Source organism: Actinomadura hibisca NBRC 15177, assembly GCF_001552635.1.
GTDB classification, from domain to species: Bacteria; Actinomycetota; Actinomycetes; order Streptosporangiales; family Streptosporangiaceae; genus Spirillospora; species Spirillospora hibisca.
The window spans coordinates 109,036-163,660 of record NZ_BCRO01000026.1; the positions used below are offsets into that span (position 1 = coordinate 109,036).

Annotated in this window: 56 protein-coding genes and 1 pseudogene (2 of these 57 running past the window's edge); 32 read left to right on the forward strand and 25 right to left on the reverse strand. The window is 72.5% G+C overall.

What is annotated here, in order from left to right:
* The 6 genes from AH6_RS12910 to AH6_RS43675 all read right to left on the reverse strand — a co-directional run.
* Positions 1-1,218, reverse strand: the 5' portion of a protein-coding gene (locus AH6_RS12910; RefSeq protein WP_067478926.1) for an ABC transporter ATP-binding protein/permease. It extends 486 nt beyond the left edge of the window; the window shows 1,218 of its 1,704 coding nt (coding positions 1-1,218); its start codon is at positions 1,216-1,218; its stop codon lies off the left edge, out of view.
* Entirely contained in the window at positions 1,215-2,477 is a 1,263-nt protein-coding gene (locus AH6_RS12915; protein ID WP_067478929.1) for a nitroreductase family protein, read from the reverse strand. The genes AH6_RS12910 and AH6_RS12915 overlap by 4 nt, the downstream gene beginning before the upstream one ends.
* A gap of 11 nt (positions 2,478-2,488) precedes the next feature.
* Complete coding sequence (locus AH6_RS12920; protein ID WP_067478932.1) at positions 2,489-3,799, reverse strand: YcaO-like family protein; 1,311 nt, start codon at positions 3,797-3,799, stop codon at positions 2,489-2,491.
* Complete coding sequence (locus AH6_RS12925; protein WP_067478935.1) at positions 3,796-5,175, reverse strand: CocE/NonD family hydrolase; 1,380 nt, start codon at positions 5,173-5,175, stop codon at positions 3,796-3,798. Before AH6_RS12925 ends, AH6_RS12920 begins: the two co-directional genes overlap by 4 nt.
* The gene (locus tag AH6_RS12930; RefSeq protein ID WP_067478939.1) at positions 5,172-5,945 is read right to left on the reverse strand and encodes a hypothetical protein; all 774 of its coding nucleotides are present in this window, start codon (positions 5,943-5,945) and stop codon (positions 5,172-5,174) included. Before AH6_RS12930 ends, AH6_RS12925 begins: the two co-directional genes overlap by 4 nt.
* Positions 5,946-6,020: 75 nt before the next feature.
* Positions 6,021-6,161, reverse strand: coding sequence for a hypothetical protein (locus tag AH6_RS43675; RefSeq protein WP_157431431.1), 141 nt, complete (start codon positions 6,159-6,161; stop codon positions 6,021-6,023).
* 142 nt (positions 6,162-6,303) lie between these two features.
* Here AH6_RS43675 and AH6_RS44640 point away from each other — a divergent pair, with 142 nt between their 5' ends.
* The 6 genes from AH6_RS44640 to AH6_RS12960 all read left to right on the forward strand — a co-directional run bounded on the left by AH6_RS44640 (position 6,304) and on the right by AH6_RS12960 (position 12,635).
* On the forward strand, positions 6,304-7,605 hold the full coding sequence (locus tag AH6_RS44640) for a hypothetical protein (protein ID WP_067478942.1): 1,302 nt from the start codon (positions 6,304-6,306) through the stop codon (positions 7,603-7,605).
* Positions 7,602-8,570 (forward strand): ABC transporter substrate-binding protein, encoded by a 969-nt coding sequence (locus tag AH6_RS44645; RefSeq protein ID WP_169807842.1) that lies wholly within the window; start codon positions 7,602-7,604, stop codon positions 8,568-8,570. The genes AH6_RS44640 and AH6_RS44645 overlap by 4 nt, the downstream gene beginning before the upstream one ends.
* A 7-nt stretch (positions 8,571-8,577) precedes the next feature.
* Positions 8,578-9,588 (forward strand): FecCD family ABC transporter permease, encoded by a 1,011-nt coding sequence (locus AH6_RS12945; protein WP_218005796.1) that lies wholly within the window; start codon positions 8,578-8,580, stop codon positions 9,586-9,588.
* A complete protein-coding gene (locus AH6_RS12950) occupies positions 9,585-10,574 on the forward strand; it encodes an iron ABC transporter permease (protein WP_067478945.1) in 990 nt (329 codons plus the stop codon). Before AH6_RS12945 ends, AH6_RS12950 begins: the two co-directional genes overlap by 4 nt.
* Positions 10,571-11,389 carry an ABC transporter ATP-binding protein gene (locus AH6_RS12955; RefSeq protein WP_067478948.1) on the forward strand — a complete coding sequence of 273 codons (819 nt, stop codon included), beginning with the start codon at positions 10,571-10,573 and terminating at the stop codon, positions 11,387-11,389. The genes AH6_RS12950 and AH6_RS12955 overlap by 4 nt, the downstream gene beginning before the upstream one ends.
* A 97-nt stretch (positions 11,390-11,486) precedes the next feature.
* Entirely contained in the window at positions 11,487-12,635 is a 1,149-nt protein-coding gene (locus AH6_RS12960) for a CobW family GTP-binding protein (RefSeq protein ID WP_067478951.1), read from the forward strand.
* A 21-nt stretch (positions 12,636-12,656) separates the two neighbouring features.
* On the opposite strand, the gene AH6_RS12965 is transcribed toward AH6_RS12960, so the two are convergent.
* Positions 12,657-13,370 carry an MBL fold metallo-hydrolase gene (locus AH6_RS12965; RefSeq protein WP_067478954.1) on the reverse strand — a complete coding sequence of 238 codons (714 nt, stop codon included), beginning with the start codon at positions 13,368-13,370 and terminating at the stop codon, positions 12,657-12,659.
* 85 nt (positions 13,371-13,455) lie between these two features.
* On the opposite strand from AH6_RS12965, the gene AH6_RS12970 reads away from it, so the two are divergent.
* The 5 genes from AH6_RS12970 (at position 13,456) to AH6_RS12990 (ending at position 17,789) form a co-directional block, all read left to right on the forward strand.
* Entirely contained in the window at positions 13,456-13,986 is a 531-nt protein-coding gene (locus tag AH6_RS12970; RefSeq protein WP_067478957.1) for a TetR/AcrR family transcriptional regulator, read from the forward strand.
* 85 nt (positions 13,987-14,071) lie between these two features.
* A complete protein-coding gene (locus AH6_RS12975) occupies positions 14,072-14,845 on the forward strand; it encodes a hypothetical protein (RefSeq protein WP_067478959.1) in 774 nt (257 codons plus the stop codon).
* 297 nt (positions 14,846-15,142) lie between these two features.
* Entirely contained in the window at positions 15,143-15,973 is an 831-nt protein-coding gene (locus AH6_RS12980; RefSeq protein WP_067478961.1) for a CPBP family intramembrane glutamic endopeptidase, read from the forward strand.
* Positions 15,970-17,136 (forward strand): sensor histidine kinase, encoded by a 1,167-nt coding sequence (locus AH6_RS12985; RefSeq protein WP_067478963.1) that lies wholly within the window; start codon positions 15,970-15,972, stop codon positions 17,134-17,136. The genes AH6_RS12980 and AH6_RS12985 overlap by 4 nt, the downstream gene beginning before the upstream one ends.
* Entirely contained in the window at positions 17,133-17,789 is a 657-nt protein-coding gene (locus tag AH6_RS12990) for a response regulator (RefSeq protein WP_067478965.1), read from the forward strand. Before AH6_RS12985 ends, AH6_RS12990 begins: the two co-directional genes overlap by 4 nt.
* Positions 17,790-17,907: 118 nt before the next feature.
* Here AH6_RS12990 and AH6_RS12995 read toward each other — a convergent pair whose 3' ends face one another.
* The gene (locus AH6_RS12995) at positions 17,908-18,621 is read right to left on the reverse strand and encodes a TetR/AcrR family transcriptional regulator (protein WP_067478967.1); all 714 of its coding nucleotides are present in this window, start codon (positions 18,619-18,621) and stop codon (positions 17,908-17,910) included.
* Positions 18,622-18,750: 129 nt separating this feature from the next.
* Here AH6_RS12995 and AH6_RS13000 point away from each other — a divergent pair, with 129 nt between their 5' ends.
* Together AH6_RS13000 and AH6_RS13005 are read left to right on the forward strand one after the other, a co-directional pair.
* Positions 18,751-19,794, forward strand: a complete 1,044-nt coding sequence (locus AH6_RS13000; protein WP_067478969.1) for an amidohydrolase family protein — start codon at positions 18,751-18,753, stop codon at positions 19,792-19,794.
* 103 nt (positions 19,795-19,897) lie between these two features.
* Positions 19,898-21,466, forward strand: coding sequence for a DUF6596 domain-containing protein (locus AH6_RS13005; RefSeq protein WP_245679295.1), 1,569 nt, complete (start codon positions 19,898-19,900; stop codon positions 21,464-21,466).
* A 3-nt stretch (positions 21,467-21,469) separates the two neighbouring features.
* Here AH6_RS13005 and AH6_RS13010 read toward each other — a convergent pair whose 3' ends face one another.
* Together AH6_RS13010 and AH6_RS13015 are read right to left on the reverse strand one after the other, a co-directional pair.
* Complete coding sequence (locus AH6_RS13010; RefSeq protein WP_067478971.1) at positions 21,470-21,799, reverse strand: hypothetical protein; 330 nt, start codon at positions 21,797-21,799, stop codon at positions 21,470-21,472.
* A 14-nt stretch (positions 21,800-21,813) separates the two neighbouring features.
* The gene (locus AH6_RS13015) at positions 21,814-22,434 is read right to left on the reverse strand and encodes a winged helix-turn-helix transcriptional regulator (RefSeq protein ID WP_067478973.1); all 621 of its coding nucleotides are present in this window, start codon (positions 22,432-22,434) and stop codon (positions 21,814-21,816) included.
* Positions 22,435-22,510: 76 nt separating this feature from the next.
* Here AH6_RS13015 and AH6_RS13020 point away from each other — a divergent pair, with 76 nt between their 5' ends.
* From AH6_RS13020 to AH6_RS13030, 3 genes are all read left to right on the forward strand, one after another.
* Complete coding sequence (locus tag AH6_RS13020; protein ID WP_067478975.1) at positions 22,511-22,891, forward strand: nuclear transport factor 2 family protein; 381 nt, start codon at positions 22,511-22,513, stop codon at positions 22,889-22,891.
* Between the two features lie 117 nt (positions 22,892-23,008).
* Positions 23,009-23,944 (forward strand): RNA polymerase sigma-70 factor, encoded by a 936-nt coding sequence (locus AH6_RS13025; protein ID WP_067478977.1) that lies wholly within the window; start codon positions 23,009-23,011, stop codon positions 23,942-23,944.
* Positions 23,945-24,060: 116 nt separating this feature from the next.
* Positions 24,061-24,549 carry a hypothetical protein gene (locus tag AH6_RS13030; RefSeq protein ID WP_157431432.1) on the forward strand — a complete coding sequence of 163 codons (489 nt, stop codon included), beginning with the start codon at positions 24,061-24,063 and terminating at the stop codon, positions 24,547-24,549.
* A gap of 90 nt (positions 24,550-24,639) precedes the next feature.
* Here the strand turns inward: AH6_RS13030 and AH6_RS43680 are convergent, their stop codons facing one another.
* Complete coding sequence (locus AH6_RS43680; RefSeq protein WP_157431433.1) at positions 24,640-25,110, reverse strand: hypothetical protein; 471 nt, start codon at positions 25,108-25,110, stop codon at positions 24,640-24,642.
* Between the two features lie 217 nt (positions 25,111-25,327).
* Positions 25,328-25,654 carry an SMI1/KNR4 family protein gene (locus AH6_RS13035; RefSeq protein WP_157431434.1) on the reverse strand — a complete coding sequence of 109 codons (327 nt, stop codon included), beginning with the start codon at positions 25,652-25,654 and terminating at the stop codon, positions 25,328-25,330.
* Positions 25,655-25,793: 139 nt separating this feature from the next.
* Here AH6_RS13035 and AH6_RS13040 point away from each other — a divergent pair, with 139 nt between their 5' ends.
* On the forward strand, positions 25,794-26,255 hold the full coding sequence (locus tag AH6_RS13040) for a DUF4259 domain-containing protein (protein WP_067478981.1): 462 nt from the start codon (positions 25,794-25,796) through the stop codon (positions 26,253-26,255).
* Between the two features lie 64 nt (positions 26,256-26,319).
* On the opposite strand, the gene AH6_RS13045 is transcribed toward AH6_RS13040, so the two are convergent.
* Together AH6_RS13045 and AH6_RS13050 are read right to left on the reverse strand one after the other, a co-directional pair.
* Entirely contained in the window at positions 26,320-26,520 is a 201-nt protein-coding gene (locus tag AH6_RS13045; RefSeq protein WP_067478983.1) for a hypothetical protein, read from the reverse strand.
* A 45-nt stretch (positions 26,521-26,565) separates the two neighbouring features.
* Complete coding sequence (locus AH6_RS13050) at positions 26,566-27,426, reverse strand: hypothetical protein (protein WP_157431435.1); 861 nt, start codon at positions 27,424-27,426, stop codon at positions 26,566-26,568.
* A 178-nt stretch (positions 27,427-27,604) separates the two neighbouring features.
* On the opposite strand from AH6_RS13050, the gene AH6_RS13055 reads away from it, so the two are divergent.
* On the forward strand, positions 27,605-28,381 hold the full coding sequence (locus AH6_RS13055) for a hypothetical protein (RefSeq protein WP_157431436.1): 777 nt from the start codon (positions 27,605-27,607) through the stop codon (positions 28,379-28,381).
* Positions 28,382-28,485: 104 nt separating this feature from the next.
* Here the strand turns inward: AH6_RS13055 and AH6_RS13060 are convergent, their stop codons facing one another.
* The 5 genes and pseudogenes from AH6_RS13060 to AH6_RS13080 form a co-directional block, all read right to left on the reverse strand.
* Positions 28,486-29,577, reverse strand: coding sequence for a type I phosphomannose isomerase catalytic subunit (locus AH6_RS13060; protein ID WP_067479165.1), 1,092 nt, complete (start codon positions 29,575-29,577; stop codon positions 28,486-28,488).
* 11 nt (positions 29,578-29,588) lie between these two features.
* Positions 29,589-30,428 carry an SDR family oxidoreductase gene (locus tag AH6_RS13065; protein WP_157431437.1) on the reverse strand — a complete coding sequence of 280 codons (840 nt, stop codon included), beginning with the start codon at positions 30,426-30,428 and terminating at the stop codon, positions 29,589-29,591.
* 208 nt (positions 30,429-30,636) lie between these two features.
* Positions 30,637-31,797: an epoxide hydrolase family protein gene (locus AH6_RS13070; protein WP_067478988.1), complete on the reverse strand. Its 1,161-nt coding sequence runs from the start codon at positions 31,795-31,797 to the stop codon at positions 30,637-30,639.
* A 274-nt stretch (positions 31,798-32,071) separates the two neighbouring features.
* Positions 32,072-32,938, reverse strand: a pseudogene (locus AH6_RS47065) (MFS transporter); the annotation flags it as partial.
* Entirely contained in the window at positions 32,935-33,603 is a 669-nt protein-coding gene (locus AH6_RS13080; protein WP_218005797.1) for an HAD-IA family hydrolase, read from the reverse strand. The gene AH6_RS13080 and the pseudogene AH6_RS47065, both read right to left, overlap by 4 nt.
* Before the next feature lie 55 nt (positions 33,604-33,658).
* Between AH6_RS13080 and AH6_RS13085 the strand changes: the two genes are divergently transcribed.
* From AH6_RS13085 to AH6_RS13095, 3 genes are read left to right on the forward strand one after another with little or no spacing between them, the layout of a single operon-like run.
* On the forward strand, positions 33,659-34,837 hold the full coding sequence (locus AH6_RS13085; protein ID WP_083982723.1) for an ROK family transcriptional regulator: 1,179 nt from the start codon (positions 33,659-33,661) through the stop codon (positions 34,835-34,837).
* A gap of 49 nt (positions 34,838-34,886) precedes the next feature.
* Positions 34,887-35,609, forward strand: coding sequence for an SDR family NAD(P)-dependent oxidoreductase (locus AH6_RS13090; RefSeq protein ID WP_067478992.1), 723 nt, complete (start codon positions 34,887-34,889; stop codon positions 35,607-35,609).
* Positions 35,599-36,126, forward strand: a complete 528-nt coding sequence (locus AH6_RS13095) for a MarR family winged helix-turn-helix transcriptional regulator (protein WP_067478994.1) — start codon at positions 35,599-35,601, stop codon at positions 36,124-36,126. The genes AH6_RS13090 and AH6_RS13095 overlap by 11 nt, the downstream gene beginning before the upstream one ends.
* A gap of 41 nt (positions 36,127-36,167) precedes the next feature.
* Here the strand turns inward: AH6_RS13095 and AH6_RS13100 are convergent, their stop codons facing one another.
* Complete coding sequence (locus AH6_RS13100; protein ID WP_067478996.1) at positions 36,168-36,857, reverse strand: hypothetical protein; 690 nt, start codon at positions 36,855-36,857, stop codon at positions 36,168-36,170.
* A gap of 749 nt (positions 36,858-37,606) precedes the next feature.
* Here AH6_RS13100 and AH6_RS13105 point away from each other — a divergent pair.
* Both AH6_RS13105 and AH6_RS13110 read left to right on the forward strand, forming a co-directional pair.
* Positions 37,607-38,041, forward strand: a complete 435-nt coding sequence (locus tag AH6_RS13105) for a hypothetical protein (RefSeq protein WP_067478998.1) — start codon at positions 37,607-37,609, stop codon at positions 38,039-38,041.
* Between the two features lie 101 nt (positions 38,042-38,142).
* The gene (locus AH6_RS13110; RefSeq protein WP_067479000.1) at positions 38,143-38,589 is read left to right on the forward strand and encodes a hypothetical protein; all 447 of its coding nucleotides are present in this window, start codon (positions 38,143-38,145) and stop codon (positions 38,587-38,589) included.
* A 31-nt stretch (positions 38,590-38,620) separates the two neighbouring features.
* On the opposite strand, the gene AH6_RS13115 is transcribed toward AH6_RS13110, so the two are convergent.
* Together AH6_RS13115 and AH6_RS13120 are read right to left on the reverse strand one after the other, a co-directional pair.
* A complete protein-coding gene (locus tag AH6_RS13115) occupies positions 38,621-38,866 on the reverse strand; it encodes a hypothetical protein (protein ID WP_067479002.1) in 246 nt (81 codons plus the stop codon).
* 90 nt (positions 38,867-38,956) lie between these two features.
* Positions 38,957-40,369: an MFS transporter gene (locus AH6_RS13120; RefSeq protein ID WP_067479004.1), complete on the reverse strand. Its 1,413-nt coding sequence runs from the start codon at positions 40,367-40,369 to the stop codon at positions 38,957-38,959.
* A gap of 96 nt (positions 40,370-40,465) precedes the next feature.
* Here AH6_RS13120 and AH6_RS13125 point away from each other — a divergent pair, with 96 nt between their 5' ends.
* Positions 40,466-41,041 (forward strand): helix-turn-helix domain-containing protein, encoded by a 576-nt coding sequence (locus tag AH6_RS13125; RefSeq protein WP_067479006.1) that lies wholly within the window; start codon positions 40,466-40,468, stop codon positions 41,039-41,041.
* Positions 41,042-41,053: 12 nt separating this feature from the next.
* Here AH6_RS13125 and AH6_RS13130 read toward each other — a convergent pair whose 3' ends face one another.
* On the reverse strand, positions 41,054-41,452 hold the full coding sequence (locus AH6_RS13130; RefSeq protein ID WP_067479008.1) for a hypothetical protein: 399 nt from the start codon (positions 41,450-41,452) through the stop codon (positions 41,054-41,056).
* A 172-nt stretch (positions 41,453-41,624) separates the two neighbouring features.
* Here AH6_RS13130 and AH6_RS13135 point away from each other — a divergent pair, with 172 nt between their 5' ends.
* Positions 41,625-43,103, forward strand: coding sequence for an MFS transporter (locus AH6_RS13135; RefSeq protein ID WP_067479010.1), 1,479 nt, complete (start codon positions 41,625-41,627; stop codon positions 43,101-43,103).
* Between the two features lie 18 nt (positions 43,104-43,121).
* On the opposite strand, the gene AH6_RS13140 is transcribed toward AH6_RS13135, so the two are convergent.
* Positions 43,122-44,318, reverse strand: coding sequence for an ROK family transcriptional regulator (locus AH6_RS13140; RefSeq protein WP_245679296.1), 1,197 nt, complete (start codon positions 44,316-44,318; stop codon positions 43,122-43,124).
* 160 nt (positions 44,319-44,478) lie between these two features.
* Between AH6_RS13140 and AH6_RS13145 the strand changes: the two genes are divergently transcribed.
* From AH6_RS13145 to AH6_RS13175, 7 genes are read left to right on the forward strand one after another with little or no spacing between them, the layout of a single operon-like run.
* Complete coding sequence (locus AH6_RS13145) at positions 44,479-45,792, forward strand: glycoside hydrolase family 36 protein (protein ID WP_067479012.1); 1,314 nt, start codon at positions 44,479-44,481, stop codon at positions 45,790-45,792.
* Positions 45,789-46,886 carry a carbohydrate ABC transporter permease gene (locus tag AH6_RS13150; RefSeq protein ID WP_218005798.1) on the forward strand — a complete coding sequence of 366 codons (1,098 nt, stop codon included), beginning with the start codon at positions 45,789-45,791 and terminating at the stop codon, positions 46,884-46,886. Before AH6_RS13145 ends, AH6_RS13150 begins: the two co-directional genes overlap by 4 nt.
* Before the next feature lie 9 nt (positions 46,887-46,895).
* The gene (locus AH6_RS13155) at positions 46,896-47,705 is read left to right on the forward strand and encodes a carbohydrate ABC transporter permease (protein ID WP_067479014.1); all 810 of its coding nucleotides are present in this window, start codon (positions 46,896-46,898) and stop codon (positions 47,703-47,705) included.
* A gap of 15 nt (positions 47,706-47,720) precedes the next feature.
* Positions 47,721-49,028 carry an ABC transporter substrate-binding protein gene (locus AH6_RS13160; RefSeq protein WP_067479016.1) on the forward strand — a complete coding sequence of 436 codons (1,308 nt, stop codon included), beginning with the start codon at positions 47,721-47,723 and terminating at the stop codon, positions 49,026-49,028.
* Positions 49,029-49,038: 10 nt separating this feature from the next.
* A complete protein-coding gene (locus AH6_RS13165) occupies positions 49,039-50,586 on the forward strand; it encodes an alkaline phosphatase D family protein (RefSeq protein WP_067479018.1) in 1,548 nt (515 codons plus the stop codon).
* Between the two features lie 10 nt (positions 50,587-50,596).
* Positions 50,597-52,594 (forward strand): NPCBM/NEW2 domain-containing protein, encoded by a 1,998-nt coding sequence (locus AH6_RS13170; RefSeq protein WP_067479020.1) that lies wholly within the window; start codon positions 50,597-50,599, stop codon positions 52,592-52,594.
* Positions 52,595-52,604: 10 nt separating this feature from the next.
* Positions 52,605-54,209 (forward strand): beta-N-acetylhexosaminidase, encoded by a 1,605-nt coding sequence (locus tag AH6_RS13175; protein WP_067479022.1) that lies wholly within the window; start codon positions 52,605-52,607, stop codon positions 54,207-54,209.
* A gap of 96 nt (positions 54,210-54,305) precedes the next feature.
* On the opposite strand, the gene AH6_RS13180 is transcribed toward AH6_RS13175, so the two are convergent.
* Positions 54,306-54,625, reverse strand: partial view of a respiratory nitrate reductase subunit gamma gene (locus tag AH6_RS13180; RefSeq protein ID WP_245679297.1) — the 3' portion only. 208 nt of this gene lie beyond the right edge of the window; only the last 320 of its 528 coding nucleotides appear in the window; the start codon falls outside the window, past its right edge; it ends in the stop codon at positions 54,306-54,308.

The following is a 54,625-nucleotide window of genomic DNA, read 5'->3' on the forward strand; positions in this document are numbered from 1 at the left end:
GCGCAGCGCCTCCAGGGAGAGGTCGCCCAGCTCGACGCCGCCGAGGGTGATCCGTCCGGTGCCGGGATCGTGGTGGCGTTGCAGGAGGGCGGCCAGGGTGCTCTTGCCCGCGCCGGAGGGGCCGATGAGCGCGACCGTCTCCCCGGCACCGACGCGCAGCGACACATCCCGGACGGCGGGGGCGTCCGCACCGGGGTAGGTGAAGGTGACGCGCTCGAACTCGATGGCGGGCGGGCCGGACGGGATCGTGCGGGTGCCCGCGTCGGCCACGGCGGGCCGGGCCGACAGCAGCTCCTCCAGCCCGTCCACGGCGGTGATCCCGAGGTATCCGGCATGCCAGTACTCCGAGAGTTGCCGGACGGGCCGGAAACACTCGACGGCCACCAGCAGCACCACGAACACGCTCCACGCGCCGGGCGTCCCGCCCGAGGCGAAGACGGCGGCGAGCACCGCGCCCGCAGTCCCGGCCTGGATGAGGAAGGCGCTCACGCCGGTCTCCACCAGCGACACCCGGAGCTGCCGCATCGTGGTGAGGTACAGGTGGTGGGCGCGGTCGGCCAGCCGTCCGCCGAGCCGCGTCACGGCACCGAACGCGCGCAACGTCGCCATGCCCTGCATCGCCTCCAGGTAGTCGGAGGCCAGGTCGGCGAACGCCGCCCACCGCGTCCGGCCCCGGCGCAGCAGAGTCGCGTCCCAGAACCGTGGGATCACCAGCACTCCGGCGACCGCGACGGCCAGCACGGCGGCGGCGGGAGCGTTGACGGTGAACAGCCAGCCGACCAACGCCACCGGCACGCAGACCGTGATCACAACCTGCGGCAGGTAGCGGCTGTAGTACGCGTCGAGCCCTTCCACACCGTCCACGAGCGTGGTCTGCACCGAGCCGGTGCGGGCGCCGGTGAGGTAGGCGGGGCCGAGCCTGCCGAGCCGGTCCACGAGCCGGTCGCGGAGCCGGGCGCGGATCAGCGCGCCCGCCCAGACCGTGACGGTCTCGCGCGCCCACAACAACACCGCGCGGACGGCGATGACGGCGAACGCCCACGCCAGCAGGGTGACGGTCCGCCCATGGTCGCCACGGGCGAGCGCGGCGAGCGCACCGGCCAGCAGCAGCGCCTGACCGACGTAGGCCGCCGAGACGGCCAGGCCGAGCCCGACGCACGCGCCGACCGGGGCCCGCACCGCGCCGGACAACGTGAGAAGCCGCCGATGGACGATCATCGTGCGCTCCGATCGTCGGGGGCGGGCGGGACCGGCACGACGCGAGATGGCTCATCCATCGGCGCTCTCTCCCGTGGTGGACGGGTACGGCCGCCGACCGGTACGGCACGCGATGGTTCGTTCATCGGCAGTTCCTTCTGTGCTGGACGGGCCCGGCCGCCCACCGCCAAGGCGTGGACGACCATGGACCGCCGGGACGGACGGCCGAGCGCCGCGCCGAGGTCGGCGTTGGCGGACCAGCTCCCGACCGGACGTGCCGCGAGACCGCGTGCGGTGGCCTCCAGCACCGCTCGGTGGACGGTGCGGCCCGCGTCGGTGTGCTCGCGCCGGTAGTCGTCAAGCGGCGCGGTGAACAGCAGGACGGCGGCGGCCTCGGCGATCGCCGGTCCACCGCCCGACCAGGCCGCCAGGACAGGGCGGGCGTCGCCCCGGGCGATCGGGCCGGACGCGTCGCGCAGGCCGTCGGCGGTGGCGGCGACGAGCGGGGTGCGGTGCAGGAGCGCGTCGAGGTCGGCCGAGCTGAGGTGTCCGGTGAGGGAGTCGGCGCTGCGCCGGGCCAGCAGCACGTCCGCCGGATGGCGGGGCTGGCCCGGGTCGGTCCAGCCCGGTGCGGGAGAGCCGGGGGACAGGTCGGTCAGCGCGTCGGTGACCAGGTCGCCGGTCGGGAGCGGGCGGGGCGCGGGCGGCGGTGAGGGCAGGTCGGGCGGTGTCCCGATGCGCACGGCGGCCAGGCTGTAGGGCGCTCCGGTGAGGGCGGCCAGGCAGCGGGCGTCCGGATCGGTCCAGACCTGGCAGGGGACGTCGAGCGCCGCAGCGGACGCGGCGAGGGCGGCGACGGCGTGGCCGAGGTCCAGCAGCAGGCTCGGCAGGGCGCGCGCCCCGTACTTCCACCGGGTGCGTTCGGGCACCAGCGACAGCACGACGACGAACGCGCCGGTGTCGGTGCCGGACGGCCAGCCGGTGAGCGCGTGCCGTACCGGGTCGTAGCGGTGGACGGTGCCTTCGTGCAGGACGTGGGCGTCCACGGGGTAGAGCGCCCCGGCGGAGGGGACGCGGCGCGGGCGAACCCGGCCGGATTCGGCGGCCAGTGCCAGGTCCAGCAGTGGGCCGAGGACCTGCGACGCGGGGTACCGGGGCAGCGCGGTGCCAGGATCGGCGACGGCGTAACGGGGCTGGCCGCGAGGGTCGGGCCGGTGCCCGTCGTAGGGACCGCGCGCGGCGGCGTCGGCCAGCCGGACGGCGGGGGACAGGGGCGGCATCTGCGTCGTCCTCACAGGTGGGGGATGGGGGCGGAGGTGATCGTGCCGTCCGCGCCGTGGCGTGCGGCGACGTCCTTCCAGCGGACGGAGCCGAGCAGCGGGTAGGCGGCGGGGGAGTTGGGCAGCAGGCCGTCCACGGCGACGCGGGCGACGGCCAGCCCGGTCTCGGCGATGTCGGTGGTGGTGAGATCGACGGTGACGACGCGCCGCCCGGTGGCGGTGACGGCTTGCGCGAGGTCGCCGCCGGACGGGATCTGGGCGACGTCCACTTCGCTGCCGGGGCGGGTGAAGCGGTCGAGCAGCGGGTGCAGGCGCTCGTCCAGCCAGACCTGCGCCTGGGCGGCCAGGTCGCGGACGGCGGAGAAGTCCTCGCCCGCCGCGTCCAGGTAGCGGCGGTCGGCGCGGAAGGGGAGGTAGGAGTGCCGGGCCAGCACGCCGCGCGCCATGGCGTCGAAGGCCGCGCCGTCCTCCGCCAGCAGGCTGAGCGCGGCGATCCACACCTGCACGGCCTCCTGCGCCGCCTTGTGGCACGCCGCCACCGGGTCGCGGCGGCAGGCGAACCCCGCCGCCGCGATCCGGCGTCCGGCGTCGAAGGCGAGCGCCGCGATGACGGGCGTGCCGAAGTCGTTGGGCACCTCGACCAGATGGAGCGCCAGGTCACTGCCGCGCCAGGCGTCGGGCAGACCGGGCACCGAGGCGACGCGGACGCCCCGCGCGGGCAGGGCGAGGCCCCACCACAACGTCACGGCGTCGCGCTCGACGACCTCCGTCAGCGCGCGCGCCGAGGCGTCGGTGAGGCCCTGACCGCAGGCGATCCCGGCGTAGTTGAGGTGGTGGTGGCGGGGTTCGTCGCGACGCGGTCCCTGGTGCCAGTTCAGGTAGGTCCAGGAGCCGGGGACGAGCACCGGCGCGCCGTCGGTGCCGGTGCCCCGCGCCCACAGGATCGGTTCGTCCGCGCTCCACGGCCGGTAGGGGAAGCCGTCGCGGGCGTGCTGCCCGGCGGAGTGGCCCGGCAGGTCGCCGGGCCCGAGGTGGGCGACGCCGCGTGCCGCCAGGTCGGCGGCGGAGGCGCGGGGCAGGTCGTCGGGGATGTTGTTGCCGCAGTACCGCTCGACGGCCTCGCCGATCGCGCCGCGCCGGGCGGCCTCCGCGTCGCCGAAGGAGGTGCCCGCCGCGATGCGGTCGGCGAGCCAGACGCCGACGCGGCGGGTGTCGGCCACCTCGGCGATCATGCAGCGGTACGCGTCCGGCATACCGGGCAGCCGGGGGTAGGGGGTGACCTTGCGGATCACACCGCAGACGGGGTCGACGAGCCGGTTCATGCGGTCTCCAGGGTCAGCCGGACCTCGTCCACCTCGCGGCGCGACGGCCGCAGGGCGGTGGCCGTCAGCGGGTCGGCGGGCGTGTGCGGGTGCCGGACGTGCAGCGGGAAGTGGTGGGCGGCGATCTCCACGCGCAGCCGCGTGCCCGGGGCGAAGCGGTGCGCGAGCGGGGGCAGCGTCAGGTCGGTGCCGTGGCCGAGGGCGTGGCCGAGCTGGAGCGCGGTGCCGCCGGGGCGTTCCTCCGACAGCCGCGCGACCCACTGCCCCGGGGTGTCGCGGGAACCGGCGAACCGGACGCGGGGGCGGCCCACGGCGGTGAACGGGTCGGTGAACGGCTCGCCGACGGCGGTGACGGCGTCGCGGCGGTCCGCGTCACCGGCGACGTCCACCGGCCCCATCCGGGAGGGGAACGGGTCGGCGGGATCGGCGGTGAACGTCCCCGCGCCCTTGAGGTCCAGGTCCACGGTGGTACCGCCGAACACGTTGGCCCAGGTGCGGGTGGACTCCACGGCCAGCCGCGCGCCAGGGGCCTCGGGCTGCCCGGCCAGGAGCGCGGATAGCCACGCGGTGACGAACTCGGCCGCTCGTTCGCGGTGCAGCAGGGGACGGTCGCCGTTCCGGTCCCGGTGTGCCAGGCCGAGATCGTGCTGCCACGGCCCGGCAACCAGCGACGCCGGGCCGTCCCAGCTGCGCCACAGTTCGACGGCGTGGTGTAGGAACGGGTCGTACAGCCCCGCCACGCACAGCAGCGGCGTCCGCGCGCTCAGCGCGGGACGTTCGGGAGCGCGCCAGGCCGGAGCGAACCCCGGCAGCCGCAACCCGAGCCGATCGGGCAGGCCGGTGACGGGCAGGTGCGCCAGCGCGGCGGGATCGGCGGCGAGCCGCTGGTCGAGCAGCCCGGCGCGGTCGGTGCGGCAGTCGGCGTAGGTGCTCCACCACCAGGCGTGGGAGTACAACTTCGCCGCGCCGCCGGGTTCGCGGGTGGTCTCGTGCAGGCCGAGCGCGGGAACGGCGGCGATCACGCCGGTGACTGCGTCGGCCATCCGCACCGCGCAGAAGGCGGCGTAGGAGGAGCCGTAGGCGACGATCCGGCCGTCGCACCAGGGCTGGTCGCGGACCCACGCGACGAGCGCGAGACCGTCCGCCCGCTCGTCCGCGTAGGGCCGCCACCGGCCGGGGGACTCGTGCCGCCCGCGCACGTCCTGCACGACCACGGCGACGCCGCGCCGTGCCCAGCCGTGCGCCTCCGCGAGATGGCCGCGCTTGCCGTAGGGGGTGCGGATCACCAGCACCGGGTGGCGTCCGCGCGGGGACGGCAGGACGACATCGCCGACCAGCCCGCCGGGGACGGTCACGTCGCCGAGCAGTGCCGTCATCGACGCTCCGCGCGGGGGTGGAACGCCGGAAGCGGGAGGATCGGGTGGTCGGTGACGCGCTGGGTCCGCAGGTCGGCCAGCCGCAGCGTCCTGGTGCGGGCCTCGCCGCGCGTCAGCGCGAGCAGGTCGGCGGCCAGCAGCGCCGCGACGAACAGGGCCTCCACCGGGCCCACGGCGGAGGCGCTGTGGGTGATCGGCCCCGTCCAGTAGGCGGCCAGGTGCTCCGGGCTGCCGGACGCGGCCAGCCGCCGGGCCCGCACGTCGGCCGGACCGGGATCACCCTTGGTTTGTGTGACCGGCTCCAGGACGGCGGTCGTGCCCTCGACCGAGCAGCGCTGCCAGGCTGCGGTGCCGGGATCGAACGTCCGCCAGCCGGGAGGCGGCAGCGCGTCGCAGCACCAGCTCACTACGGCGGGACCGTCCGGAAGGTCGTTGGTGGCGGTGACGACGCGGCCGAACCCGGCCGGGACGAGCAGGCTGCGCAGCGCCGTCGCGATGCGGCCCTCACCCAGCACGGCGACGGTCCAGTCCGCTGCGGTACTGGGAGCGGCGAACAGGCCGCGCTCCTCGAACGCGCGGACCACGCGGTCGGGCAGCGCGTCCAGATCGGGGCCGACCTGGGCGTGCAGGTCGAGGAACTCGCCCGCGGCCGTGCGCAGCACCGGAGCGCCGTCGCGTTCGAAGATCGCGGTACCGGCGGCGAGCCGCCGCACGCCCGCCGTGCTCGTGCCTTTGTCCGCGCCCGTGCCTCTGCTCGTGCTGACGCTCATCCCTGCCTGCGCTTCCTCATTCGGTGTCCGGGGACGGGGGTGCCGCGCGGCGCGAGGCCGCGCGGCACCCGTCGGTCAGCTCTCGTCGCCCTCGTCGAACAGGTCGGCGACCAGCGCGTGGTTGCAGGTCGGGTGCGCGGCCTGGAGCGGCTGCGCGATCTCGGCGGGGGAGAAGACCGGCAGCTCTTCGCCGGTCATGGAGACGTGGTCGCCCATGGGGGCTCCTTTCGGTAGGGGATGCGCCGGATGCGGGGATCAGGGGTGTTTCTCCCGGTTGACCCCTTGGCGCATCCGCAGCGTAGATGATAATGATTATCAAGTCCATATGGCGACAATGATTTTCGTTTCAGGAGATGCGATGCGAAACCGAGCCCTCGGCACCGCCGCCGTCAGCGGTCTGACCTTGGCCCTGCTGGTCCCCGCCCCCGCGTCGGCGGCCTCTCAGGCGACCGGCTCCCGGCTCGTCGTGGCCGACGCGGCGGCCGGCAAGGTGTACGTCTACTCCGTCCCCGGCCACCGGCGGATCGCGACGATCAGCGGGCGCACGTTCGCCGACCACGCGGGCCTGCTGCCGCTCAAGGACGGCCGCGTCGTGTTCGTGGACGAGGCCGCGCGGCAGCTCGTCGCGCTCCAGACGCAGGGCGCCCCGCGCGTCGTCGGGACCGCGCCGCTGCCCGAAGGCGAGGTCACCCACCTGGCCGCCGACCCGGCCGGACGGCACGTCGTCGTCGCGGCGGCCGAGGAGCACGATCACGAGGAAGGCGAGCACGGCGAGGAGGAGCCCAAGCACGGCCACGGCACGCTGACGGCCGTCGACCTGGCCACCTACCGGGCCTCCACGGGCGTCATCCACACCGGGCACCCCGGCGTCGTCGTCGGCGCGGGAACCGTCGTGCACCGCAACGACGACGAGAACACCTTCGAGTCGTACCGGCTCAGCGACGTCCTCGCCGCGAACGGCGCCCACATCACCCCCACCGGCAGCGTCCCGATCGGCGCGGCCGGGCACGGCGAGGCGTACGCGGGCGGCACCGTCATCGGCGCGACCGACGACGGCCTCGACACCGCCAAGCTGTCCGGCGGCACCCTCGCCAAGTCCCGCACCATCGCCTGGCCGAGCACCGGCCGCGGCTACTACCTGCGGCTGACCGGCGACGGCCGGCTCGTGACGACCTTCGGATCGGCCGACAAGGCGGCGGACTGGACGACCTGGCGGCACAAGGCGTTCGTCGCCGACCCCGCCACCGGCCGGACCAGGGCCCCCGCCCTCGGCACCGGCTTCCTGTTCCGGCACAGCGTCTCCGACCGCACCGCCGGGTACGTCCTCCAGCGCCCGGACGCCGACCAGGTGTCGTTCGTCAACGTGCGTCCCGGCACCGCCGGGTTCGGTGCCGTGACCTCCCGCGTCACCCTGCCGCGCCTGCCCGGCGGCCCCGTCGCGGGGACGTCCCCGTGGGAGGGCCAGTTCCGCCGCATCGCCCAGGACCCGTCCGGCGCGCTCGCCTACGTCACCGGCGGCGGCACCGGCAAGATCTCGGTCATCTCCCCCGACCTCGGCCGCGTCGTGTCCACCATCACCACCCCCAGCACCCTGGACGGCGGCGGCGCCCTCACCGTCGTCACCCCCGGCCGCGACGACGCCGACAAGGTGGGCCGGTGATCCGCACGCTGCTCGCGGCCGGGGCGCTGCTCGTCCTGGCCGGTTGCGGGAGCGGCGAGGCCGCCGCCCCCGCCCGTTCCGCGCCCGCCGCACCCACCGCCTCGGCGACGCCGGTGGCGGCCTCCCTGAAGACCACCGACCCGGCGGGCAAATCCCTCACCCTCGACAAAGCACCGCAGCGGATCGTCTGCCTCACCGGCATCTGCGACGACGCCTTGATCGAACTGGGCCTGCGGCCCGCCGCGACCACGACGCCCAAGCTGATCTCCCGGCCCGACTACCTCGGTGCCGAAGGGGCGCGCATCCCGGTGATCCCCGGGGCGTTCGGCGGCGAGGACGTCAAGAAGATCGCGGAGGCCAGGCCGGACCTCGTCATCGGGCTCGCCGGAGTCCACGACAACCTGCGCGCCGCCGTGCAGAAGTTCGCGCCGCTGTGGGTGGTGGAGGTCAAGAAGCCCGAGGACTCCGTCGGCTACCTGCGCTCCCTCGCCGCCCTGACGGGACGGGGCGCGCAGCAGGCGCAGGCCGAGAACCGCTTCAACGCCAAGCTCGCCGACGGCACCCGCCGCGCCAAGGCGGCAGGACTGGACAAGAAGCGGGCGCTGGCCATGTACGGCGGCGGCAACGTCGGCGTCAACACCACCGACGACATCCTCGGCAGCTTCCTGTCCCGCTACTTCGCCTACCCCTGGCCGAGCAAGGGCGGCGGGTTCGAGACCGCGCAGGCTTACAGCCTCGAAGAGATCCTGGCCAAGGCCCCGGAGGTCGTCTTCGTGCAGTCGTTCGCGTTCGGCAAGGCCAAGCCGGTCACCGAGACCTACCGCGACAACCCGGTGTGGAAGCGCATCCCGGCCGTCGCGGCGGGCAAGGTGTTCGAGGTCCAGCCCGAACTGTGGGCCTCCGGGCGCGGCACCCGCGCGTTCGGCATCATCCTGGACGAAGCCCTCGCCAAGGCCGCCGGGTGACGCGGAAGTGACATCCACGCACGTCAGGGGGCGCGGCCTGGCCGCGCCCCCGCTTCCGCACGCCGCCCTTGCCGCGAGCGCGGCGCTGGCGGCACTGATCCTCGCGGGCCTCTGCCTTGGCACGCCGTCCATTGCTCCCCAGCGGATCCCCGCCGCGCTCGGCGACCCCACCTCACTCGAACACGTCGTGCTGTGGGAGCTGCGGGCACCCCGGCTGCTGGTCGCGCTGCTCGGCGGCGCGGCGATCGGCACGGCCGGGTTGCTGCTCCAGGAGGCGCTGCGCAATCCCCTCGCCGTCCCCGAACTGCTCGGCGTGTCCTCTGGTGCCGCGCTGGCCGTCGCGGTCTGCGTCGTGTGGGCACTGCCGGTCTCGGCCGCGCTGTACCCGCTGGTCGGTCTCGGCGGTGCCGCCGCAGGTGGCGTGCTGGCACTGGCCGCAGCACGGGCGGCCGGGACCGCCACCGGTGTCCTGCTGGTGGGCGCCGCCGTCAGCACCGCGATCCAGGCGCTGCTGCTGGCCGTCATGGCCACCGCCGACCGGCTCCAGTACGACCTGCTGTTCCGCTACCTGGTCGGCAGCCTCAGCGGGGTCATGTGGGACCAGGTGGCCCGGACCCTGCCGTGGTTCGCGCTCGCCGTCCCGCTCGTGCTGCTGTGCGTGCCCGCGCTCGGCCTGCTGCGGCTCGGCGACGAGGCCGCCGCGAGCCTGGGAGCCCGCGTGGACCTGGCGCGCCTCGGCGTGCTCGCCGTCGCCGCCCTGCTGGTCGGCGCGGTCACCGGTCCCTGCGGGCCGATCGCCTGGGTGGGGTTCGTCGCGCCGCTGCTGGCCCGGTGGCTCCGGCCACGCGGCGAGGCGCGGACGTGGTTGCCGTGGACGGCCGTCCTCGGCGCGGCGATCACGCTCGCCGCCGACCTGGCCGCCCGGCTCGCCCTGGCCCCGGTGGAGACGCCGCTCGGCGCGTGGACCGCGCTGGCGGGCGTGCTGACCGGCGCGGCCTTGATGCGGAGGAGCCGATGAACCGCGCCCTGGGCGCATTTGTGCTGGTAGTGGCGGTCGTCGCCGCGCATCTGGCCACCGGCGGAGCCACAGCCGCAGACGTTCTGGCCGTCGTGCAGGGACACCCGACCGGACTCGACGCGCGCCTGCTGTGGGAGTACGGGCTGCCCCGCCTGCTCACCGCCGCGCTCACCGGCTCGGCGCTCGGCGTGGCGGGCTACCTGCTGCAATCGGTGCTGCGCAACCCGCTGGCCGCGCCGGAGCTGACGGCCGTCAACCCCGGCGCGGTCCTCGGCGTCCTCGGCGGGACCGTGCTCGGTGCCGTCGCGGCGGACGCCGCCGCCGGGTCGCTGTTGGCCGCCCTCGTCGGAGGCGCTCTCGGCGGTGGCCTGAGTTGGGCGCTGGCCGCAGGCGGCGGGCCCGGACGCGTCGTCGTGGCCGGACTGCTCGGGTCAGCCGTGCTCGGCGGGCTCACCACGATGTTGCTGGCCTACCAGCCCAGCCGGTTCGGCAACGTGCTGCGCTGGCTCGCCGGGTCGGTCGAGGGACGGGTCTGGGACCACCTCACCGTGGCCTCCTGGTGGATCCCGCTGTGGCTCGCCGTGGCCTGGGCCGCCTCGGCGGCGGTGGGCGTCCTGCAAGGCGGGGACGAGCACGCGGCGTCCCTCGGCCTGCCGCCCCGGACCGGCCGCGCCGCCGTCCTCGCGGTCGCGCTCGCGCTGACCGCCGGGGCCGCCGCCCTGGCCGGGGCGATCTCCTTCGTCGGGCTGGTCGTCCCGCACGCCGCCCGCTGGCTGGCGCGCGGGGAACCCCGCGCCTGCGTGCCGGTCGCCGCCCTCGTCGGCGCAGCCGCGCTGACCGGCGCCGACGCCCTCGCGCAGGCCGCCACGCACCTGCTCGCCGCCGGGCACCTCGGGCACCGCCTGGGCGTGCCGACCGGCGTCGTCACCGCCCTCCTCGGCGCGGCCGTGCTGGTCGCCGTCGTCCGCAGAGAAAGGCCCGCATGATCCTCCAGACCCGTGGCCTGGCCTTCAGGCACGGCGAACGCCGCGTCCTCACCGGCATCGACCTGGCGGTCGGCGCGGGCGAACTCGTCGCGCTGGTCGGGGTGAACGGCAGCGGGAAGAGCACGCTCCTGCGCCTGCTCGCCGGGCTGCTCGCGCCCGAGGCCGGTGCCGTCGAGCTGGACGGCGTCCCGCTCGCCCGGCTGTCGCGGCGGCGGATCGCGCGCCGCGTCGCCGTCATGCACCAGACGATGCCGCCCGTCCCCGGTCTCACCGTCCGCCGCCTCGTCCGCCAGGGCCGCTACCCCACCGAGGGGCCGCTCGGCATGCTCCGGCAGCACGGCCACGACGCGCGGACCGACGAGGCGATGGAACTCACCGGCGTCGCGCACCTGGCCGATCGCGTTTTGGACACCCTGTCGGGCGGGGAACGCCAGCGGGTCCGGCTGGCGCTGGCCCTGGCGCAGAACGCCGACGTCCTGCTGCTGGACGAGCCGACGGCGCACCTGGACGTGCGGCACCAGTTGGAGATGCTCGCCCTGGTCCGGGACCTGCGCGCGGCCCGGTCGCTGACGGTCGTGACGGTGCTGCACGAGCTCGACCACGCCGCCCGCTTCACCGAACGCGTCGTCGCCCTGCACCGGGGAGCGGTGCACGCCGACGGCCCGCCCGCCGAGGTCATCACCCCCGGCCTGCTGGCCGAGGTGTTCGGCGTGGCGGGCCGCGTGGCCATGGACGACGTGCACGGCACGCCCCACTGCGTCCTGGACCATCCACTGGACCCGGACGACGCCGCAGCGCACGCCACCAGCTCATGACGCGGCGGTCCGTCCCGAGCCCGGATCGGCTCGACGCCGCTCACCCGGGCATGGTAGTCATATTGATAATGATTTTCATTACGATCTGGAGGTGGGCATGTCCGTCCCCGTGGTGCTGGTCGCCGGGTTCCATGGACCGGCGCGCGGCGCCGTCGTCGACCGCTTGTTGCGCGAGCGCCCCGGCGCGCTGGCGGTGCATCACGACCTGCGCGCGGTGGCCGGGGGCGCGGTCGTGCGGACCGTCCGCGACGCCACCGGCGTCCGCGACCGCGCGGTGGTCCGGCTGGAGCACGGCTGCGTGACGTGCGCGGTCCGCCTCGACCTGCTGCCGCAACTGCTGCGGCACGCGCCGAACGCCGAGCTGCTGATCGTCGAACTGTGGGACACCGTCGAGCCCCGCCCGGTGGCCGAGGTCCTGGCGCACGGATCCGACGGCGAACTGCGGCTGGCGGGCGTCTTCACCGCGCTGGACGCCGAGCTCGCCCCGCTCGACCTGTGCCGTGGCGAACCGCTCGCCGAGATCGGCAAGCCGGGCGCGGCCGGCGACCGGCGCTACCTGGCCGAGGTCCTGTTCCGGCAGATCGAGTACGCCACCGCGCTGGTCCTGCCCGACGTGCTTCCCGCACCGATCCCGGCGGCCGACTCCGACGACGTGGAACTGTGCCGCGAGCTGATGGGCCACCTGGCCCCCATGACGCCGGTGCACCTGCCCGGTGACCTGCTCCCCGTCCCGGCCGGGACGGCGCTGTGCCCGCACGACCTGGCGGCGCGGATCGACCCGGCCACCGCCCAGCTGCCGCCCGAGGCCAGCACCCCGGCGGCCGACACGGTGGTGTGGCGGCGCACCGGACCGTTGCACCCGGCACGGTTCTTCGACGCCGTGGACGAGTTGGCCGCCGAGTCGGTGCGCAGCCGGGGCCGCTTCTGGCTCGGCAACCGTCCCGACCGGATGCTGGCGTGGGACGCGGCGGCGGGCGTGGTGGCCGTCCAGGACGCTGGTCCGTGGTTGGCCTGCTTGCCCGAGGCGGCCTGGGAGATGGTCCCCCCGCTGCGCCGGGCCGCCGCAGCCCTGGACTGGCACGCCGAACACGGCGACCGCGTCCAGCACCTGGTCTTCACCGGCGCGGGACTCGACCGCGCCCGCATCCACCGGCTGCTGGACTCCTGCCTGCTCGCCGACGGCGAGGAACCCGCCGACCTGGAGGACTCGTTCGCCCCGATCCTCGACACCAAGGGGGCCGCGTGATCCCGTTGCCCAAGCCCGCTGTCACGCCTTCCCCTTCCTGACCTCCTCGCCCACCTGGGCCGGTGAGGTGGACCAGGGCGCGCCGTGCCCCGGGAGCACCCAGGAGGCCGACAGCCCGGCGATCCGGTCGAGGGAGGCGAGCGCTTCGGCGGGGTCGTCGGTGAAGGGCGCGGGCTGCGGGCCGCCGCGCCCGGTGAGGACGTGCCGCGTGGTCAGGGCGTCGCCGACGAAGACGGCGTCGGCGAGCGGGACGTGCACGGCCACGCTTCCCGGCGAGTGTCCCGGCATGCCCACGATGACGGGGCTGCCGGGCAGGTCCAGGACGTCGCCGTCACTGATCTCGGTGACCTCGCCGACGTAACGAGTGCGCAGGCCGTTCTTGCGGATGGAGTAGCCGAAGAACCCGAGCGTCGGACCCAGGCGCATGGGACCGAACGCGACCTTGGGCTTCTCGCCCGTGCGGGTGCGGTCCGCGTCGGCGGCGTGCACGAACACCGGCACGCCGTGCTCGGTGCGCAGGCGTTCGGCGAAGCCGATGTGGTCGGAGTCGCCGTGGGTGAGCACCAGGCCGCGGATGTCGTCGGCGGTCTTGCCCAGGGAGCGCAGCTCGCGCTGGAGGTCGCGCCAGTGGCCGGGCAGGCCCGCGTCGATGAGCGTGATGCCCTCGGGAGTGTCGACGAGGTAGCTCGCCACGAGGTCGTTGCCGAGGCGGTGCAGGTGAGGGGCGAGTTTCATGGGGGTTCTCCCGGTCGAGGTCGTCGATGGCTACGATAATTAGCTATCATGGCTAACGTCAATAGCCTTCATGGCGGGAGGAACGATGCCGACCCCTGAGAAGACCTCGTTCGCCGGAATCGTCGCGGCGGGGCGCGAGCTGCTGGAAGCGGGCGGCCAGCAGCGGCTGACGATGCAGAGCGTCGCCGAACGGGTGGGCGTGCGCGCGCCGTCGCTGTACAAGCACGTCAACAACCGCGCGGCCCTGCTGACCGCCGTCGCCGAGGCCACCATCGACGACCTGGCCGCCCGGGTGGAGGCGACCGACGGGTCGCTCGAAGAGGTGGTGCGAGGCTACCGGCGATTCGCCCAGACGTGGCCAGCGGGCTTCCGGCTGATGCTGTCCATCGAAGCACCGCCCGAAGCCCTCGCCCGAACGGCCGCCCCAGTACTGCACGCCACACGGGAACTGGTAGGCGAACAGGAGGCGCTCGAAGCCGCGCGCCTGGTGGTCGCGTGGGCGACCGGTTTCATCGAAATGGAACTCAACGGCAGCTTCCGGCTAGGGGGCGACGTCGACCGCGCCTTCGAGTACGGCCTGTCCACCCTACGCCGAGCCCTGGCGACCGGCCCCTAAAACTTTCCCAGAGCGGGGACGGGAGCGGTAAGGTCACGCTCTTCGGCATGCGGAAGCGTCCCGGAGTCCTCGAAGGCCGACGCCCATGACGAACCCCGACCGGTCACCCGCCGCCCTCCGCCTTGCCGCCGCGTTGGACGGCTTGGCCATGACCTTCCGCGGAATGACCGCCAACCCGGACGAAACCGCTTGCGAATGCCACTTCGGCAGTGTGGCCGACCTGGCGTTGCTGAAGACGCCGGACGTGGAGCTCGACCCGGACCTGTTGCGCCGCACCTGGCAGGCTTCCTGGTGGGACGATCACGCGTCCGTACTGCGCCGGGTCCTGCCGCAGTTCGCGACCGCTCTGGTCGGTGGTCTCATCGAGCCCTGGTCCGATTTCGTCGACGTCGGACGGTTCCTCGTTCGCGGAAACTGGCGCCAGTGGCCTACGGACCAGGCCGCCGCGGTTCAGGAGTTCCTCGACGCGTGGTGGCTCTACACCCTGACCGCGCCAAGTCCCGAGGTTCCGGCGTACGAGACCTTCGTCGGCGTCGTGGAAGCCTCCGGTTCCCTCACCCCCTGGCTGGCGACCTGGGAAACGGTGCGCACCCCGGCCGCAGACCAGCATCTGGCGCAGGCGATAGAGCGCTGGGAGTACGACCTTCTGGGAGGCGTGCTGCCCTGGAATCCCTGGCTGACCTCGGAAGAGGAGGACGATCGGCGCTACGCCGAGCTCACGTCCTGGATCGCCCGCCATGCCCCTGACCGGCTCCGCCGGCACGGTGCGTCCGAACGACTGCTGCACGGCGTCCGCCTGATCGGCCTCACCGGCCCGGACCGCTGGGAAGACCCGCACTGGCCCGGCTACAGGTACTGAACCCGCTGGCCTCCCGCCTGTTCCAGGGAACGCAAGCCCGGCCTTCGCCGACCTCAGGAGTACTTCGCCGGCCTCGGCGGCAAGGAGCCGCCGGGGCCTCGGTCCACTCGGCCGGTGCCTCGGCCAGCGACAGGCTGTTGCCGTCCGGATCCAGCACGACGACGTGACGCACGCCGTTGCCGTCCCCCGTCCGAGCTACCGGCGAATGTCCTCCCAGCGGGGAAGATCGCGGGTCGCCGGTTCCCTAGCGTTCGTCTGGCCGCCGAATCCCGCGCGGAAACCTCGCAAGGAGTCGTCATGCGATTGTTGAAGCAGCTCTTGCCCGTCGTCCTGGTCGCCTTCGTCGGCGGGCAGGTCGTCGTGGCGGTGGAGGACAGCCCGGTTCTGAGCCTGGTCATCGGCCTCATGACGGCCGTGCTCGCGGTGCTCGTGTACGCCTGGACGGTGCGCTGGTCCGAGCACCGCGCACCGGTCGAGGTCGCCGTCAGGGGCGCCACTACCCGCACCCTGCTGGGGGTGCTGATCGGCGCCGGGTGGTTCGCGGCCGTCATCGGCAACATCGCCTTCAACGGCGGTTACCGGGTCGAGGGCTTCGGGGAGATCGCGGGCCCGGTCGGCCTGGTCGGCTTCATGGCCGCCGCCTCCGTGACGGAGGAGCTGATGTTCCGCGGCGTCCTGTTCCGGATCACGGAGGAACGCCTCGGCACATGGTGGTCGCTGGTCCTGACCAGCGTGCTGTTCGGCCTGTGGCACATGCTCAACCCGGACGCCACGCTGTGGGGCGCGGTCGCCATCGCGATCTCGGCCGGCGGGACGCTCGCCGCCGCGTACGCCGCCTTCCGCACCCTCTGGGTGCCGATCGGCCTGCACTTCGGCTGGAACTTCGCCCAGGGCGGCGTCTTCGGCACCGCGGTGTCCGGCAACGGCGAGAACGACGGGCTCCTGGACGGCGTGTTGTCCGGCCCGGCCATCCTCACCGGCGGCAAGTTCGGCCCGGAGGCGAGCCCGCACACGGTCCTGTCCGGCGTCATCCTGACGGTCGTGTTCCTGTGGCTGGCCCGCAGGCGGGGCACCCTGGTCCGCCGCAAGGCCGAGGCGCCCGCCCCGGCCGCTAGCCTGGCCCGGTGATCGGTCTGCGGCGGCTCCCGGCCCGCTGGCGGCGCTGGGACGTGACGGTCCGGGACGTCCCGCTCGCGCTGCTGTTCGCCGTCGTGTCGTTCCTGCCGGTGTTCCGCGGCCACGAGACGCAGGTCGGCGAGCTCCCGGCCCGCCCCTTCGACGCGATGGCCATCGCGGCGCTCGCCCTCCACTGCCTCCCGCTCGTCGTGCGCCGCCGGTGGCCGGCCGCGTGCCTCGCCCTGGTGACGCTCGGTTTCGCCGTCGCGGAACTGCGCGGCTACCACATGGTCGCGGGGACCGCGCTGCCCGTCGCGCTGCTGAGCGCGGGCGCCCATCTGGAACGCCACCGGCGCCTCACCGTCGCCGTCCTGTCCGCCGCGTACGCGCTGCTGGCGGTCACGCTCAACCAGCTCGGCGGGACCGAGCGGCTGGACGGCTACGTGGTGTTCTACCTGGGGCTGGCCGTCCCCTGGGGCATCGGCTCCTGGTTGCGCTCGACGCGGGCCGCCGAGGCCGAGCACCGCCTCCGCGTCGCCGAGGCCACCCGCGCCGCCGAACGCACCCGCATCGCCCGCGAACTCCACGACGTCGTGACCCACCACGTGACGGCGATGGTCGTGCAGGCCGAGGCGGCGCGCTACCTGACCGCCGCGCCCGACCGCCTCGACGAGACCCTGAACGCCGTCACCGACACCGGCCGCCGGGCCATCGCCGACCTGCGGCACCTGCTCGACCTGCTCAACCCCGACCACGGCACCGCGCCCGCGAACCGCGTCCGGACGCCGTCCACCGGCGACCTCCGCACGCTCGTGGAGCAGACGCGCCAGGCCGGGCAGCCGGTGGAGTTCACCGAGGAGGGCGAGCGGGCCGAGTCCGGCGGCAGCGCCGAGTTCGTCGCCTACCGGGTCGTGCAGGAAGCCCTGACCAACGCCCTCAAGTACGCCCACGGCCACCGCACCGTCACCCGGGTGCGCTACGGCGAGAAGGAGATCACCGTGGAGGTCGGCACCGACGGCCCCGGGAACCGGGCCGCGTCCCCCGGCGGCAGCGGGCGGGGCCTGGCCGGGCTCGGCGAGCGGGTCGACGCCCTGGGCGGCGAGTTCAACGCGGCCGGACGCGCGGGCGGCGGCTTCGACGTGCGGGCGCGCATCCCCGCCGGAGGCCCGTCGTGACCGCACCGGTGCGGGTGCTGGTCTGCGACGACCAGGCGCTGATCCGCACCGGCTTCGCGACGATCATCGACGCCCAGCCCGACCTGGCGGTGGTGGGGGAGTGCGGGGACGGGCGCGCCGCCGTCGGGCTCGCCCGCCGACTGCGGCCGGACATCGTCGTGATGGACGTGCGGATGCCGGTGCTCGACGGCATCGAGGCGACCCGCCTGCTGGCCGGCGCCGGGGTGCCGGACCCGGTCAAGGTGCTCGTGGTGACGACGTTCAACCTGGACGAGTACGTCTACGAGGCGCTGCGCGCGGGGGCGAGCGGGTTCCTGCTCAAGGACGCGCCGCCCGCGCAGCTCCTGCACGGCATCCGCACCGTCGCGAGCGGCGCCGCGCTGCTCGCGCCCGAGGTGACGCGGCAGCTCGTCGGCCGGTACGCGGCGCGGATCCGTCCCGCCGGAGACCCGGCCGACGTCGCGCTGACGCCCCGCGAGCTGGAGGTGTTGCGCCTGATCGCCGACGGCCTGTCCAACAGCGAGATCGCCGCGACGCTGGTGCTCAGCCAGGAGACCGTCAAGACGTACGTGTCGCGCATCCTCACCAAGCTGGACCTGCGCGACCGCGTGCAGGCCGTCGTCTACGCGTACCGCAACGGCCTGGTCACCTGAGGCCCGCCGTCCTCGGCCTACCGGCGCACCCGGTTCCAGCCTGGCGACGACGCCTGACAGGCGACCATGCAGCAGTCCGTCAGCCCTCGCAGGTCAGGTCCTCCGTTGACGGGGACGGCTACGTGGACAGCCGGTCCAACCACTCCGTCAGCAACCGCTGTTCGGCGTCGCTGAGAACGTCCTGCTCGGGCAGTGCGGCGCGCAGGGCGCGGGCGGCACCGGCCGGGCCCTGCTCCTGCACGGCCGGCTCCTGAGTGGTGACGGCGGTGACCATCGCCTCGCGCAGCGCGCGGAGGAGGGCGGGGTCGCGCTGCGGCTCGGGCAGGGACAACCAGGTCAGGACGGCGCCGCGTGCGGTGGCGTGGACGATCTGCGCCGCGACGTCCTCCCCGACCCGCAGCAGGCCCGCGGCGGCCAGGCGGCGGATGCGCTTCATGAGCAGGTCGAGGCCGGTCTGGAAGACGGTGGTGGACCTGGCGGGCTCGGCGTACATCAGCGCGTACAGCGCGGGGTTGGCCAGCCCGAACTCGACCGCGATGTCCCAGGCGGCGCGCAGTTCCCCGACCGGGTCCTGCGGGTCGGGGTCGATGTGCTTGGCGGCCAGGAACCGGGCGAAGCCGTGTTCGGCGACGGCGTCGAGCAGCCCCTCCTTGTCGCCGAACAGCCGGTACAGGGCCGGTGGTTGCAGCCCGGCGGCGTCGGCGACCGCGCGGGTGGTGACGGCGTCGCGGCCCCGGCGTTCCAGCAGCTCGATCGCGACGCCGACGATCCGGCGGCGGGTCTGCTCGCGCGTTGTGGCGGCGGGCTCTGCGTGGTTCGGGTCGACCGGCATCCAGCGATGATAACGCCGTGCGGATACCAAGGTTATTATCGACGTTAACGCTATAGCGTTGACATCGATAATAACGCTGATAACGTCTCTCCCCATCCATTGGAACCACCACGTGCAGGGAGTACCGCCATGCCCGACCGTCTGCGGATCATCGGAGTGGAAGAGACCGTCGTCGTGCCCGCCGTCCACGAGGCGTACCTGCGGGCCGGATCACCGCAGCTCCCCGCCCGCGGCTTCGGCGACGGCCCGATCGCCGCGAACCTGCGCGAGACCGGTGAACGGCGGCTGGCCCACATGGACGACCAGGGCATCGACGTCGCCGTGTTGTCCCTGTCGTCGCCGGGTGTGCAGGACCTGCCGGAGGCCGACGCCGTCATGGTGGCCCGCGAGGCCAACGACCAGCTCGCGGAGATCGTCGCCGCGCGTCCCGACCGTTTCCAGGCGTTCGCCGCGATCCCCACCCAGTCGCCGGCCGCCGCCGCGGCCGAGCTGGAGCGAGCGGTGGGCGAGCTGGGCTTCCCCGGCGCGATGTTGTACGGCCGCACCGGGGACAAGCTCGCCGACCACCCGGACAACGACGAGCTGTACGCCACCGCTGAGCGGCTCGGCGTGCCGCTGCACTTCCATCCGCAGACGCCGGTCCAGCCGGTGATCGACGCCTACTACTCCGGCCTCGGCCCGATCGGCGTGCCGCTGGCCGGGGCGGCGATCGGCTGGTACTACGACCTGGGCGTGCAGTACCTACGGATGATCTTCTCGGGCGTCTTCGACCGCTTCCCCGGCCTCCAGGTGATCGCCGGGCACTGGGGCGAGGTCGTGCTGTTCTACCTCGACCACACCGGGTTCTTCGCCGAGGCCGGCGGCCTCCAGCGGCCGCTCGCGGACTACTTCCGGCAGAACTTCTGGGTCGCGGGCAGCGGCACCAACAGCCCCCGCTACCTGCGCTGGACCGCCGAGGTCATGGGCACCGACCGGATGTTGTACTCCACCGACTACCCCTTCACCTACGGCTTCCGCCCCGGCGGCTTCCCCTACGTCGACACCAGCGACGGCGCCGCCCGTTCCTTCCTGGAGGACGCGCCCTTCACCGACGAGCAGAAGGCCGACATCGCCCACCGCAACTGGGAACGCCTCACCGCCCGCGCATCCGGCGGAACCACCGCGCACTCCTGAGCGGCCCTGCACGCTCCGCGCTGAAACACGGTGAACGGGGCGGCGGCCCGAGCGTCAGCGCTCCGCCGACGGCGCGTACCCGCTGGTCCCCGGCGTCGACGGCGTGGTGCGCGACGCGGCGGGCGCCGTCCGCTACGCGGCCCTGGACGACACGGCCCTGGGGACGTTCGCCGAGCGCACCCTCATCGACCCCCGCCGCAGCGTGGTCCTGCCCGACGGCGTCGACCCCGTGCGGATCGCCGCCGCGATGAACCCGGCCATGTCGTCCTGGGTCGCGCTGCGCCGCCGCGTCGGCTTCCGCGCCGGTCAGCGCGTCCTCGTCCTCGGCGCCACCGGCAACGCCGGGCGGACGGCGCTCCAGATCGCCAAGCTGCTCGGCGCCGACGAGACGATCACCTACGACCGGATCGGCCGGGCGGCCGACGTCGACGTGGTCATCGACTACGTGTGGGGCGAGCCCGCCGCCGACGCCATGTTCGCGCTGGCCGAAAACCTCGCGCAGGAGGCGCTGGCCGAGGCGCTGGTCACCTGGCCGCGCGACGGCGTCCCCCGCAACCCCGCCGGATGGTTGCTGACCGTCGGCCGGCGCCGCGCGATCGACGCCTTCCGCCGCCGCTCGACGCTGGACGACAAATACGCCGCCCTCGCCCGCGGTCTGGACGAGGGCGGCGCGGTCACCGGCACCGCCCCCGCTCCCGCCGATCCGCCCGAGGACGCCGACATGTTGTGGGACCCCGACCAGATCGACGACGACGTGCTGGCGCTGATGTTCGTCTCCTGCCATCCGGTGCTGGCTCCGGAGGCGCGGGTGGCGCTGACGCTGCGAGTGGTCGGCGGCCTGACCAGCGACGAGATCGCCCGCGCGTTCCTGGTCCCGACCGCCACCGTGCAGGCCAGGATCACCCGGGCCAAGAAGACCCTGGTCGCGGCCCGGGTGCCGTTCGAGGTGCCACCCGCGCACGAGCGGCGCGAACGGCTCGGCTCGGTGCTCAGCGCCGTCTACCTGATCTTCACCGAGGGGTCCTCGGCCAGCTCGGGTGCCGAGCTCATGCGGCTCGACCTGGCCGGGGAGGGCCAGCGCCTGGCCCGGGTGCTGAGCCGCCTGGTTCCCGACGAGCCCGAGGTGCACAGCCTCCTCGCGCTGCTGGAACTCACCGCGGCGCGCTTCCCCGCCCGCACCGGACCGGACGGCGAACCCGTCCTGCTGGAACACCAGGACCGCCGCCGCTGGGACCGGTCGGCGATCCGCCGGGGACGCGCCGCCCTCGCCCGCGCCGAGCAGGCCGGACGGGGCCTGGGCGCCTACGGCCTCCAGGCGGCGATCGCCGAATGCCATGCCGTCGCGGAATCCGTCGAGACCACCGACTGGGAACGCATCGTGCTGCTGTACGAGGCGCTGGGACGGCTCACGCCCTCACCGCTGATCGACCTCAACCGGGCGGTGGCGGTCTCGATGGCGCACGGCCCGACGGCGGCGCTCCCGATCGTCGACGGACTGGCGGGCACGAAGGAACTGGCGAACACGCACCTGCTGCCCACCGTCCGCGCCGAACTGCTCATCCGCCTCGGCCGCGCCGAGCAGGCGCGCGCCGAACTGGAGCGGGCCATCAAACTGTGCGGCAACCAGCGCGAACGCGCGGTCCTGACCGGCAAGCTCACCGCCCTCGGTTGACCGTCACGTCGCGTGTTGCAAGGAGGCGACGTACTGATGGGCTTCCTGGGCCACGCTCCGCCACAGCGCGAGCGTCTCCACGTCGTCCCCTTGCTCAGGGAACTCGATCCACTCGCGCATCGTCCGCTTCCCCATGACGACCTCGTCAGCGGTCCCGGCGGCGACGAGTTCACCGGCCCGCGCCCTCGGAAGCTTCACGATGAGCTGCCCGCGACGGCCCAGGAACGCGAACACCTTGCCGCCGACCCGCAGGCCAGGGCTGCGGAACATCGTCCCCATGGACACGTCGTCGAAGTCCTCGGCAATCCGGTCGAGAAGGTCGCGGTTGGTCATCGGTCCGTCCTTTCCTAGGGAAGAACACGTTCGAGTGCCGCGGTGGAACCATCAACGACCAGCCCTTCCGCCTGCGCCGTCACCTGGCCGGTGAAGAGCTGCACCAGCACCTCGGGAGGCGCGGTGACGGTGGCGTCGGGCCGACGGTCGGGCGAGCACGGGTGCACGTCGATGCGGCCTTGCTCGGCGACGATGTCGCAGCCGTCGTGCAGATCGCCGAGACGCACGACGACGGCGGGCTCCTCGGGCGCGCGGTCACGGCACAGGTAGCGCAGCGGCAGCGCGAACCAGTGCATCCGGAACTCGTCGTCGCCCGGCGGCTCCAGCATCAGGGGCGCGCCCCAGCGGACCAGTTCGCGGACGACGCCGCCGAGATCCCGGCCGCGCTCGGTGAGATCGATCAGCGTCGCGGCGACCGGCGGCGGCCGGTCGTACCGGGTGACCAGCGCGGCCGACTCCATCTCGCGCAGCCGGTCGGCCAGCAGGTTGCTGGCGATGCCGGGCAACCCGCGCCGCAGGTCGGAGAAGCGGCAGGGGCCCTGCGTGAGGAGTTCGCGGACGATCAGCAGGGTCCAGCGGTCGCCGACCCGGTCCAGGGCGCGCGCCATCGAGCAGTACTGATCGTACGAACGCATGGCGCCATTCTATCGACATGGTTGAAAAACTCCACCAGCCAGTTTAGTTTTTCAACCACAACGAAGGGAGACCGACATGACCGTCGTCAGCGAAGCCGCGCCTTCCGTGATCCAGGCGTACTACCGGATCCTCACGGGCGGGGCGGAGAACTACGGGGACGGCCACGAACTGGCACCCCTCCTGGCCGACGACCTGGACTTCGAGGGCCCCATCGCCGGCCGCGTCACCGGCGCCGCCCGCTTCCGGCAGGGCGTCCGGGGCTTCATCGCCAACGTCGGCGGGATCGACCTGATCCAGGAGGTCCACGACCCGGACGGGACGGCCGTCCTCTACGACGCCCACCTGCCCAAGGGAGTCGTCAGGTTCACCGAGTTCTTCACCCTCGCCGACGGCAGGATCCAGCGGCTCCGCGTCCAGTACGACCCTGCCGACTACCTGGCCAAGGGCGGCGGCTGACCCCACCGCAGCCCCCGTCGTCCCGAAGGGCGAAGATTGATCTCCACCGCCTGTCACAAACCAGCGGCGTCCGGAGTCTTGTAGGGGACACGACCGCAGCGGAGAGGGGAACCAGCCATGGCCGGTACGTCGCAGACCGCGTCCGGATCCGAGGCGAACGACCGGCCGGACCCTGCGACCGAGGCGTTCGTCGCGCACCGCAACCTGCTGTTCACCGTCGCCTACGAGATCCTCGGTTCAGCGGCCGACGCCGAGGACGTCCTCCAGGAAACCTGGTTGCGGTGGGCGGACGTCGATTTCGCCACCGTCCGGGAACCGCGCGCGTACCTGGTGCGCATCACCACCCGGCAGTCACTGACCCGGCTGCGCACGCTCGGCCGCCGCAAGGAGTCCTACGTCGGCCCCTGGCTGCCCGAACCGCTGCTCACGGCACCTGACGTGGCCGAGGACGTCGAACTCGCCGACAGCGTCTCGATGGCGATGTTGTTGGTGCTGGAAACGCTCGCGCCGACCGAACGGGCGGTGTTCGTGCTGCGCGAGGTGTTCGCCCTCAGCCACGAGGAGATCGCGCAGGCCGTCGACAAGAGCCCCGCCGCCGTCCGCCAGATCGCGCACCGGGCACGGGCCCACGTCGCCGCGCGCCGACCGCGCGACGCCGCCTCCCCGGCCGAGACCCGGGCCGCGCTGGCGGCCTTCCAGCAGGCGGTCGAGACCGGGGACCTGCAACACCTGCTGGACATCCTCGCGCCGGACGTCGTCGCCCTGAGCGACGGCGGCGGGATCAAGCAGGCCGTGCCGCGCCCCGTCGTGGGGGCCGCCAAGGTGGGCCGCCTGCTGGCCGGGGGCCTGGCCAAGATCGGCGCCAAGATCTCGACCGAGCCGGTCGAGGTCAACGGCCACCCGGCCCTGGTCCTGCGGATCGACGGCGAACTGGACTCCGTCCTGGCGATGCGGATGGAGAACGGCCTGGTCAGCAGCCTGTACTTCGTACGCAACCCGGAGAAGTTGTCGCACATGGGGCAGGAGACCACGATGAGCCGCACGGCTATCTGACAACTATGCTCCGCAGAGCCATCGGCCTGGGCATATGGGTTTTGAGGACGCACTGCGTCCGATCTTGATTATATTTCGGGCGATCGCACAAAACTCGCTGCCGCGAAGGAGCCACCGTGCTGGCGCTCGTTCTGCTGTTCGGTTTTCTGGCCGGGGCGTTGATCGGCCTGGTCGTGGCTCTCGGCGGCGTCGTGGTGGCGGTTCGAGGCGGGCGACGCTCTCCGGCCAGGCGGTGGAAAGGAGGGGCGCTCTTCACGCTGGGCGCGGCGATCGGTGTGTACGCCTGGGGGATGGCGCACGTAGGGATGGCGGTCCTGGACGCGGAGGACGGCGGAACGGACTCTTCTCCACTCAGACCATGCCGAGGGAAGGCCGACGCCGCGACGGTGGCACGGGTCATCGACTACCAGGTGAGCTGGGTGCCGCTCCGCTTTGAATGCCACCTGACCGGCGGCGGAAGCTACGCGACCTCCACGGTGCCCGGATACGTCAATCCGATCGCATGGACGTTCGGCATCGTGGGACTCGTCGGCATCGTCTCCACGTCGGGAACTGCAGAACGAGCCTCCCGCAACCCCCAGGACGAGACCAGCACAATCGTCTGACCAGCACCAGATGAAGCCGCCATTGGAGAAGAGCACCGGCCTGGGAGATTGAATCTCAAGCCCGGTCTGTTGTTTGAGTTCCGCCCCCGCTTAGCGTGATGTTTCCGGCGGATTTTGCCCTGGTTCATCCGCTGCTACAACGGGCCTCCACAATCCCTGCTGCTCCAGAAGCATCCTGGCTGCTTCCCGGGTTCGTTGCGCTGCCGCGGTCGAGGTCGTGGCGATCTTGTGAAGCTGGTCGGCGAACGGTTCGACCTCGTGCGCCGTCAGCCAGTGGAGGGCACGGGAGATCCAGTGGTCCGACCAGGCCGTCAGCCCAGCGGCGATGACGGTGCGCATCGGTTCGGCGAGGTCCGGGTCCCCGGGTTCGAGACGCGCCCGAGCTTGGGCTTCGACCTCTTGGCGGGGTCGTTCCACCAGAGGAAGCAGCCCAATCGCAGCTCGCGCGAGCGGAACCGCCAGGCGGCCGGGAGGCGCGTCGAAAGCCCAGCGCCCGTCCGAAAGGATCAGCCAAGATTCCCCAGGTTTGATTTCCAGGATCTTGCGCGCCGAACCCGTCATGTCTGGAGTATCCCGCAGTCGCCTGTGCAATTGCTAAGCGTTGCCGGCCTAGATCGGTCCCGCATCGCGGATGTCATTGTCATGGGCTTCGGTCTGTGCCACTGATGACTCGCAGGCGACATCGTGGCCGTTCCAAATTTCCAGACCACTACCTGGAGGAATGCGCGCTCAGTGCTTGATCGGCACAGCCGCGGTGTTCACGCCGTGCTCCGCCAGATCAGCGGATTCCGATGTGGCATCGGCGCAACGCATAGGTGCCGAAGTCTTCGGCGAGCTGCTCGGCACCGCCACGAGCTTCGGTCCCGGGATCCCAGACCACGACCGGATACTCGTCCTCGTCGTGCTGCAGGGAGCTGTCGAGCGAGACGATGCCGCCCATGCCGTCGTACTCGATGACGAGCAGGGCCAACGGAAAGCGCTCGTCGTCGCGGGCGTCGAGGGTTTCCGGCACCGTGCCGAGCAGTCGGTCGCCTCCTGCGGGCGTGCGGTAAACGCCGAGCAACTCCACTCCACCGGCCTCACAACTGCCCAACTCTCCGTCCACGTTGTTGTGATGGGCTCAAGGCACGACATCCTCGCAGCTCACGGCCGTCTGGCCATCGTGAGCACAACTCGTCTGCGGAAATCTGCGGACTGATCGTCACTGCCGACGGATAACGTGCCCGCTGACGGCAGGAGGGGACATCAGCACGTGGGGACCAGGCGCTTTCGATAACGATGATGCCGCGGACTTCGCATGGGAACTGGACGAGGCGCCCGGAGAGCAACGGCCCGACTCGATCCGCGCGGCGCTGGAGGCCGAGATCCGCGGCGATGAGTACGTTGAGGCCGTGGCGCTCGGAGCTGTGGCGATCGTCGCGTCACAGTGCCCGGCAGGTGAGCCGACCGACCCCGTCTACGGTCCCAACGAGCAGATGCCGACGCTTCCACTGGATCTACGGCTGCTGGCCTTGCAGGCGCTGGACCGTGTGATCGACGGCGAGGCCGAGGTGTCCCCTGTATGGCACGAGGGTGATTCAGGCAAGCAGTGGCGTGCCTCAGCGGGGCGGCTGCGGAGCGTTCTCATGGCAGCGCTGGAAGACCCGCGCCAGACAAAGCTGCCTCTGGATGAGAACACCGGCTTCGGAAGAGCCACCAAGAGGTGAGGGCGACGACGGCCTGTTCGACCAGAGTCCGCACCGTAGAAGTGGTGGTCGTGCTGTGCAGGGGTCAGTCCTCGTCGATCGCCACCAGGGTGACGGTGGTGTCGCCTCCGGAGCCGATGATCACTCGGTCGAAGGTGTAGATGGTCACTGAATCCCAACCTCCCGACCGTTCACCGCTCACGTGGTAGTTGCTCCACCAGCGGCCGGCGGGGCCGATCGCCCGGATCAACTGCTCGGTGAGGGAGGCGGCGTTCTCGCGGTTCATCGGTCCGCCCAGCGCGGTGTCGGACTGCCGCGGTTCGTCGTTTTCTCAGGCGTCCACCAGTTTGCTGATCTTCCAGGTGCCGTCCGTTCGGACCAGGGTGGCCTTGAGGGCCAGGGCGGAGGCGGCGGGGGAGCCGAAGCCACCGAGGTTGATGAACATCAGCACCTCGGCGGACCGGTCGTTGCGCCGGATGATCCCCGTCCGGCGTACGGAACCGCCGGACAGGCCGGGCGGTTGCCCCGTGCGGGCCAGAAGCCGGGCGTACTGCTGCGGGGCATCGCCGATCAGACGGCTCAGGTCGGGCGCCCTGCGCCGCAACGAGGAACGCGGGTGCGGCGCACCGATGACCGCGCCCATCACCTCCTCGGCCTCGTCGATGAATCGCGACTCCTCCGTCGGGGCGCCTGAGCGAGCTTCCCCAACTGCGACATGAGGACCGGGCGTCAGACCCAAGTAACGCGGCCGCCAACCCTGCAAGGGACGCTCCATGACCACGTCATAGCGACGCGCGGTATCGACGCCCGCAGCCTTTCCCCGGACAACGGCCATCAGTGCCACCCACGGTTCAGGAGTCTTGCCGCTGCCGGTGACCACCAACGTGGACACCCTCGCCTCGGCCAACTTCGCACTCGGACGGCAGAACGGTGTGTCGGCGTCCAAGCGGTCGCAGGGAACGGACACCACGTCGGTTCCCTGGGGCTGGCCGGGATCCTCGGAGCCCGTCGTGTTGAGGGCGAGCAGCCTGCGGCGTGCAATATCGGCGGCTTGGTCGCGATCGGCCCCAGACAGCACGGGGACAGGTCCGTCTTCAGGGGCCGCGACCGCCCACGTGATGGATCCCGCCAGGACGATCGGGATCGCGACCAGCGCGGCCTGGGCCCATTCGGCCATGTGCTTCCAGCGCATGGCCGACATTTGATCATGTCGGGGGGATCGGCCGGTCCCGCTACAAGATCATTTAGTGTCCCGCCCTCCGAGCCGTTCCAGATGGTCGACGGGTGCGCCCGGCCCTCAGGAGGACGACCGGTGCCGGGTTGCAGGTTTGCCGTGCTGTGGCAGGGCACACGAACAGGCGCGAGTGAGGATGCCGCCGTCCAGCGAGCCTGAGGAACCCATGGCTGCACCGCCCGAGCGGGAGACGGAAGTGAACCAAGGCGACAGCTCTGCCGACATCCGGTCGAGCAAGGCGGCTCGCGCTTCGGTGTGGGTCGCCGCGGCCGGTCTCCTGCTGACCGGCGGCGGGCTCTGCCTCCAGGCGTGCCAGACCGGGTACGCGGCCGAGCAGACCGCCAACGCCACCGGCGAGGCGGCCAAGAGCCGGGACGAGGTGGCCAAACGGCAGGCCCGGCTCGTCAACGTGTGGCCGAAGGAGCCGTTCACCGACGCGCGCGCGTACATCGTGGTCAGCAACCGGGCACAGAACCCGCTCTCCAACTTCCGGGTGTTCGTGGCGTTCGCCAAGACCGTCAGCGTCGACTACGGGATCCGGCGCTGGATCGTGATGCCGCCCTGCACCGAGCTGACGATCGACCTGCTGCAAATCGCCCGCTCGTTCCCCCGGACCGCCGCAGCGCTGGACCGCAACAAGCCACATCGCCACACCCTGGACTACGGGCTGATGTTCAACGATGCCAACGGTCAAGCGTGGACGCGCCATCCTTCGACCAGCGTCACCTACAACACCTGGCTGGAATACCTCGACGGAAAGGACCGGGACCGTTCTCCCACCGAGCCCAAATACCTGCGCGAAGCCGGCCACGTCCCGCACGCGGGCGAACCGATGACCCTGACGCCCAACGGCGGCACGTTCGTCGTCGGCAAACCCCGGCGGGCCGCCGACTGCGTCTCCGACCCGCAGTGACCGCGGGCCCTTTATGTCCTACGCTGGCGCACCGCTGGCCGAGTTCAGGACTCCCGGGAGTGCAGCCGGGTGCCGTCGCTCACCTCGACGTGTCCCATCGTGGCTCAGGCCGCGGCCGTGTCCTCGTCGGCGGCGTCCAGGCCCTCGCCGAGCGTGGCGACGACCTGCGGCGAGTACCCGGCCTCGGCCAGCGGGACGATCACGTCGCGCCGCAGGTCCGGCAGGTACCCGAACAGGACGTCGGCCGGGCCCGCGATCTCCACCTCGCCGAGGGCGGCGGGCAGCAGCAGCGTCTCGGCCCGTCCCAGCTCCTCGCGGATCCCCCGGGCGCGCACCTGCACCGGCGCGCCCACGTTGGTCAGGATCTGCGCGGTGGTGAAGGAGCGCCGCAGCGGTTCCGCCGTCCCGGCGCCCCAGCGTTCCAGGGCGAAGTACGGGCCCGCGCACAGGAACGTCCGGTCCACCCCGTCACCGACCGCGATCTTCAGGCCGGTCCGGAAGTCGGGCCGCAGCTCCGGCTTCACCTCCTGCATCAGCATGTCGAGATTGGCCGCGAACTCCTCGTCCGGCACCGGGGAGCCGTCCTCCATGTTCCACTGCATCGCGTGCTGCTGGATGTCGGAGGTCTGCTCGATCTCGTAGATCAGCGTGTCCGGGCCGAAGCTGTGCGGGGTGCCGCCGGGCACGTAGATCGTCTCTCCGGGACGCACCGGCAGGCGGCGCAGCACACGGTCGAAGTCCTGGGCCTCCAGCGCCGCGCGCAGCTCCTCTTCGGTGACGCCGTCCTTGACCCCGCACAGCGCGGTCGCGCCCGGCGCGGCGTCCAGGATGTGCCACGCCTCGGTCTTGCCGTTGCGCTCGCCTTCCAGGCGCTGCGCGGTCTCGTCGTCGGCGTGCAGGTGCACGGGCAGGGTTCCGGCGGCGTCGATGAACTTGGTCAGCACCGGGAAGCACTCGCCCGACCACCCCGCGCCCATCAGCTCCTCGGGATGCTCGGCGACCACCTGGCGCAACGACCGCCCGGCCAGCGGGCCGTTGGTCACCGTCCCGCTGAAGCCCTCGACGTCGCTGCACTCCCACGTCTCCGCGACGCTCCAGTCCGGGATGCCCGTCTTGCCCAGGCGGCGGGCGATCGCGTGCCCGCCGAACACCAGCGGCTTGGCCGTGACGGTGAGCCGCAGCGGGTACGGGTCCATCCCGCCGCCGTTCACAGGATCGGCTGGCCGCCGGTGACCGCGATCCGGGCCCCGGAGACGTAGCTGGCCTCGTCCGAGGCGAGCATCACGTAGACCGGCGCGAGCTCGGCCGGCTGGCCGGGACGTCCCAGCGGCACCTGCTGGCCGAAGCTCTCCACCTGGTCGGCCGGCATGGTCGACGGGATCAGCGGCGTCCAGATCGGCCCGGGCGCGACGCTGTTGGCGCGGATGCCCTTCGAGGCGAGCATCTGGGACAACGAGCCGCACATGTTGGCGACGCCCGCCTTCGTGACGTTGTACGGCAGCAACGCCGGCGGCGGGGCGTCGGAGTTCACCGACGTGGATCCGATGATCGACGCGCCGGGCCGCATGTGCGGGACGGCCGCCTTGGTCAGGTGGAAGAAGGCGCTGATGTTGACGGCCAGCGTGCGGTCCCACTCCTCGTCGGGGACGTCCTCGATGGACTCGTGGGTCATCTGGAAGGCGGCGTTGTTGACCAGCACGTCCACCCGGCCGAACTCCTCCACCGCCCTGCCGATGATCGACCGGCAGTGCGCGGGGTCGGCGATGTCGCCGGGCACCAGCACGCACTTGCGCCCGGCGTCCTCGACCCAGCGCTGCGTCTCGGCCGCGTCCTCGTCCTCGTCGAGGTAGGAGATCAGCACGTCGGCGCCCTCGCGGGCGAAGGCGATCGCCACCGCGCGCCCGATGCCGCTGTCCCCGCCAGTGATCACCGCCGCCTTGCCCGCCAGCCGGCCGGAACCACGGTAGCTCTCCTCGCCGTGGTCGGGCTTGGGATCCATCCGCCCGGTGAGCCCGGGAGGGGACTGCTGCTGGGAAGGCTGCGACATGGTTCTCTCCTACGGGCCGGTCAGGGTGGGCGAAGAGGATGATCTGGTGCTGGTATCCCTGACGGCACGCCTCCCAAACGGCGTCCAAAGCGGCGCGGGGGCTTGCAGCGCCCAATGTTTGCCTGGGCGGAAGATGATGAATGAACGTTTTATCCGCGAATGAGGTGACGTTGCTCGCCACCCAGGCCCCGACGCGGAGCGATCCGGGTCAGCGCACCAGGCGGAAGAACGTGCGCACCTCGTCCACGAACAGCTCGGGCTGCTCGAACGCGGCAAAGTGCCCGCCCCTGTCCGGCTCGTTCCAGTGCCGGATGTCGGTGAACCGCCGCTCCGCCCACCGCCGCGAGGGGCGGGGGTTCTCCCCGGGAAAGATCGAGCAGCCGGTCGGGACCGTCACCACGTCGGTCGTCGCCCCCGCGAACCGCCGCTGGACCTGCTTGAAGCTCTCCCAGTAGAGCCGGGCGGCGGAGGCCCCGGTCCCCGGCAGCCAGTAGAGCATCAGGTTGTCGAGCAGCTCGTCACGGGTGAGGACGTTCTCCAGGTGGCCGTCGCAGTCGGTCCACGACCGGAACTTCTCCACGATCCACGCGCACAACAACGCGGGGGAGTCCACCAGGCCGTAGCCGATGGTCTGCGGCTTGGTGGACTGTTCGAGCGAGTAGCCGTCCTCCCATTCCCGGCTGTGCTCCAGCGCGTCGAGCGCCGACCGCTCGGCGGGGGTGAGGTCGTCGAAGGTGGCGGGGTCGGGTGCCGCGAGCGGCGGGGTGAGGTGGATGCCCGCGACGTGGCCGGGGTCCTGCTGGCCGACGCAGGTGGTGATGCTGGTGCCCCAGTCGCCGCCCTGCGCGCCGTAGCGGTCGTAGCCGAGGCGCGCCATCAGCGTGATCCACGCCGCGGCGATCCGCTCGACGCCCCAGCCCCGGCCGGACGGCTTGTCGCTGAAGCCGTAGCCGGGCAGCGAGGGGCAGACGACGTGGAAGGCGTCGCGCGCCTCGCCGCCGTGGGCGGTCGGGTCGGTCAGCGGGCCGACGACCTTCAGGAACTCCACGACCGAGCCGGGCCAGCCGTGGGTCAGGACCAGCGGCAGGGCGTCCTCGTGCGGGGAGCGGACGTGGAGGAAGTGCACGCCGAGGCCGTCGATCGTGGTGCGGTACTGCGGCAGCGCGTTCAGCCGCCGCTCGGTCGCCCGCCAGTCGTAGCGCTCGGCCCAGTAGCGGCACAACTCCTGGAGATAGCCGAGCGGGACGCCCTGCGACCAGTCGTCGACGGTCTCCGGCTCCGGCCACCGGGTGCGGGCCAGCCGTTCCCGCAGGTCGCGCAGGCTGGACTCGGGGACGTCGAGGTGGAACGGGGTCACCGCGGCTGGCATGGCACCGTCTCCTTCGGGGGGCGTGCGCGGGCAGCGTGACGGCGGCCAGGACGAGGGCCAGGGGGAGCACCGCGACGAGATAGGCGGTCCGCAGGCTGAGGGCCGTGCCGATCGCCGCGAGGGCCGCCGGTGCCGCCAGCACGGCGGTGCCCGAGGCGAGCGCGCCGTAGGCCGCCGATTCAGTGCTGTTGAGCCCCGGCAACTGGACGAACCGGGCCAAGGTGACGGGATAGAACGGAGCGACGCCGAGCCCGGCCAGGACGAGCCCCGCGATCACGGCGGCCGGAGCGTTGCACAGGGCGACGACGAGGGTTCCTGCGGCGGCGAGCGCGCAACCCACGGGGATGACGGGAACGTCCCGGACGATCAGACGCGGCGCCGCCAGCCGTCCCGCCGCCATCCCGACCAGGAACGCGGTCGCGCCTGCAGCGGCGGCCCCCTCGGACAGTCCCGTGCCCTGGAGCCTGACCGTCGACCAGATCGTGAAGCAGAACTCGACCGACACCGCGACCACGATCGTGGCCCACGCGCCCGCGACCGGCCAGGTCAATGCGCGGCCGGTGGACGGTGCGTCCGTTGTTGTGTCCGCTGCGCGTGGTCTGGTGCGGCGCGGTCGCGCGTCGGCCGCCAGGAACAGCAGCGGCGGAACGGCGAGCAGCAAGGCGAGCCGCCCGCTGAACCCCGCGACGGTCACGGCCCCGATCGCGAGCGGGCCGAACAGCGCGCTGACGCTCGCGGCCGCATTGGCGCGCGACAGGCTCGCGGCGGCGTCCGGACCGCTCAACAAAGCCGGAGTGACCAGCACGAACCCCGCCGCGCCCAACCCCAGCAGCAGTGCTCCGGCCGCCGCCGCGGTCGCGTTCAGCGCGGTGGCCAGCAGCGCCGTTCCCGCAGCGGCGACCAGAGCGGAGACCAGCAGGACGAATCGTGGTCCCGCACGAAGCGCCCACCGCCCCGTCGCGCCGACCACCAGCAACCCGATCCCGAACGACGATGACAACCACGCCAGTTCCTCGGGCGGCCTGTCCAGGTCGGCGGACAGCAGCACCAGGCACGCGCCGAGGCTGTTGACGGTGAACCCCAGCCCCGCCTGCGCGATCCCGACCTGACGCACGACGCGCCGGCCCTCGCTGTCGATCATTGCTGCACCTGGCACGCGTTCACCTGCGGCGTGGCCCGCGCCCGGCGCAGCAGGTCGGCCAGTTCCCCGAGATCGGCCAGGCGCAGATCGCCGTCGAGCCCGCGCAACGCCGCAGTGGCCATGCCCGCCGCCCGCCCCGCCGCGAGGCCGGGCTCGGAGTCCTCCACGACCAGGCACGCGGACGGCGCGACGCGCAGCGCGCTCGCCGCCCGCAGGTAGCCCTCGGGATGCGGCTTGCCCTGCCGCACGTCGCTGATCGTCAGCAGCAGCGGTGGCCGGATCCCGGACGCGGCCAGGCGCGCCTTCGCCAACCGATCGTCGGCGCTGGTCACCACCGCCCACGGCAGACCGAGCCCGTCGAGCGCGGCGAGCAACTCGTGCGCGCCGGGCGTGGCGACCACGTCGGACAGGTCGTCGTATTGCAGTTCGTGCTGGCGCTGCGCGGCGATCGCGACCGCCGCGTCGTCCAGCTCGGGCAGCAGGTGCGCGACGGTGCGGCGCGCCGGATTCCCGTGCGCCACCGCGAGCACCTCGGCCGCGTCCACGCCGTACTCGGCGGCCCAGGTCACCCAGGCGCGCTCGACGGCCGCGTCGGAGTCGACCAGAGTGCCGTCCATGTCGAGAAGCATGGCGCCGAGCGCGCCGAGGTCCGGTCGTCCTGCCACGGGGCTGCCTTCCAGATAAACTCGTCCATCGAGCATAAACATCTGGAGGGTGCGGATGGCAAGCCCTTTCCGGGGCCGGGACACCCGCTGGCGCGGCGCGCTGGCCGTCCTGGAGGAGATGCGCCGCGAGCCCGGCGTGACGCGGGCGGCGGTGGTCCGGCGGCTCGGCCTCGGCAGCGGCTCGGCCGCCGAGATCACCGCCCGCCTGCGCGACCTCGGCCTCCTCGCCGAGACGCCCGCCGCGACGCAGGGCCGTGGCCGCCCGACCACCGTGCTCGGCCCGCATCCCGGCGGCCCGCTCGTGGTGGCGGTCGACCTGCGTCAGGAGGACTGGCGGTGCGCGCTCGCCGGGCTCGACGGCCGCCCGGAGACCGTGGACGGCGGCCCGCACGCCAGCCGCGACCCCGGCCGCGTGGTCGAGACGGTCGCCGGAGCGGTCCGCCGCCTGCGCGACCGCCACGGCGAGCGCGTCCGGGCCGTGGGGGTGGCGGCCGCCGCGACGGTCCAGCGCGGCGGCGTCGTCCAGGCGTCCACGCTGGGCTGGGGCAAAGTAGATCTCGGCGCGCTCGCCGCCGACTCCGACCTGCCCCTGCTCGTCGGCAACGACGCGACGCTCGCGGGCGTCGCCGAGGCGCGCAGGGGAGCGGCGGCGGGCGCGGCGGCGGCCCTGCACGTCACCGTGGAAGTGGGCGTCGGCGGTGTCCTGGTCGTCGAGGGGCGGCCGGTGAGCGGGGCGACGGGCGCGGGCGGCGAGTTCGGCCACCTTCCGTTCGGCGACGCGAACCTCCGGTGCCCGTGCGGCGCCAAAGGCTGCTGGGACCTGGCCGTGGACGGCAGGGCCATCGCCCGCCACCTCGGCGAACCGCCGCCCGACGACCCCCGCACCTACGCGCAGGCGGCCATCGCCAGAGCGCCGACGCATCCGGCGACCGCCGACGCCGTGACGCGCGCGGCCACCGACCTCGCCAGGGGACTGGCCGGGCTCGTCAACGCCCTCGACCCCGACGTGGTGACGCTCGGCGGCCTGGCTCAACCATTGCGGGCGGCCGCTCCCGACGCGTTCGAGGCCGCGCTGACCGACGGCCTCATGACGTTCCGCCGAGCGGACCCGCCACCCGTGCTGGCCGCCGTCCTCGGCGACGACGGTGCGCTGCACGGTGCCGCGCTCACGGCGCTGGACGACGTCCTGACCGAAGCGGGCCTGAACGCCTGGGCCGCACGATCCCGGACATGACGGGCACTTCTGCTAGCCTCACTTTAGACCTAAACTCAAGGAGGCCGGCATGACGCGCACGATCGTGGTCAGCGGCGGCGGCACCGGCATCGGCAAGGCGGTGGCGGCGCGCTTCGCGGCCGACGGGGACCGGGTGGTGATCGTCGGCCGCCGCGCCGACGTGCTGGAGAAGGCGGCGCGGGAGATCGGCGCCACCGCGCTGGCGGCCGACCTGAGCGACCCGGCCGACGTCGAGCGCGTGCGCGCCGACCTGGCCGAACGCTTCGGCAGCATCGACGTCCTGGTCAACAACGCGGGCGGCAACGTCGAGCGGCACGGCGAGCAGGGCGACGTCGCGCAGCGCTGGACGGGCAACTTCCGGGCCAACGTCCTCACGGCGGTGCTGCCGACCGAGGCGCTCCGCGACCTGCTGAACCCCTCCGGCCGGGTCCTGTTCGTCACCTCGATCGCGGCCTTCCGCGGCTCGTCCGGCACCTCGTACGGGCCGATGAAAGCGGCCCTGCACCCGTACGCGTTCGACCTCGCCGCCACCCTCGGGCCGCGCGGCATCACGGTGAACGTCGTCGCCCCCGGCCTCATCGAGGACACCGAGTTCTTCGGCGGCACCCTGGGCGACGAGCGCCGCGCGATGCTCGTCGCCCAGACCCACACCGGCCGGGCGGGCACGCCGCAGGACGTCGCCGAGACCGTGCACTGGCTCGCCTCGCCCGGCAGCGGGCACGTCACCGCGCAGATCGTGCAGGTCAACGGGGGAGCGGAGCGTGGCCGCTGAGCCGCGCGACGGGGCCGACGCCATCCAGGACGCCTGGCGGCGCGAGCTGCCGGGCGTCCCGGTGGAGTCGATCGGGATCATCACCCGCGTCTGGTGGGCCGCCAAGGTCTTCGGCGACGAGCGCCGCCGCCTGCTGGCCGACCTGGGCGTGGACGTCGCGACGCTGGACCTGCTGTCCACGCTGCGGCGCTCCGGCCCGCCGTACCGGATGAGCCCGAGCGGGCTGGCCGAGGCGTGCATGGTGACGCGCGGCGCGATCACCCAGCGGGTGGAGCGGGCGGCCGAGGCCGGGCTGGTCGAGCGGACCACGACCGGATCGGGCTACCACGCGCGCGCGGTCACCCTCACCGAGGCGGGCAACGCCCTGCTCGACCGCGTCGTCGGCGAGCTGCTCGCCGCCGAGGACCGCCTCGTCGGCCACCTCGCGCCCGACCGCCGCGAGCTGCTCGCCGACCTGCTGCGCGAGCTGCTCGCCGGGCTCGGCGGTCCGGGCCTGACGGGACAGGTCGGGGACTGAGTCCGGTCCCGGACCCGGCGGGACGGGTCCGGGACCGGGGATCAGGCGACGGTACGGGTGATCGTGATGGCCGGGGTGACCTTGAAGTCGAAGCCGCCGTAGGTGATGGCCTCACCCGCGGCCACGCCCGGACAGCCCACCGAGCCGTTGGTGTTGGTGCTGGTGAACGGGGTGCCGACCGCGCTGCTGTACTTCAGGATCCGGGTGCCGTTGGTGTAGGTCGCCGCGATGTCGCTCATCGAGAACCGGCAGTCGTCCGACAACACCATGAGGCCGTGCGCGTTGCTCTTCTTGCCGGTGAGGGTGGTGGTGCCGGTGGCGGCGTCGTAGCCGGTGGCGGTGTAGTTGAGGGGACCGCTCGTGCCCGCCACCAGACCCTGGATGATGAAGGCCTGGCCGCCGTTGGGACGCCGGCACCCGTTGTTGCCCTGGCTCACGGTCTGGATGGCGGCCCCGAGGTTCAGGGTGGAACCCGTGGCGGTCTTGCTCGCCACATTGCCCGACTGCCGGACGATGGTCTTACAGGTGAGCAGGGTCGTGCCCGCCTTGTTCTTGATGGTCAGCGTGCCGTCGGCATCGGCCGTGTAGGCGCCGTCGGCGGCGGGGTTGACGACCTTCCAGGTGGTGACGGCGGCGTGCGCGGGCGTGCTCAGCGCCAGGGGCGCGGCGGCGGTCGCGGCGGTCGCGGCGGTCGCGGCGAGGGCGAGGGTGCGTGCGAGGGGGAGGGGCATGGGGTGGGGACCTCCTTCTGCCCGCTGTCGCGGGCCGCCGATGGAAGATCCACCGGCTGGGCGGAGCCAACGTAACCCGCGTACCACCTCAAGATCAACGATCAGTTGGGCGGCGATGGAAGGCCCGCCCGAACGTGAGGCGCCCGCGACAGACCGGACCTTACTTTGTAAAGACGGTGGTCAGGTCAACCGCAGAACCCCTGGCCGACCCAACAACAAAAACCTCGACGACCAGAACCGCCGTCAAAAGTCCGGATCCGGAACGCCGAGCACGATCATTGCGGGGGAGTGGATCACAGTCGGGTCCGCGGAGAACGAATCAATAATAGTGCGGCAGCGCGCGAAAGATCTGCGATTCCCTGGTTTAGCGGGGCTTTGAAGGGTGAGGCTGGAACGCACCGCTCCAGGGCGGCGCGAGGGCGGCCGGTGGCAGGACGGCGTCGATGTTGATCGACTGGGGGAGTGGGGGCGGATGGCGGCATGGGCGGGTGGTTCCGGAGACGGTGACCTGTGCCGACGCGAACGGTTCGGGCACCTTCCGGTCGCCGGATGGTGCTGTCACCGCAAAGCCGCCCGTGCCGCAAAGGAAACAATTGTATGATTGTCGTTCTCCATGGCGGGCGGAATCGTTCGGTGCTCCTTTGTTCCTGCTGTTGTCGCGGCGCAGGAGGTGAAGTGCTCGACGGCGGCGGTCCCAGCGCGCAAGGTGCCAGGAAAAAGCATTGAACCGGGAAAACAGGTGATGAATCGTGTACGACGCCTCAACGGACCCCTCGGAGACCGGCCGGCAGGACGCGGCCGTCCCGCCGTTGCTGAGCTTCGCCGACGCCGCGACCCTCCCCGCCCCCGAGGTCGTCGGCCGGTGGCTCGACCACCACGGCCGGGCCACCGCCGCGCTGAAGGCCGAGGAGGTCGACCGGGAGCTGGACCGGCTGGCGGTGACCGCAGCCGCGCAGGTGGCGCTGTCGCGGGAGCAGGCCCCGGCCATGCACGCCGCGCTGCTGGCGGGCGGTGAGCTGATCGACGTGGCCGAGGCCGCGGGGCTGACCGCCGAGGACGTGGTGACGCGGTGGCGTCGCCACGTCCGGCGCATGCGCCGTGCCGGTGAGCTCGACCAGGCCGCCGAGGCCCGGATCGCGGAGGTCGAGGCCCGCCTCACCGAGCAGCTCGCAGACCTGTCGTAACCCCCCCCCGCCGGAAGGTGATCTCCGCGCGCGGGCGCCGCCCTGACGGCATGATCGTCGCCGCAGGGCGGTGCGGGGCGCGGCGTGGGTATCACCAGGTCATGCACACACTCGTGAACGGCCTGATCGCCGGTGCGGCGGGCACCGGCGCGTTGAACATCGCGTCCTATCTCGACATGGCCCTCCGGGGCCGGGGAGCCAGCGGCACCCCGGAGGAGTCGGTGCAGAAGCTGGCCGACGTCGCGCACGTCGATCTCGGCGAGGGCGAGCGCGCCGATCATCGCAAGCAGGCGCTGGGCGCGCTGCTCGGCTATGCCACCGGAATGGGGGTGGCGGTCTGCTTCGCGCCGCTGGCGGCCCGGAAGCCGCCCTGGCCGGTGGGCGCCCTGGCGCTCGGAGCGCTGGCGATGGTGGGCTCGAACGCGCCGATGACGGTCCTGGGCATCACCGACCCGCGCACGTGGTCGGCCAGCGGTTGGATCTCCGACATGGTTCCCCACCTGGCCTACGGGATCGTGGGCTACACCGCTTTCCGGCACCTGTCCTGAGCGACCCGGGCGCGGCCGCTCGGGCAGTGCTTCACCGGATCTTGGCCATTCCGCAGATCACCAGGACGACGAGCGCGCCGCACGCCATGCCGCCTGCCGGGAAGACGATCGGCCAGTCCCAGGCGAGTCCGGTCAGGAGCAGCGTCGTCCCCATGGCGAAGAAGCCGGCGGCCATCATCACTAGGGGGATGCGCGTGCCGTTGCCGCGAAGTTCGCCGTCGTCACGGTGGATCAGGCGGTCTTCGAGTCGCATGACCGCCTGGAACAGACGTCGCATGTCCGACCTCCGAAGGGGGTTCTTTCCGGCATCCCCGTCGTGAACGGATGCATGCGGCTCGACCGGCCGTCTCACCCGGATTCCCCTGGCCTACGGGGTCGCGGCGCTGGCGGTTCTCGGTCGTGCCGCGTAGGCCACCAGGAAGAGGAAGGCTCCGCAGGCGGCGACCAGCCACCAACCCGGACGGGACGCCTGCGCCAGCCCCGCCGGGGCGACTCCGGCGACCAGGCCGCCCGCGACGGCGATGCCCAGGGCCGCGCCGAGTTGCCGCGCGGTGGAGGTGATCGCCCCGGCCACCCCGGCGCGGGCGGGCGGCAGGCCGCTCACCGCCGTGTTGGTGATCGGCGCGTTGGAGAAGCCGAACCCGGTGCCGATGAGCAGGTAGGCCAGCAGGAGCAGCGGCACGCCCGTGTGCTGGCCGAGCCCCGCCAGGCACAACCCGCCCGCGGTGATGAAGACGCCCGCCAGGATCAGCGGCGGTCGTGCTCCGATCCGGCCGACGAGGCGTCCGGCGAGCGGTGCGAAGACGGTCGCGCCGACGGCCATGGGCAGGGTCGCCAGCCCGGTGGCCAGCGGCGTCCAGCCCCGGGCGTGCTGGAGGTAGAGGGTGTTGAGCAGCAGCGTCACGTTCAGGGCGACGAAGACCGCGACCGCGCCGAGGAAGGCGGTGCCGAACGCGGGCCGCCGGAACAGTCCCAGGTCGATCAGCGGTTCGTCGCGCCGCGACTCCACCCGCGCGAACCCGGCCGCCGCCACGGCGGCGAGCAGCCAGCCGCCCAGCACCACCGGCGACGTCCAGCCGACGTGCGGACCTTCGATGAGGGCTCCGACGGCCGCGCCGATGACGACCGTCAGCAGCAGCTGGCCCGGAAGGTCGAGCCGCCGGGCCTGGCGGGCGCGCGACTCGGGCACGAACACCGCACTGAGCGCGAGGGCGGCCACGATGATCGGCGCGTTGATCCAGAACAGCGAGCGCCAGCCGAAGCCCGCGACCAGCGCGCCGCCCAGCACGGGCCCGGCGGCCATGCTGAGCCCGAACACCGACGCCCAGACGCCGATGGCCTGGGCCCGTTCCCGAGGGTCGGGCATCGCGTTGACCACGATGGCGAGGGCCACCGGGCTGAGCATCGACGCGCCGACGCCCTGGACGGCGCGGGCCGCCACGAGCACGCCCGCCGAGGGGGCGACCGCGCAGGCCAGCGAGGCGAGGCCGAAGACCACCAGCCCGGTCTGGAAGATCCGGCGGCGGCCGAAGCGGTCGGCCAGCGCGCCGGCGGAGATCAGCAGGGCGGCCAGGACGAGGACGTAGGCGTCCACGGTCCATTCGAGGCCCCGGGTGCCGATGCCCAGGCCGTCCCCGATGGCGGGCAGGCCCACGTTGACGATGGTGGTGTCCAGGCCGACCAGGAACATGCTCAGGCAGCAGACGGCCAGCACCGTCCAGCGTCGGCGCTTGCTCAGGGCGGGCGGCGGGGGGAGGGGGCGATGCGTCGTCGCGGTCATGGTCTGCCTTTCGCGTGCGGGGAGGCTGCCCGCAAAGGCTCGGCCCGGACGCCCGCCGGTGGCCAGCGAACTTGCGAAGGCTGCAAACTGGGCGGCATGGACGCGGAGTTGAAGCAGGTCATCGACGGCATCGGGCCCCGGCTGCGCAGGTTGCGCCGGGATCGCGGCCTGACGCTGGAGGCGCTCGCGGCCATGACCGGCATGTCGGTGAGCACGTTGTCGCGCCTGGAGTCGGGCATCCGCCGCCCGACGCTTGAGCTGCTGATCCCGCTAGCGCGTGCGCACCGCGTCGCGCTCGACCAGCTGGTGGCCGCACCCGCCAGCGGCGACCCCCGGGTGCATCTGCGGCCGTTGCGCAAGGAGCACGGGAGTGTGCTGGTGCCGTTGACGCAGTATCCGGGGCGGGTGCAGGTGTTCAAGCAGGTGCTGGCCCCGCGCGAGCCGAAGATGGTGACGCACGAAGGGTACGAGTGGCTCTACGTTCTGGGCGGCGAGCTGCGCGTCATCCTCGGCGAGGACGAGTTCACCTTGCGTCCCGGCGAGGTGGCGGAGTTCGACACCAGGCAGCCGCACTGGTTCGGCCCGGCGGGCACGGACGCGGTGGAGATCCTGCACCTGTTCGGGCCGCGCGGTGACCAGGCCGTCGTCCGCGCGCGGCCGGAGCCCTCGTAGACCCGCGCGGCGTCACCGTGCCCGGCGGGTCTGGTAGGCCAGGGCCGCGACCGGGATGCTGACGATCAGGGTGCCGACGCACACCAGCGCCGCGCCGATCGGCCACAGGCCCGAGTCGTCCGAGGTGGCGGCGCTGATCGACCAGGACACCGTCAGCGCCGCCGTCGTGGCGACCACCGCCGCCACCGGCGCGCCGAGCCGGGCCACGATCACCCCGCACACCAGCAGCGTCACCACCAGGCCCGCGACCTGCCAGGTCTCGTAGGGCCCGGTCTCGTGGCCGTCGGGCTGGACGACGCGCTCGCGGTCCCAGCCCAGCCACGCCCAGTAGGCCACGGTCGTGACCAGCGCGGCCACCGCGCCGCCCTTCACCTCTCGCCCGGTCCGTCGCTCCGACACCGTCTGCGCCATCAGGCACCACCTCCACCACCCATCTTCACTGTCAGCGCGCCGGGAAACATGAGTAGCCCTACTCACCGGCCCCGCCCCGGGTACTCATCCGCCGGACCGCGCCGACCCCGTCCGGCGGCTCCCGTGAAGCGATCACTACGATGGGTGAGCAGTCGAGGGGCGGGGGACCTGGGTGAGACGCTGGGGCGTCCTGGCGGTGCTGGCCGCCAGCCTGCTGATCGTGGCCATGGACGCCACGATCCTCAACGTGGCGCTGCCGTCGCTGATCGACGACATGCGGCCCGGCGCGCTCGCCCAGCTGTGGATCATCGACGTGTACGGCCTGGTGCTGGGCGGCCTGCTGGTCACCGCCGGTGCCGTCGGCGACCGCTGGGGCCGCCGCCGGCTGTTCCTCACCGGTCTCGCCGTCTTCGGCGCGGCCTCGATCGCCGCGGCCCTGTCGGCGCAGCCGTGGCAGCTCATCGCTGCCCGCGTGCTGCTGGGCTGCGGCGGCGCGATGATCATGCCGTCCACGTTGTCGCTGATCCGGCACGTGTTCGCCGACGCCCGGGAGCGCGCCACCGCGATCGCCGTCTGGGCCGCCGCCGCGGGTGTCGGCGTCGCCGTCGGGCCGGTGCTCGGCGGCACGCTGGTGGAGGCGTTCGGCTGGTCGGCGGCCTTCTGGGTGAACGTGCCGGTCATCCTGGTCACCTTCACCATGGGCGCCTGCTTGCTGCCGGAGTCGCGCACGCCGAGTTCCGTCCCGCTCAACCTGTTCGACGTGCCGCTGTCGATCGCCGGGATGGTCGCGCTGGTCGGCGGCGTCAAGCAGCTCACCAAGTCCGGCCTGTGGTCCACCGCGCCGCTGCTGCTGCTCGCCGGGATCGCCCTGCTCGTCTGGTTCGTGCGCCGCCAGCTCCGCTCCGCCGACCCGCTTCTGGACGTGCGGCTGTTCGCGGGCCGTCCCTTCACCGCCGCCGCGCTGGTCACCTTCGTCGGGATGATGGGCATCGGCGCGGCCCTCTACCTGCTGTCGTTGTGGATGCAGTACGTGGAGGGCTACAGCCCCCTGCGGGCCGGGCTGCACATGAGCCCGCTGGCCGTCGCGCTCCTGGTCTCCTCCCTCGCCACGCCGAGGCTGACCGCGAAGTTCGGCGTCCGCACCGTCCTGGCGGCGGGCCTGGTCGCGCTGGTCCTCGGCTTCGCCGCCATCGCCCTCGCGCAGGGCGGCCTCAGCTATCCGGTCGTCGCGTTCGCCCTGGTCACCTTCGGTATCGGTGACGGCATGGGCATCACCGCCTCCGCCTCGGTGATGCTGGCCGCCGCCCCGCCCGAACGCTCCGGCGGGGCCGCCGCCGTCTCCGAGACCGCCTACGAACTGGGCGTGGCGTTCGGCGTCGCGCTCCTCGGCAGCGTCACCGCCGTCGCCTACCGCCACTTCCTGGACAGCGTCCCCACGCCGCTGATCAAGGACTCGATCGGCAGCGCCATCGACCACGCCGCCGACGTCGGCGGCCCGGCGGGCGAGCACATCGCCCGGGTCGCCCGCGAGGCCTACGTGGACGCGCTGCACCTGACGGCGGGCGTCTCGGCCGTCCTGATCGCCATCACGCTCGGCCTCGTCCTCGCTCTGGTCCCGCGCACCTTCCAGGCCAGCGGCTCCGGCCACTGACCCCCGCCGCCGGGCCCGTCACGCCGGGTCGGGCACCGCCGTCGAGACGGCCGGGCGCACCGGCGGTCGCAGGACGGGCGCGTCGGGCGCGAAGAAGAGCCGGTCGAGGTGCTCGATGGCGTAGTCGATGGCGCCGAGCACGACGCACTCGTCACCGAGCGTGGACGCGCGCAGCTCCGGCATGCGCAGGCAGACCCGTTCGAGCCGGGACCGCAGCAGCGGCAGCAGCACGTCGGCGGAGCGGGAGAAGCCGCCGCCGAGCACCACGATCTCCGGATCGAGCAGCAGGATCGCGGCGGCGGTGCCGATTGAGAGCTTGTCGGCGAAGCGCCCCACCGCTTCCAAGGCCGCCGGATCGTTGTTGCGCGCGGCGGCCAGGGTGAAACCGGCGGCGTCCTCCGGCGGCACACCGGTGGGCACGACCGCAGGGTCGGCGAGGTCGTCCGGCGCGGTCACCCAGTGCGCCTCCGGCAGCATGACGATCTCGCCCGCGGCGGCCCCGAACCCCCGGTGCAGCCTGCCGTCGATGATCAGTCCGGTGCCCATGCGGCGCCCGATGTGCAGGAAGACCACGTCCCGGGCGTTGCGGGCCACGCCGCGCCTGGTCTCGGCCAGGGCGGCGAGGCGGCTGTCGTTCTCGACCAGCACCCGGCAGGGGAACATGCCGCCCAGCAGGCCCGCGAGGTCGAGGTCCCGCCACGCCGGGACCGACGCCGACATGATGACGCGCCCCTCGGGCGTGACCAGCCCGGTGGTGCCGACCGCGACCGTCCACAGGTCGGCCATCGTCAGCCCGCCCAGGTCCAGGCAGGCCGCGGCGGCCTGCTCGATGGCCGCCAGCCGGTCCGCCACCGGCGCGTCGGGGCGGGTGCGGCGGCGCGTCTCGGCGACGACGTTGCCGTCCAGGTCGGCGAGGGCGGCGCGGACGTTGTGCGCGCCGACGTCCACGCCCATCAGGTGGCCGCCGTCCGCGCGGAACCGGTAGCGCCGCGCGGGCCGCCCCATCGTGCCGGGCGCCGGGGGCACCTCCTCCACCCAGCCCAGGCCGGTCAGCTCGTCGATGACCTCCTTGGTGGACGGCCGCGACAGGCCGGTGCGCCCGGCGAGCGCGGACAACGTCGCCGCCTCCGCCCCGCGCAGCACCTTGATCAGGGACAGCGCGTTGAGCTGCCGCAACCGGGACAGATCGCCGCCCTGCGGCGGCATGCGCGACATCAGAAGGTGCCCTTCCAAAGTTCGAGGAACTTGACAGCGGGTCAGGGTCTCCAGCGTAGAGCCCGCAGGAATCCGGCGGCAAGCGGGCATTGCCGGACCGATCTTCCGAATGCTACTAATGATGGACTCCTTAATAACTCTCCTGGAAGTGAGAGAGCCGATGTCGTTCACCGTGATCGGAGAGATCACCCGCCTCGCGCACCGAACGCGGGTCTTCGAGTTCGGCTGGCAGTCGTGGAGCCCGACCGGCGCCTACCGGCTGGGCGAGACGCCCCCGCGTCCCGCCGACGCCAACGTGCAGACCATCTGCTACCGCCCAGAGACGCCCGTCCCGGCCGGGACGTTCCAGGGTGAGGGCCTGTTGGCGGTCGACCCCGGCGACGGCGGCCCGATCTCGCTCTTCTCCGGCCCCGGCCCGGAGCAGGTGCCCTCCATCCGGGCCCGCGAGCAGGGCGGCCGCCTGATCGTCTCCGCCGACGGGCCCGTCACGCGCCACGAGTTCGACGGCGACCTCGACGGCGCGCTGCGCTGGTGGGCGCAGCGGATCGCGGAGGGCCACGCCCCGGCCGACTTCCCCGCCGTGCCGCCCATGTGGTGCTCCTGGTACGGCTACTGGGACAAGGTCACCGACACCGACGTCCTCGACAACCTCGCCCTCGCCGAGCGGCACGGCATCGACGCCGACATGTTCCTCATCGACGACGGCTACGAGGCCGGGATCGGCGACTGGCTGGAACTGCGCCCCGAATTCGGCTCGCTGGAGCGGTCCCTCGGCGCGATCCTGGAGACGGGCAGGCGCGCGGGCCTCTGGCTGGCGCCGTTCCTCGTCGGCCGGCGCAGCCGCACCTTCCGCGACCACCCCGGCTGGCTCGTCGGCGGCGCGCACGCGGGGACGATGTGGGACCAGGACCTCGCGGTGCTCGACGTCACCCACCCCGACGCCGCCGCCCACCTGACCGAGGTCTTCCAGAAGCTCGCCGCCCTCGGCGTGAGCCACTTCAAGCTCGACTACCTCTACGCGGGCGCGCTCGCCGGACGGCGGCACGAGGACCTCGACCCGATCGCCGCCTACCGGCGCGGGCTGGAGATCATCCGCCAGGCCGTCGGCCCGGACGCCACGCTGCACGCCTGCGGCGCGCCCCTGCTCCCGAGCATCGGCCTCGCCGACATCATGCGCGTCAGCCCCGACACCGCGCCCCGGGTGCTGCCGAGGGCGGGCGACCTGAGCCAGCCGTCACAGCTCGGCGCGCGGCTCACCGGAGCCGCGCGGGAGTTCCTGCACGCGCGCTGGTGGGTCAACGACCCCGACTGCATCATGGCCCGGCCGGAGGTCGAGGAGCGGGCGGAGTGGGCCGCGCACATCGCGGCGGGCGGCGGGCTGCGCGGCTCCGGCGACCCGATCGCGGCGCTGGACGCGTGGGGCCTGGAGACGACGCGACGGCTCATGGTCCCGACCCGGACGGACCCGTCATGACGAGTGACGCCGGCCACCTGACGGGACGGACGGCCGACACTTCGCCTGGCCCGCAGCCTGATTCCTCGTCCGACTTGCGGCCCGACGCCCCACCCGGCTCGCGGTCCGACGCACCGCCGGGCCCCAAGCCCGAGCCGACGCCCGGACCAGCACCGGAACCGGCCCCCGAGCCCCCATCCGGCACCGGAAGCCGCACCACGAAGGCCACCCGGAAGCGCCACCGCCCCACGCGGCACTGGTACGCCTACCTGTTCATCGCCCCGAGCCTGTTCGGCGTCTTCGCCTTCCTCCTGCTCCCCCTCCTGATCGTGTTCGTCCTCAGCCTGTTCCACTGGGAGCTGCTCTCCACCCCCACCTTCGCCGGGCTCGCCAACTACCGGCGGCTCGCGGGCGACGGCGGCACCTGGCACTCGGTGTGGGTGACCGTCCTGTTCGTCCTGCTGAGCGTCCCGCTCCAGACCGTCCTCGGCCTGCTGCTGGCCCTGCTGCTCAACCAGCGGGTCAAGGGCGTGGCGTTCTACCGCGCGCTGTTCGTCGTGCCGTGGATGGCCACGCCGATCGTGATGGGCGTCGTCTGGACGTGGATCTTCGACCCGCGGGACGGGGCGCTGAACCGGGTGCTCGACGTCGTCGGCGTCGCCGGGCCGAACTGGCTGACCGACCCCGCGTGGGCGCTGCCGTCGGTCGCGCTGGTCAACGTCTGGCAGTTCAGCGGCTACACCATGCTGTTCTTCCTGGCCGGGCTCCAGGGCGTCCCGCAGGAGTTGTACGACGCGGCGGCCACCGACGGCGCGAGCCCGGTCCAGCGCTTCTTCCAGATCACCCTGCCGCTGCTGAACCCCACGACGTTCTTCGTCACGGTGACGAACCTGGTCGGCGCGTTCCAGATCTTCGACACCGTCTACGCGATGACCGACGGCGGGCCCGGCAACGGCACCGAGGTCCTCAACTTCCGGATCTACGAGACGGCCTTCCGGCAGTTCGACTTCGGCTACGCCGCCACGCTCGCCGCGCTGCTGTTCCTGCTCATCCTCGCGGTGACGCTGGCGCAGGTCCGGTTCTTCAGCAAGCGCACCACCTACGACCTGAGCTGAGGAGGGGCCATGGCCAAGCGCACCGCGCTCTATCTCACGCTGATCATCGGGGCCTTCGTCTCCGTCTTCCCCTACCTCCTGGTCGCGCTGACCGCGCTGAAGACGCCGCGGCAGCTCAACTCCACCCAGCCCTGGGAGCCGGGCCTGCCGCCCACCCTCGGCAACCTCGGCAAGGTGCTGGACTCGGGCTTCACCGGCTACCTCGGCAACTCGCTGCTGATGACCGCCGCGCTGACGGCCGGGCAGCTCGTGTTCACCACGTTCGCCGCCTACGCGTTCGCCCGGCTCCGCTTCCGCGGCCGCGACGTGCTGTTCTGGCTGTACGTCGCCACGATGATGGTGCCCAGCGCCGTCACCATGATCCCGCTGTTCCTCATCATGCGCGAGCTGCACCTGGTCAACACCTGGTGGGGGCTGCTCGCGCCGTACCTGCTCGGCACGCCGTACGGGATCTTCCTGATGCGGCAGTTCTTCCGCGCCCTGCCCGCCGGGCTGGAGGACGCGGCGCGCATCGACGGCGCCGGGCCGCTCACGATCCTGCTGCGCATCGTCCTGCCGCTGTCGCGCCCCGCCCTGGGCACCCTCGCGATCATCACCGTCATCGCGTCCTGGAACAACTTCATGTGGCCCCTGATCATCACCAGCGGCGACGACACCAAGGTCGTCACGGTGGGGATCGCCGGGCTGAAGGGCGCCATCGGCGTCGACCCGAACCAGATGACCGCCGCCGCCCTGATCGCGCTGGTGCCGATGGTCGCGGTCTTCGTCGCCTTCCAGAGATACATCGTCCGCTCGGTGGTCCTCACCGGCCTCAAATAGAAGAGGTCAACCGTCATGACATCCCCCCGAAACCGCTCGTTCGCGGCCCTGCTCGGCGCCGCCCTCCTGCTCCCCCTCACCGCCTGCGGCTCCGGCGACTCCGGCGGCGACGGCACCCTCACCTACCGGCTCTGGGACGACCAGCAGAAGGCGGGCTACCAGAAGGTGATGGCGGCCTTCGAGAAGGCCAACCCCGGCGTCCGCGTCAAGATCGAGCTGCTGCCGTACGACCAGTACTGGACCAAGATGACCGCCGACGCCGTCGCGGGCACCGCGCCGGACGTCTTCTGGATGCAGACCACCCAGTTCCCCGAGTTCGTCACCAAGGGCGTGCTGGCCGACCTCAGCCCCCTCGGCCTCGACGCCGCCAAGTACCACCCGAACGTCGTGCAGTCCTACACCTACAAGGGGAAGCTGTACGGCGTCCCGAAGGACTTCGGCATCGTCGGACTCCTCTACAACAAGGACCTGTTCAAGAAGGCGGGCGTCCCCGACCCGGACAAGCTCACCTGGACGCCCGACGGCTCCGGCAGCCTGCTGGAGACCGCGCGCAAGCTGACCGTCGACGACAAGGGCAAGCACCCCGACGAGCCGGGATTCGACCCGGCCAAGGTGAAGCAGTACGGCTTCGCGTCCTGGAACCACTACCAGACGCAGTGGATGAACTGGGTGAACTCCAACGGCGGCAAGCTGGTGGACCAGCCGTTCGGCAAGTACGCCTTCAACGACGACGCCTCGGTGCAGGCGCTCCAGTTCGGCGTCGACCTGGTGAACAAGCACCACGTCGCGCCACCCGCCGCGCAGACGAACCCGCCCAGCGACAAGATCAACGAGATGTTCAAGCGCGGTCAGGTGGCGATGTTCCCCGCCAACAACGCGCTGCTGCCGTTCGTCACGCCCGGCGCCAGCTTTAAGATCGGCATCGCGCCGATGCCCACGGGCCCCGCCGGGCGGTCGGTGAACATCAACGGCCTGTCGGAGGCCGTCTACGCCAAGAGCCCGCGCAAGGAGGCGGCGCTGAAGCTGGCCCGCTACCTGTCCGGCCCCGAGGCGCAGAAGATCATGGCCGACGACGGGCACGTCTTCCCCGCGCTGAACGGCCTCTCCCAGGGCTACGTCGACTTCTGGAAGCGCAAGGGCCTGGACGTCTCGCCCTTCCTGGAGGAGTCGCGCGGCACCACGTTCAACCTGCCGGTCACGACCGGCTTCACCGCGTTCGAGAACAAGCTCAACCAGACCTTCAACGACATGTACCTCGGCAAGCTGACGCCCAAGCAGGCCGCCGACCGCGCCGTCGCCGACGGCAACGCCCTGGCGAAGTAGGGGGAGCACGATGATCACCCGGCGTTCCGTGCTCGCCGGGGGAGCGGGCCTGGGCCTGACCGCCGCACTGGGTGCCCCACCCGTGCGCGCGGCGGCCCGCCGCGCCCCCTTGGGCGAGGTGTTCCAGCTCGGTGTCGCCTCCGGCGAGCCGACCCCCGACGGCGTCGTCCTGTGGACCCGCCTCGCCACCGACCCGCTCGCCCCCGACGGGCTCGGCGGCATGCCGCGCCGACCCGTCCCCGTGGAATGGCAGGTCGCCAAGGACGAGGGGTTCCGCCAGATCGTGCGGCGGGGCGGCCAGATCGCGCGCCCCGAGTCCGCGCACAGCGTGCACGTCGAACTCGACGGGCTGCGGCCCGGCGCGGAGTACTTCTACCGGTTCAAGGCCGCAGGCCAGCTTTCGCCGGTCGGACGGACCCTCACCGCGCCCGCCCCGGGCACAACGGGCCGCGCACTCAACCTGGCCTTCACCTCGTGCGCGGACTACCAGGTCGGCTGGTTCACCGCCTACCGGCGGATGGCCGAGGACCACCCCGACCTGATCGCCTTCCTGGGCGACTACATCTACGAGTACGGCGACTACAAGTACCCGGTGCGCGACCAGGCCGGCGGCGAATGCCTCGACCTGGCCGGATACCGGCTGCGCCACGCCCAGCACAAAGCCGACCCCGAACTGCAACTGGCGCACGCCGTCGCGCCCTGGCTCGTCGTCTACGACGACCACGACGTGGAGAACGCCTGGGCCGGTGACGTGCCCGAACAGCCCGACCCGCCGTTCCTGCCGCGCCGCGCCGCCGCGTTCCAGGCGTTCTACGAGAACATGCCGCTGCGCCGCGCGCAGAAGCCGAACGGAGCGGCGCTGCGCCTGCACCACACGGTGCGCTGGGGCGCGGTCGCCAACCTGCACCTGCTCGACACCCGCCAGTACCGCGACCTCTACGCCTGCAACGGCGGCAAGTCGGGCACGATCGGCGCCGACTGCACCGAACGCCTCGCCCCCAACCGCACGATCCTCGGCCAGGAGCAGGAAGCGTGGCTGGAGGGCGAGCTGCGCAAGTCCCGCGCCACCTGGGACCTGCTCGTCCAGCAGGTCTTCTTCATGGAGATGGACTGGACCAACGGCGAGGCGAAGGGTTACTCCAACGACGGCTGGGACGGCTACACGGCCAGCCGCAACCGCGTCACCGCCGCCATCGGCGACAACAAGCGCAACGGCGTCGTGCTCACCGGGGACGTGCACTCGCACTGGGCCGGCGAGATCAAGCGCGACCACCAGGACCCCGAGTCGAAGTCCGTGGCCGTCGAGCTGGTCAGCACCTCGGTCACCTCCGCTGGCAACGGCCTGGACGAGTACCCCGACACCGCGCGGCTGCTGGCCGAGAACCCGCACGTCAAGTTCTTCAACGGCCGCCGGGGCTACGTCCGCAGCAGGATCTCCGAACAGGACATGAAGGTCGACTTCCGCTCGCTCTCCGTCGTGACGCAGCCGTACGCGCCCGCCTACACCTCCGGCTCGTTCGCGATCGAGCCCGGCGACCCCAGCCTCCACCCCGCCTGACAGGACACCCATGCGCAGACGCATGACCGCCGCCCTGCCGGTGGTCCTCCTCGCCATGCTCATCGTGCCGCCATCGCACGCGGCGGCACCGCCCACCATCGACGGCCCGCCGATGGGCTGGAACAGCCGCGCCCTCGGCTGCACCGTCAACGACGCCGCGATCCGCAAGGCCGCCGACGACCTGACGACGCTCAAGGACACCGGCTACCGCTACGTGATCATCGACGGCTGCTGGACGGCCGCGCGGCGCGACGCGTCCGGACGCCTGACCGCCGACCCCGCCCGCTTCCCCGACGGCATCAAAGCGTTGGCCGACACCCTCCACGGCAAGGGACTGAAGCTCGGTCTCAGCCTGTCCGCCGGAACCGCCGCCTGCACGGGCGGCGGCACCGGCTCCTACGGTCACGAGGCCGACGACGGCGCGCTCGTCCGGGACTGGGGCGTCGACTACGTCAAGTACGACCACTGCTCGATCCCCACCGCCGACTTCCCCGGCCAGAACTCCCAGACCATCGCCCAGACGCTCGCCACCCGCATGCGCCAGGCGATCGGCGACGGGATCGTGTTCGCCCTGAACAACGAGGACGGCAACAGCGTCCCCTGGCTCTGGGCCGGGCAACTGGCCACCACCTGGCGCACCAACCTCGTCACCCGCCCGATCCCCGACACCTACGCGGGCATGCTCGGCATCTGGGAGACCGCCATGTTGCGCCTCCAGTACGCGGGCCCGCGCAGCCACGCCGACCCCGATCTCCTCCAAGCGGGGCTCGGCGGCATGACCGAGACCGAGTACCGCACCCAGGTCGGCCTGTGGGCGATGGCCGCCGCCCCGCTGATCCTCCAGGCGGCCCCGACCAAGGCGCCCACCGAGATCGTCGCCAACCCCCGGGTGATCGCGGTGGACCAGGACCCGCTAGGGAAACCCGCCGCGTTCGTCCGCACCGACGGCTGGCACCACGTCCTGTCCCGCCCGCTGGCAGGCGGAGACGTGGCCGTCGCCCTCTACAACGAGAGCGACCGGGACAAGACGATCTCCACCACCACGACCGCGCTGAAACTGGGCTCCGCCTCCCGGTACCGCGTGGAGGACCTGTGGACCGGAGCCGTCTGGAGCACCACCGGAGCCATCTCCGCAGCGGTGCCCGCGCACGGCACCGTCATGTACCGCGTGGCCGCCCGCAACGAACCGTCCGCCGCGCCCATGCCGACCTTCGAGATCGACCCCGCCACCGACCCCGGCGACAACCGCCCCAGCACCGTCGAACCCGGCAAGGACAACGAACTCCTGACGCGCGTGACCAACACCGGCGGCACCGCGACGGCCCAGAACATCACGGCGTCGCTGACCGTGCCCGATGGCTGGACGGCGAAGCCGCTCACCCCGGCCACAACCAGACGACTGGCCCCCAGCGCAACGCTCACAACCCGATGGTCGATCACCCCACCCGCCGGAACCCCTCAAAAGACGTACCCCCTCAACGGCAAGGTGGTCTCCGACCGCTGGAAGGCCGGGTTCGGCGGCACCGCCGTCGTCCGCGTCGCGACCGCCCCCGACTCCGGCACGACCTTCCTCAGCGATCTCCCATGGACCAGCGCGGTGAACCACCTCGGCCCGGTCGAGAAGGACACGAGCAACGGCGACGGCGGCGCGGGCGACGGGCGTCCCCTCACCATCGGCGGAACCCGCTATGCCAAGGGCCTGGGCGCGCACGCCGTCGCCGAGATCACCTACTACACGGCCGGGCGCTGCACGACCGTCGAGTTCCACGCCGGGATCGACGACGAGGTGGACGCGCCCGGAGCCGTCCGCGGCTCGGCGGACTTCCAGGTCTGGGCCGACGGGGAACTCGCCGCCCGCACGGGAATCCTCACCGGCGACCGGCCACCGGCGAAGGTCACCGCCTCGGTGAAGGGCGCCGAGTACGTCCGCCTGGTCGCCACCAACGGCGGCGACAACGCCTACCACGACCACACCGACTTCGCCGACGCGAAGATCACCTGCGACTGACGGGGCCAGCATGCTCATCCCTCGACCGGTGCGTTCCGCCACCCGACCGGGCCGGTTCGTCCTCGACCGGCACACCACCCTCACCTCCGATCCCCCGTTCGCCGAGGTCGCGGCCTGGCTGCGCGCCGAACTGAGCCCGATCACCGGCGGCGAGCTGCCGCCGGGACCAGGCGGGATCACGCTCACCACCGCCGAACTGCCGCCGGAGGCGTACCGGCTCCGCGTCACCTTCGACGGCGTGCTCGTCGAGGCCGCCGACCCGGCGGGCGCGTTCTACGGCGTGCAGACCCTGCGCCAACTCCTGCCCGCCCAGGCGTACCGGAAGGCGGCGACCGGCGAGAGCCTCGCGCTGCCCTGCGCGGAGATCGAAGACGAGCCGCGCTTCGCCTGGCGCGGCTGCCTGCTCGACGTGGCCCGGCACTTCCTCCCCAAGGCTGACCTGCTGCGGTTCATCGACCTGATGGCGGCGCACAAGCTGAACGTCCTGCACCTGCACCTCACCGACGACCAGGGGTGGCGGCTGGAGATCAGGCGCTACCCGCGGCTCACCGAGGTGGGCGCGTGGCGGCGGGAGAGCCAGACCGGGTGGGACGGCCCCATGGACGGCGTCCCGCACGGCGGCTACTACACCCAGGACGACGTCCGCGAGATCGTCGCCTACGCCGCCCGTCGGCACATCACCGTCGTCCCGGAGATCGACCTGCCGGGCCACACCCAGGCGGCGATCGCCGCCCACCCCGAGCTGGGCAACCTCGACACGCCCCTGGAGGTCGGCACGACCTGGGGCGTCGGCCCGAACGTGCTGAACGCCGAGGAGCACACGATCGAGTTCTTCCAGAACGTCCTGGACGAGGTCGTCGAGCTGTTCCCGAGCCCCCACATCAGCATCGGCGGCGACGAGTGCCGCAAGGACCAGTGGCGGGAGAGCCCGGCCGCGCAACGCCGGATCGCCGAACTCGGCCTGCGCGACGAGGCGGAACTCCAGAGCTGGATCATCGGGAGGTTCGCCGACCACCTCGCCGCGCACGGCCGCCGCCCCGTCGGCTGGGACGAGATCCTGGAGGGCCGGGGCGCGCCCGGGAACGCCGTCATCACCTCCTGGCGCGACGACATCGGCACCGTCATCGCCGCCAGGAGCGGCCACGACGTCGTTCCCTGCCCCAACACCTCCGTCTACCTGGACTACCGCCAGGCACCGGGCGACCAGGAACCGGCACCCTTCGGCACCGTGCTGACCCTCGACGACGTCCACGCCTTCGAACCGATCCCGCCCGAGCTCGCAGGCGACGAGGCCGCCCGACACGTCCTCGGCGCCCAGTGCTGCCTGTGGACCGAACTGATCGACTCACCCCGACGGCTGGACTACATGGCCTTCCCGCGCCTGGCAGCCTTCGCCGAAACCGTATGGAGCCCCCAGGAGAAGGACCCGGCCGACCTCCGCCGCCGCCTCGACGTCCACCTGGAACGCCTCGCCGCATCCGGCGTGGAGTACCGCCCCGAAACCGGCCCGCGCCCGTGGCAACAACGCCCCGGCGTACCCGGCCGCCCCGAGGAGGACGGCGCCTGGCAAATCAAGATCGCCGAATGGACCCGCCCCCTCCGCGAAGCCCACTGAGGTAGACGCCGAGCGCCATGATGAGCCGAGTCGCGGCGTCCGCCCACCGGACGGACGCCGCGACCAGCGGCACAGCGCGGTGGACGCGCCGCGTCGTTACGACATGTGCTCCCAGCCTCGGCGCGGTGAGCGGCTGCCCGCGTGCGCGTCTCGGCTGCGGTAGACGATGTAGGGGCGGGTCAGGTAGCCCACCGGCGCGGTCAGCATGTGCACCAGCCGCGTGAACGGCCACACGCAGAACAGCAGCATGGCGCTCAGCGCGTGCAACTGGAACAGGATCGGCACGCCCACCATCAGGTCCGGGTCGGGGCGCAGGTAGAACACCGACCGGAACCAGGGCGACACCGTCGAGCGGTAGTCGTAGCCGCCGCCCGCGATGTTGGCGGCCACGGTCGCCGCCAGCCCCAGGACGATCA

What these genes read in the sequence shown, in the direction of transcription:
- AH6_RS12915 (WP_067478929.1), bottom strand. Translation starts at nt 2,477, where the DNA reads ATGCCGCCCCTGTCCCCCGCCGTCCGGCTGGCCGACGCCGCCGCGCGC.
- AH6_RS12920 (WP_067478932.1), bottom strand. Translation starts at nt 3,799, where the DNA reads ATGAACCGGCTCGTCGACCCCGTCTGCGGTGTGATCCGCAAGGTCACC.
- AH6_RS12925 (WP_067478935.1), bottom strand. Translation starts at nt 5,175, where the DNA reads ATGACGGCACTGCTCGGCGACGTGACCGTCCCCGGCGGGCTGGTCGGC.
- AH6_RS12930 (WP_067478939.1), bottom strand. Translation starts at nt 5,945, where the DNA reads ATGAGCGTCAGCACGAGCAGAGGCACGGGCGCGGACAAAGGCACGAGC.
- AH6_RS43675 (WP_157431431.1), bottom strand. Translation starts at nt 6,161, where the DNA reads ATGGGCGACCACGTCTCCATGACCGGCGAAGAGCTGCCGGTCTTCTCC.
- AH6_RS44640 (WP_067478942.1), top strand. Translation starts at nt 6,304, where the DNA reads ATGCGAAACCGAGCCCTCGGCACCGCCGCCGTCAGCGGTCTGACCTTG.
- AH6_RS12950 (WP_067478945.1), top strand. Translation starts at nt 9,585, where the DNA reads ATGAACCGCGCCCTGGGCGCATTTGTGCTGGTAGTGGCGGTCGTCGCC.
- AH6_RS12955 (WP_067478948.1), top strand. Translation starts at nt 10,571, where the DNA reads ATGATCCTCCAGACCCGTGGCCTGGCCTTCAGGCACGGCGAACGCCGC.
- AH6_RS12960 (WP_067478951.1), top strand. Translation starts at nt 11,487, where the DNA reads ATGTCCGTCCCCGTGGTGCTGGTCGCCGGGTTCCATGGACCGGCGCGC.
- AH6_RS12965 (WP_067478954.1), bottom strand. Translation starts at nt 13,370, where the DNA reads ATGAAACTCGCCCCTCACCTGCACCGCCTCGGCAACGACCTCGTGGCG.
- AH6_RS12970 (WP_067478957.1), top strand. Translation starts at nt 13,456, where the DNA reads ATGCCGACCCCTGAGAAGACCTCGTTCGCCGGAATCGTCGCGGCGGGG.
- AH6_RS12975 (WP_067478959.1), top strand. Translation starts at nt 14,072, where the DNA reads ATGACGAACCCCGACCGGTCACCCGCCGCCCTCCGCCTTGCCGCCGCG.
- AH6_RS12980 (WP_067478961.1), top strand. Translation starts at nt 15,143, where the DNA reads ATGCGATTGTTGAAGCAGCTCTTGCCCGTCGTCCTGGTCGCCTTCGTC.
- AH6_RS12995 (WP_067478967.1), bottom strand. Translation starts at nt 18,621, where the DNA reads ATGCCGGTCGACCCGAACCACGCAGAGCCCGCCGCCACAACGCGCGAG.
- AH6_RS13000 (WP_067478969.1), top strand. Translation starts at nt 18,751, where the DNA reads ATGCCCGACCGTCTGCGGATCATCGGAGTGGAAGAGACCGTCGTCGTG.
- AH6_RS13010 (WP_067478971.1), bottom strand. Translation starts at nt 21,799, where the DNA reads ATGACCAACCGCGACCTTCTCGACCGGATTGCCGAGGACTTCGACGAC.
- AH6_RS13015 (WP_067478973.1), bottom strand. Translation starts at nt 22,434, where the DNA reads ATGCGTTCGTACGATCAGTACTGCTCGATGGCGCGCGCCCTGGACCGG.
- AH6_RS13020 (WP_067478975.1), top strand. Translation starts at nt 22,511, where the DNA reads ATGACCGTCGTCAGCGAAGCCGCGCCTTCCGTGATCCAGGCGTACTAC.
- AH6_RS13025 (WP_067478977.1), top strand. Translation starts at nt 23,009, where the DNA reads ATGGCCGGTACGTCGCAGACCGCGTCCGGATCCGAGGCGAACGACCGG.
- AH6_RS43680 (WP_157431433.1), bottom strand. Translation starts at nt 25,110, where the DNA reads ATGACGGGTTCGGCGCGCAAGATCCTGGAAATCAAACCTGGGGAATCT.
- AH6_RS13045 (WP_067478983.1), bottom strand. Translation starts at nt 26,520, where the DNA reads ATGAACCGCGAGAACGCCGCCTCCCTCACCGAGCAGTTGATCCGGGCG.
- AH6_RS13050 (WP_157431435.1), bottom strand. Translation starts at nt 27,426, where the DNA reads ATGCGCTGGAAGCACATGGCCGAATGGGCCCAGGCCGCGCTGGTCGCG.
- AH6_RS13055 (WP_157431436.1), top strand. Translation starts at nt 27,605, where the DNA reads ATGCCGCCGTCCAGCGAGCCTGAGGAACCCATGGCTGCACCGCCCGAG.
- AH6_RS13060 (WP_067479165.1), bottom strand. Translation starts at nt 29,577, where the DNA reads ATGGACCCGTACCCGCTGCGGCTCACCGTCACGGCCAAGCCGCTGGTG.
- AH6_RS13065 (WP_157431437.1), bottom strand. Translation starts at nt 30,428, where the DNA reads ATGTCGCAGCCTTCCCAGCAGCAGTCCCCTCCCGGGCTCACCGGGCGG.
- AH6_RS13070 (WP_067478988.1), bottom strand. Translation starts at nt 31,797, where the DNA reads ATGCCAGCCGCGGTGACCCCGTTCCACCTCGACGTCCCCGAGTCCAGC.
- AH6_RS13085 (WP_083982723.1), top strand. Translation starts at nt 33,659, where the DNA reads ATGGCAAGCCCTTTCCGGGGCCGGGACACCCGCTGGCGCGGCGCGCTG.
- AH6_RS13090 (WP_067478992.1), top strand. Translation starts at nt 34,887, where the DNA reads ATGACGCGCACGATCGTGGTCAGCGGCGGCGGCACCGGCATCGGCAAG.
- AH6_RS13100 (WP_067478996.1), bottom strand. Translation starts at nt 36,857, where the DNA reads ATGCCCCTCCCCCTCGCACGCACCCTCGCCCTCGCCGCGACCGCCGCG.
- AH6_RS13110 (WP_067479000.1), top strand. Translation starts at nt 38,143, where the DNA reads ATGCACACACTCGTGAACGGCCTGATCGCCGGTGCGGCGGGCACCGGC.
- AH6_RS13115 (WP_067479002.1), bottom strand. Translation starts at nt 38,866, where the DNA reads ATGCGACGTCTGTTCCAGGCGGTCATGCGACTCGAAGACCGCCTGATC.
- AH6_RS13120 (WP_067479004.1), bottom strand. Translation starts at nt 40,369, where the DNA reads ATGACCGCGACGACGCATCGCCCCCTCCCCCCGCCGCCCGCCCTGAGC.
- AH6_RS13125 (WP_067479006.1), top strand. Translation starts at nt 40,466, where the DNA reads ATGGACGCGGAGTTGAAGCAGGTCATCGACGGCATCGGGCCCCGGCTG.
- AH6_RS13130 (WP_067479008.1), bottom strand. Translation starts at nt 41,452, where the DNA reads ATGGCGCAGACGGTGTCGGAGCGACGGACCGGGCGAGAGGTGAAGGGC.
- AH6_RS13140 (WP_245679296.1), bottom strand. Translation starts at nt 44,318, where the DNA reads ATGTCGCGCATGCCGCCGCAGGGCGGCGATCTGTCCCGGTTGCGGCAG.
- AH6_RS13145 (WP_067479012.1), top strand. Translation starts at nt 44,479, where the DNA reads ATGTCGTTCACCGTGATCGGAGAGATCACCCGCCTCGCGCACCGAACG.
- AH6_RS13150 (WP_218005798.1), top strand. Translation starts at nt 45,789, where the DNA reads ATGACGAGTGACGCCGGCCACCTGACGGGACGGACGGCCGACACTTCG.
- AH6_RS13155 (WP_067479014.1), top strand. Translation starts at nt 46,896, where the DNA reads ATGGCCAAGCGCACCGCGCTCTATCTCACGCTGATCATCGGGGCCTTC.
- AH6_RS13160 (WP_067479016.1), top strand. Translation starts at nt 47,721, where the DNA reads ATGACATCCCCCCGAAACCGCTCGTTCGCGGCCCTGCTCGGCGCCGCC.
- AH6_RS13165 (WP_067479018.1), top strand. Translation starts at nt 49,039, where the DNA reads ATGATCACCCGGCGTTCCGTGCTCGCCGGGGGAGCGGGCCTGGGCCTG.
- AH6_RS13170 (WP_067479020.1), top strand. Translation starts at nt 50,597, where the DNA reads ATGCGCAGACGCATGACCGCCGCCCTGCCGGTGGTCCTCCTCGCCATG.
- AH6_RS13175 (WP_067479022.1), top strand. Translation starts at nt 52,605, where the DNA reads ATGCTCATCCCTCGACCGGTGCGTTCCGCCACCCGACCGGGCCGGTTC.